Source organism: Pseudomonas profundi, assembly GCF_008638305.1.
GTDB classification, from domain to species: domain Bacteria; phylum Pseudomonadota; class Gammaproteobacteria; order Pseudomonadales; family Pseudomonadaceae; genus Halopseudomonas; species Halopseudomonas profundi.
Window position 1 is genome coordinate 113066 of sequence record NZ_VTPZ01000009.1, and the last position, 55390, is coordinate 168455.

Genomic DNA, 55390 nt, shown 5'->3' on the forward strand with positions numbered 1-55390 from the left:
CACCACCTGATCGCCGTAGCCATAGTCCCTGGATTCGCGGTAGCTGCGGGTGTTGTCCGCTACTTCTACATCAAACAGATGCAGCTTGTCATAACGCGCGACCTCACTGCCTTGATCATCGACCACCAGACAGGTCGCCATCGGCTTGCCGGTGGGGGTGAGCGGTAGCGGAATACTGCCGCCGATCAGCCAGACGCCGTTTTGCCGTGCTTGTTGTGCGAGGAATGGGCGAATGGGACCGGTGCCTTGAAACTCGGCGACGCCGATGTCTGCCAGCGAGCGGTTGCCGAAGGCGGCGAAGCATTCAGGGAGCAATATCAGCTGCGCGCCGTCGGCGGCCGCTTCGGCTATCAGCCCGGCGGCGCTTTCGAGGTTGGCCGCTACGTCCGGCCCGCTGATCATCTGGATGGCAGCAACTTTCATTCAGTCCTCCAGTGCGGCTTCGTTATCAAAGGCGCGATCAAATTCAACGTTGGGTTTCTGCCAGTCTCCGCTGATCTTGTATTTGACTGATGCGAAACGGGCAATCCGGTCGCCGAGGATCTTGTCGGCAATAAACAACGCGCCGCCGATATAGGGGGCACCGGCAATGATCGCGGCCAGGGGCAGGTTGTTGGTCACGGGCAAGGTCACCAGCATACCCATATCGATTTCGTTTTGTGGCAGATCAATCCGGCCGTCCAGCTGCAGCTTGACGCTCGGGCCGTCCATCACCAGCGGCGTGCGGTTATGCATCACTCCGTCAGTGAACAGCAGATCGCCATCGAGGGTATCGTAGGCCGTACCCTTGCCGAACAGGTCAGAAAAGTCCAGGCGCAACCGGCGTGTCAGCGCGTTGAAATTGAGCAGACCGAACACCTTGAGTGCATCAGCCGAACTCTCGCCACTCTGCAGCACGCCATCGCGGGCGCGCAACTGCAACTGGCCGGTGCTGCGCTTGAGCGCGAAGTACGCTGGCGAGCCAGGCCATTCCAGCTCTGTGGTCGCGGCAAATTCACTGCTGGTCAGCGTCGGCGCGTAGTCCCAGGCGCGCAACACATTGCCGATGTTATCTGCACTGAGGCTGCCTTCAAAGCGGGTCCGCCGATCGGTATCGCGCCAATCCAGGTTTCCGCGCAGCTGCAACCCGCCCCGCAGAGCAATGTTCGCATCATCCACGCGAAGGCCCTGGGCAGTCGGACGCATCCGGAACGAAACCGGCCCGACCAGATCATCCCCCCAGAACAGCTGCGCGACGCTGAGATTGACCGCAGGCAATGACGACGGCAGCACGCCATCGAGGGGATCTTCAGCCACCAACGGCTCGACCAGTGCCTCGGACTCCTCGGCTACATTCTGGTCATCGGCAAAGCGCAAGCGCTGCAGATCGATCTGCAAGGGTTCGTTGGCGCCAGCTGGCAGGCGGATCCGGCCTGCAACATCCGCCTGCTGCACATCAAAATCCCACCCCGTCGGAGCATTCTTTCCATAGATCTGAAGGTCGTCGAGTTCCAGACCCAGACCTTCGAAGCGGGCCGCGTTCAGGTTGATTTCGCGTATAAGCGCCAGCGGCGAGTCGCTGACTGCAGGTGGCTGAGCGGCGCTTTCGGTGCCGGCCCTGAAGTCATTGATCCATTGCTGCCACTCAGCCCATTTCAGCGCAGCAACATTGGCCCTGATGCTGAGGCCATCTTCAGACGGGACGGCCGGACTGCCACTGCGATAGCGCACATCACCACGCAGGGAATCGCCGGAGCGGACGATCGAACCGCGCAGATCGCCGCCTGAACGAAACGACCAGCGCTGGCCCTGATCGCTGAGCCGCAGGGTCACCTCGGTGGGCAACGCCTGTTCAGATTCCTTGGCAAAGGGTGGCGGTAGATCGAGTGCAACGCCCTGCAGATCGGACGCGACCTGCACACTTTGGTTACCAGAACGAATCGCCACCTGAGCGTCCCAATCCACACGACCTGTGGCCAACTGCAGCGGTGCCTTGCCGAGCATCGACCAGCTCTTCAACGCCTGCACCGGATGGCTGCCCTTCATGCGGATGAGCTGTTCACGGTCGATCACTCCGATAGTGCCGGTCACCGGCTCACCAAGAAATTGCAGGCGGACGTTATCGGCGGTCAGCCCTTTGCTGTGGTCATACGCGAAGTTGCCGCTGACCTCGTGCAACGGCGCGTCAAGCTGGGGGATGAATAGCTGCTCGGCCTGGGCCTGTGCGCTCAGGCGAATATCCGGTTGGCTCCCCTGCTGCAGGGGAATAACCAATGAACCCGTGCCGACCAGCGTGCCATTGCCGGTCCAGCCAGCGAGCGGGTCATTGGTGATCTCGCTGAGCGGCGTGTCCTGCATCAGACGCAGGGCGTCCTGTAGCGGCCCTGTCACTTCGCCGTTAACCGACAACAGCAGGGGCGCGTCAGGACTTTCACGATCGATAGCCAGCTGCAGTTCATTGAGGTCGGTATTCCATAGGCGCGCTTGCCCCTGATGCACGGTCACTGCAGTGTTACGCAGGTGTACCGTGCCGGATACATTCTCCAGCGCTGGCCAGCCTGGCTGGAAAAACAGACTGCCCTGATCAAGGCTGCCGTAGAGTTCCATCACGCGGTCTTCCGGATCAGCATCCTTTGCCAGTACCCCGCGATAGCTGAAAATGGCCAACGGCACATTGCCTGACAGCTCTGTCCAGAGCAGCCACTCGTGCAATTGTGGGCTCGTCGCCGCAACCCGTGATGGCAGATACCGGCGATAGAAATCCGCCTGGCTGTCGCGCAGCGCGACGCGCAGGTCCATACTCGGCGTGCCACCCGGACGCGGCAGATGCAGGTTGAGTCGCGCTGTCGCTTCGCCCTCCTCGCCGCTGACCGCAAGGCTCGGCGCCTTCAGCTGCATACCCGTCTCGTCGGACCATTCCCAGCCCAGGCTGCCGGTCAGGCGGTCGTACTGCCAGGCTTCGGGAAACAGTTGCGGCAGTGACATACGCCAGTTATAGCTGTCGAGCCTGACCTCACCCAGGGCACGACTCCCGGCCAGCGTCCCGCTGATACCCGTGAATCCCGGTACGGCTCGCCAGGGTTCGGTGCTTATATTGTCCAGCCGGGCTTCGATATTCAGCTCATCGAGTGCCAGAGAGGTGCTGCTACCCCGCAGGCCGACATTCAGCAGCTCACCCTGCGGATCGAGGGCAGCCAGAATGTCAGCAAAACGGTCTTCCGGAATCGAGCCATAGAGCCCGGCGGCCAGCGGCGCCAGCGGCAAGCGGTCCAGCGCGAGCTGCCAGCTTCCATCCTCGACTTCGCGGGTCGCGGTCAGGCGGGTGTCGGGCCACAGGATGTCGTTGACCTGCAGCCCCAGCTGTTCGACACGCAGCAGCTGTTGCTCGTCACCAAGCTGCAGGTCGAATTGCGCCTGCAGCTCAGTCAATGCCGCACCTGGGCGCAGCGTCCGTAGTTTCACCTCGGGCGCAGTCACCACGCCTTGCAGCCGATGTAGCCGACGCTCCTGCCAGCTGCCCCAGAAGTTTCCCCCGGCGACCAGCTGTTCAAGCCGGACCTTTCCCAGCCAGGCGCGGGGTATCCAGTCGCTCCATTGCAAGGCAGGCAGATCCGCGAAAAACGCGACCGACATATCGCGCCAGTCATCCCCCTCACTCTGCCCTTCAAGCTGCAGACGCAACTGACGACCATCGGGTAGCGCCAGCCGTGCATCAAACTGGTGATCGCCCCACCGGTTGACCAGGGTCAGATCACCATCGGTGAAATTCCACTCAGGCAAACTATGCGGATTGATGCGGATGCGGCTGTCGAGCAGGGTGATACGGCGCTGGTTGAGCAGCTTGCCAAGCATCTCGTCGAGCCCGCCTTCGACCCTGTCCCGCGAGCCCAGGCCGCGCAAACGCCAGCGACCATCGGCTTCCTCGAGCAATTCCAGCGCCAGGCCTTCAACCTGCAGCGCGTCGAGCACCAGCTCCCGGCGCCACAGGCTGGCGAACACATCAAGGCGCGCGGTGACGTTATCCAGGGCGAACAGTACCGAGCTGTCGGGGTCGGCTTCGGCGTGAACCTGCAAGCCGCGGAGCATGAACACTGGCTGGCTGCCCTGCATCTCGCCGCTCAGATCATCCAGGCGGATTGCCCGGCCGGTAAGCTCCTCGGCACGCTGCACCAGCTCGGCCTGATAATCCGCCACCGCCGGTACAAACTGACGGCCGAGACTTACATAGGCAGCCGTGGCCAGCAGCCATACGACAAGGCACAGAATCAGTCCATCCAGACCCCGACGAATCCAGGTTTGCCAGCTCATGCGCTCAGACGCTCATCACATCAGCACCACATCGTACTGTTCCTGGGTGTACACCGGCTCGACCTGAAACTTGATTGGCCGCTCGATGAACAATTCCAGGTCCGCGACGTTGCCTGACTCTTCGTCCAGCAGCCGGTCGATAACCGCCTGTGACGCCAGCACCATATAGGCGCCCGCCTGATAGGCGCGGGCTTCGCGCAGTATCTCCCGGAAGATTTCATAGCAGACGCTTTCGGCGGTCTTCTGGATACCGCGGCCTGAGCAGCAGGGACAGGGCTCGCAGAGAATCTGCTCAAGACTTTCGCGGGTGCGCTTGCGGGTCATCTGCACCAGGCCCAGCTCGGTGATGCCGATGATGTTGGTTTTGGCGTGATCACGTTCCAGCTGTTTTTCCAGCGTGCGCAACACCTGGCGCTGATGCTCCTCGGCTTCCATGTCGATGAAGTCGATAATCACGATGCCGCCCAGATTACGCAGGCGCAGCTGGCGCGCAATGGACGTTGCCGCCTCCAGGTTGGTCTTGAAGATGGTTTCTTCGAGATTGCGATGTCCGACGAAGGCGCCGGTATTCACGTCGATAGTGGTCATCGCCTCGGTCTGGTCAATCACCAGATGTCCGCCCGACTTGAGCATCACCTTGCGCTCCATGGCCTTCTGGATTTCATCCTCAACGCCATACAGCTCGAATACCGGACGCTCACCCGGGTAATGCTCGAGTTTGTCATCAATGCCGGGCATCAGCTCCTGCACGAATTGCTCGACCTTCTGGAAGGTTTCCCGCGAATCGATACGGATTTTTTCAATGCGCACGTTCGCCAGGTCCCGCAGCGTACGCAGCGCCAGCGGCAGATCTTCGTAGATCACCGAAGGTGCGGAACATGCGCCCATTTGCTGGGAGATCTGCTGCCATAACCGTCTGACATAGCGGATGTCGGCGAGGATATCTTCCTCACGCGCGGCTTCGGCGGCGGTACGCAGAATGAACCCGCCGGGCTCGTCAACAGCTTCATTGGCGACGCACTGGGCGACGATCTGCTTGAGGCGTTCGCGCTCGGCTTCTTCCTCGATCTTCAGCGATATGCCCACGTGCGGCGTACGCGGCATATACACGAGATAGCGCGACGGTACCGAGAGGTGCGTGGTGAGGCGGGCGCCCTTGGTGCCGATTGGGTCCTTGGTGACCTGAACCACCAGCGCCTGGCCTTCATGCACCAGCGCATTGATCGGCTCGACCGCGGAGCCTTCACGCTCGGAAATCTCCGAGGCGTGGATAAACGCAGCCCGCTCCAGGCCGATATCAACGAAAGCAGCCTGCATGCCCGGTAACACACGGACGATCTTGCCCTTGTAGATATTGCCGACAATGCCGCGACGCAGGGTGCGTTCGATGTGCACTTCCTGCAGTACGCCGTTTTCCACCAGAGCGACCCGTGTTTCCATCGGGGTTATATTGATCAGGATTTCTTCGCTCATGGGCTCTCCAGTTTTATCGGACCGTTAGGGCCTTTTGAGTGTTCTTCCGAGCCGCCTGCCTGTGTCAGCGCGCTTGCCAACAGGCAATCCCGAATGCCTGCAGCAGTGCTGCGGTTTCCATCAGAGGCAGCCCTACCACCGCACTGTAGCTGCCCTCAATGCGTTCGATGAATATCGCGCCCAACCCTTGAATGGCATAACCGCCAGCCTTGTCGGCCGGCTCGCCGGTATCCCAGTATGCGCTCTTTTCGGCCTCGGACAGCTGGCGAAACCACACCTGGGTCTCGACGCTTGCCAAACGTAAGTCATCGCCCCGGCATACCGCTACGCTGGTAATTACACTGTGGGCCCGACCTGACAGATCGTCCAGCATCGCCAGGCCATGCGCACGGTCGGCCGGCTTGCCCAATATGCAGTTCCCCAGCACTACGGCGGTGTCTGCCGCCAGCACGACCGCCCCGTCGGGAGCTTTGGCAACGCCCGCACGCACCTTGTCATGCGTGACGCGTTCGACATACGCGAGGGGCAATTCGCCAGGCAAGACCGTTTCGTCAATCTCCGACGGTATCACGCAGACTGGCACACCGATCTGTGAGAGTAATTCGCGACGGCGTGGCGAGGCCGAAGCCAGATAAAGCAGGCCGCAGCCGTTACCGGACGCCAGCACAGAAGCCGTATCAGACGACATGGAAGCGGCGCCGGAAAATATCCAGGAAGGCACAAGCCCACGGCCACAGCAAAGCGCTGACCAGAGCCGGTAACAGCAGCAGGAGAATCGGCGGTCGACTGCCGGCCAGGCTGTTCAGCCACAACAGCAGCAACTGGGCGACGCCGAACACGGGCAGCATTACCAGGCTCTGTTGCCACAATGGAAAACGCCGGATGCGCTGATAAAGCAACAGCACCATGGTCGCGACCAGTGTCATGACCAGGGCATGCTGGCCAAACAGTTCGCCGTACAGCACGTCGGAGGCCAGGCCGGCAAACCAGGCCATCACCAGGCCGATCCTGTGCGGCAGAACCATCACCCAGAAGGCGACTGTCATCGCCAGCCACATAGGCCGACCAAAGCCGAACGGCTCGGGCATAGGCATAACACTCAGCAGCAGCGCCAGCAGAACGGTAAAGCCGACAACCAGGCTATGGCGCATCGTTGCTGCCCTCCTCGCCGGCTTCGCTTGATTCGCTTGATTCGCCAGGAATGTCAGGCTGTTCAGGCTGTTCAGGCTGTTCAGGCGCGGCAACCGCCTGATCCGGCGATGCCTCAGGTTCCAGGCTCAACACAGGGAACACATCGCCATAGGCACTTTCCGGACTGAACACCAAAAGCAGGTAACGGCTGCGATTGAGCTGGGCAGTCGGGGCAACCTTGACGATGGAGAAAGGCTCGGCAGGGTCCTGTTCGACCGAGATGACGCGGCCAACCGGATAACCGGCCGGAAAGCGCTGCCCCAACCCCGAACTGACCATGATGTCGCCAATGCGAATATCTGCCGTGTCGCTGACATGGCGAAGTTCAAGCCAGTCGTTGTTCCCGGTCCCGGTCGCCATCGCGCGCAGACCATTGCGATTGACCTGCACCGGCAGGCTGTGGGAGACATCCGTCAGCAGCAGTACGCGCGAATTGAACGGCATCACCTCGACCACTTGCCCCATCAGGCCAGTGGCATCAAGCACGGGTTGGCCAAGAAACACGCCGTCGCGATCGCCCTTGTCGATCATGATGCGTTGGGTAAAGGGATTGGGATCGACCCCGACCAGTTCAGCCACCAGCACGCGTTCGTCGACCAGCGAGGAGGAGTTCAGCAGCTCACGCAGCCTCACGTTCTGCTCGGTCAGGGCCGCGAGTTTCTGTAATTTGCGCTGGGTCAGCAAGGATTCGGCGCGCAGGCGCTGGTTTTCGGCAATCAGATCGGCACGGCTGGTGAGTTGGGTATGCACATTTTCCCAGGCGCGAACCGGCAGCTCGGCGACGTAGTAGATAGGCATCAGGATCATGCCGAGCTGGGCGCGCACCGGCTGCAGCACGTTCAGCCTGGCGTCAGTCACCATCAGCGCCACCGACAACACCGTCAGCGCCAGTAAACGAACGCCCAGTGAAGGGCCTTTGATGAACAGCGGTTTGATGGTGCACTCCTCATAAACCTGTGCGGCTCCTGCTGCCGCGACGCTGAGCCAGTCGTTGCTGGTCCCTATCATGCAACACCGGCATGACAGGGACCAAGACCTGGTGAACAGTGCGTCGGTTTACTCGGTGGAGAGCAAGTCCATATTGTGGCGGTCCATCATCTCCAGCGCCTTGCCACCCCCACGTGCGACGCAGGTCAGCGGCTCTTCGGCGATGATCACCGGCAGACCGGTTTCCTGGGTCAGCAGTTTGTCGAGGTCACGCAGCAGCGCGCCGCCACCGGTGATGATCAGGCCGCGCTCGGCGATGTCAGACGCCAGTTCTGGCGGAGACTGCTCAAGTGCGCTTTTCACTGCCTGAACGATGGTCGCTAGGGACTCCTGCAAGGCCTCGAGCACTTCATTGGAGTTCAGCGTGAAGGCGCGTGGCACGCCCTCGGCCAGATTGCGGCCACGCACATCCACCTCAAGAATTTCACCGCCAGGGAAGGCAACGCCGATTTCCTGCTTGATGCGCTCGGCCGTGGCTTCGCCGATCAGGCTGCCGTAATTGCGACGCACGTAGGTCACAATGGCTTCGTCGAAGCGATCGCCGCCGACGCGGACCGATTCGGCGTATACCACGCCATTCAGCGAGATCAGGGCGATTTCAGTGGTACCGCCGCCGATGTCGACGACCATGGAACCGTGCGCTTCCTCAACCGGCAAGCCGGCACCGATCGCTGCGGCCATGGGTTCCTCGATCAGGAACACTTCACGTGCGCCAGCACCCAGCGCCGATTCGCGGATAGCACGACGCTCGACCTGAGTGGACTTGACCGGAACACAGATCAGCACGCGCGGGCTCGGCTGGATGAAGCTGTTTTCGTGCACCTTGTTGATGAAGTACTGCAGCATCTTTTCGCAGACGCTGAAGTCGGCGATGACGCCGTCCTTCATCGGACGGATTGCCTGAATGTTGCCGGGGGTGCGGCCGAGCATGCGTTTGGCTTCCGTGCCGACGGCTACAACACTTTTCTGATTTCCATGGGTGCGGATGGCCACGACGGATGGCTCATCCAGTACAATGCCGCGGTCACGAACATATATCAGTGTATTGGCAGTGCCCAGGTCAATGGACAAATCACTGGAAAACATGCCGCGTATTTTTTTGAACATGCGTTGAATATACCCCGGTGCGGGTGGGTTAAATGTAAAAGAAGTACTGACAAGTTGCCTGGGCCCACGGCAAACGCCCACTGGCCTGAAGTTGAACGGCCTCCCGGCGACAGGACAAATATGAACTGACAAGCCAACTGGTCGGTACTTCCTGAAGTGTCGCAACTCTAACAACGGCGGGGTTTTTGGGCAAGGCGCGTCTATGGTAAATTCGCCGCTTTGTCCGGGCTCGGCTACAGCCATTCACAGATTGGCGCATCGGCCCTATTGCGCCGGTCCGCGCCCAGGTTTCACGGAGAACAGAACATGGCACTAGAACGTAAAGAGGTGGAGAACGTCGCCCATCTTGCCCGTATCGCCATTGACGACGCGGATGCCACTGCGTTTACCGCCAAACTGGCCGGCGTCATGGATCTGATCGATCGCATGCAGGAGGTGAATACCGACGGCGTCGCCCCGCTGGCCCACCCGCTGGAAACCACTCAGCGCCTGCGCCCGGATGCTGTCACCGAGACCAACCAGCGTGACGCCTACCAGGCCATTGCCCCCGCTACCGAAGACGGCCTGTATCTGGTCCCTCAGGTGATCGAATAACCGCCGCGCCCCCGGAGAACACCTTTCATGCACGAGAAATCCCTGGCCGAGTTATCACAGGCCCTGCAGAGCAAGTCGATCTCAAGCGTCGAGCTGACCCAGCATTATCTTGATCGTATCGCGCGGTTCGATAGCACTCTTAATAGTTACATCACCGTCACCCCTGAACTGGCGCTGGAACAGGCGCGCGCGGCGGATGCCCGCATCGCCGCCGGTAATGCCGGCCCGCTCACCGGCATACCGCTGGCGCACAAGGACCTGTTCTGCACCCAGGGCGTGCGCACCAGCTGCGGCTCGAAGATGCTCGACAATTTCATCGCGCCCTACGAATCCACCGTGACCTCGCGCTTTCTGGATGCCGGTACGGTCATGCTCGGCAAGACCAACATGGATGAGTTCGCCATGGGCTCGTCCAGCGAATCCAGCTATTACGGACCTACCCGCAACCCTTGGGATACCGACCGCGTACCCGGCGGCTCCTCCGGCGGTTCGGCTTCTGCGGTGGCAGCACGCCTGTGCGCGGCAGCCACCGGCACCGATACCGGTGGCTCGATTCGCCAGCCCGCCGGCTTTACTGCATTGACCGGCCTCAAGCCGACCTATGGCCGCGTCTCGCGCTGGGGCATGATTGCCTATGCCTCAAGCCTCGACCAGGGCGGCCCGATGGCACGCACCGCGGAGGACTGCGCGTTGATGATGCAGGTCATGGCTGGCTTTGACGAAAAAGATTCCACCAGCGTCGACGAGCCAGTCGCCGACTATTCCGCCAGCCTGAATGACTCGCTCAAGGGTCTGCGCATCGGCCTGCCGAAGGAATACTTCGCCGGTGGCCTGGATGCCGCCACCGCCGAGGCCATTCAACAGGCGGTCAAGGAGTTCGAAGCCCTGGGCGCAGAAATTCGCGAGATCAGCCTGCCCAACGCCGAACTGGCCATTCCGGCCTATTACGTCATCGCGCCGGCAGAAGCCTCCTCCAACCTGTCGCGCTTCGATGGCGTGCGTTTCGGTTACCGCTGCGAGAATCCCGCCGATCTTACCGATCTGTACAAGCGTTCGCGCAGCGAAGGCTTCGGCAACGAGGTGAAGCGGCGCATCATGGTCGGCGCCTATGCGCTGTCTGCTGGCTATTACGATGCCTATTACCTCAAGGCGCAGAAAATCCGCCGGCTGATCAAGAATGACTTCATGGCCGCCTATGAGCAGGTGGACGTCATTCTCTGCCCGACCTCACCGACGCCGGCGTTCCGCATTGGCGAGAAAATCGACGACCCGGTCAGCCTGTACCTCACTGACATCTATACCATCACCGCCAACCTGGCTGGGGTGCCTGGCATCGCTTTGCCCGCCGGTTTCGCCAATGGCTTGCCGCTGGGCATGCAGTTGCTCGGCTCGTATTTCAGCGAAGCGCGCCTGCTGAACATTGCGCACCAGTACCAGCAGGTCACCGACTGGCACAGCCGCGCACCGCAAGGTTATTGAGCTATGGCGGAGCCGGGTTGCCTTGCTCCCCGCCAGGAGCGGCAACCGGCGCCACGGAATTTCTGAGGAATATTAAAGATGCAATGGGAAATCGTTATCGGGCTGGAGATTCACGCTCAGCTCACTACCGCCTCGAAGATCTTCTCGGGTAGCTCGACCACCTTCGGCGCCGAACCCAACGTGCAGGCCAGCCTGGTAGACCTGGGCATGCCCGGCACCCTGCCGGTATTGAACCAGCAGGCGGTCCGCAATGCGGTCAAGTTCGGCCTGGCGATCAATGCCGAGATCGGCATGACCAACGTGTTCGCGCGCAAGAACTACTTCTACCCCGACCTGCCCAAGGGTTATCAGATCAGCCAGATGGATCTGCCCATCGTCGGCAAGGGATTTCTCGACATCACCCTGGACGATGGCAGCATCAAGCGCGTCGGCGTCACCCGCGCGCACCTGGAAGAAGACGCCGGCAAGAGCCTGCATGAAGACTTCCAGGGCATGAGCGGCATCGACCTCAACCGCGCCGGCACACCCTTGCTGGAGATCGTTTCCGAACCCGATATGCGCAGCGCCAAGGAAGCCGTCGCCTACGCCCGCACTATTCACTCGCTGGTGCGCTACCTGGGTATCTGCGACGGCAACATGGCCGAAGGCTCGCTGCGCTGTGATTGCAACGTGTCCATACGCCCCAAAGGGCAGGAAGAATTCGGTACACGCTGCGAGATCAAGAACGTCAACTCGTTCCGCTTCATCGAGAAGGCCATCAATACCGAGGTGCAGCGCCAGATCGAGCTGATCGAGGACGGCGGCACGGTCATCCAGGAAACCAGACTGTATGACCCGAACAAGGACGAAACGCGCTCCATGCGCAGCAAGGAAGAAGCCAACGATTACCGCTACTTCCCGGATCCCGACCTGTTGCCTGTGGTGATTGAACCCGCCTTTATCGAAGAGGTGCGCGGCGAGCTGCCGGAGCTGCCGCAGCAGAAGCGTGAGCGTTTCCAGAGCGAGTTTGGTCTGTCGGTTTACGACGCCAGCGTGCTGTCTGCCAGCCGGGAAATGGCCGATTATTTCGAGGAAGTCCAGCGCGTCTGTGGCGATGCCAAGCTGGCTGCCAACTGGGTCATGGGCGAACTGTCCAGCCTGCTCAACAAGGAAGGTCTCGAAATCGATCAGACGCCGGTCAGTGCCAGCCGGCTGGGTGGCATGATTCTGCGCATCATGGACAACACCATTTCCGGCAAGATCGCCAAGATGGTCTTTGAAGCGATGGCCAAGGGTGAAGGCGATGCGGATCAGATCATCGAAGCCAAGGGCTTGAAGCAGGTCACCGACAGCGGCGCGATCGAAGCCATGCTCGACGAAGTGCTGGCTGCCAATGCCGAGCAGGTGGAGCAGTATCGCGCCAGCGATGAAGCCAAGCGCGGCAAGATGTTCGGGTTCTTTGTCGGCCAGGCCATGAAGGCTTCGAAGGGCAAGGCCAACCCGCAACAGGTCAATCAATTGTTGAAGCAGAAGCTTGATGACTGAGGACAGGCCGGCACTCCTGCACAGGAGTGCCGGGCGGTCCCGCTGCGGTACGCCAGCCATGCGCCGATTTCTCGCGGCGCTTGTGCTGATTCCCGCGGTTGCCTGCGCCAGCAACGGGCCGCTCGAGGACGCTTCGCCCAGCAGCCTCGACAGTTATACCGAAACAGGCAGAGCCTCCTATTACTCCTCCCAGCTGCATGGCCGGCGTACCGCCAGCGGCGCCATCTACGACCAGACCCGACTGACCGCGGCCCACCCGAGCCTGCCGTTCGGCACCCTCGTATGCGTCACCAATCGACAGAACCAGCGCAGCGTAATGGTGGAAATCACCGACCGCGGCCCCTATAGCGGTAAGCGGGTGATCGACCTGTCGCTGCGGGCAGCCAGGGAAATCGGCATGACCAAGGCAGGGACAGTCCGGGTCAAGATTGAAACCTGTGAAGAGTCCTGATTAGCCGCTGCCAGTATCGCCGGAAGCACCCGCTATACTCACTTGCACTCGCGCACCGACGGCTTTCTGAACGTCTGATGCCGCTTGGCTGTCACAAATCACGAGAGGATTACGTATCGCGCGCTCACCCTTCCGAATTGACTACAAGGAAAAACTCCAATGAAGGCTGAACAATCCGCCTGGAAGTCGACCATCCTTTTCCCCGTTTTCATACCCGCTGTGGTCGTGACCCTGTTACTGGTAATCGGCACCGTCAGCAACCCGGACCTGGCAGGCGACGCCTTCGCCGCAACCCTGACGTATATCAACACCACCTTTGGCTGGTTCTATATGCTCTCGGTTGCCTGTTTCCTGGTATTTATCACGGCGATCGCATTCAGCAACTGGGGGCATATCAAACTGGGCCCCGACCATGCTGAGCCGCAATACAGCTTCCCGGCCTGGTTCGCCATGCTGTTTTCAGCCGGCTACGGTATTGCCCTGTTGTTCTTCGGTGTGGCCGAACCGGTGCTGCACTATGCCTCGCCCCCGGCGGGCGCGGCGGAAACGGTTGATGCAGCCAAGCAAGCCCTTCAGATCGCCTTCTTCCACTGGGGCTTTCATATCTGGGCGATTTACGGCCTGGTTGGCCTGGTTCTGGCGTACTTCGCCTTCCGTCATGGCTTGCCACTGTCCATGCGATCGGCCCTGTACCCGCTGATTGGTGAGCGCATCCATGGCCCGATCGGCCACACCGTGGACGTGTTCGCCATTCTGGGCACGCTGTTCGGCATCGCCACCACGCTGGGGCTGTCGGTCACGCAGATTAACGCAGGGATGAATTATCTCTGGCCGGAGGTACCGGTATCCATCACGGTACAGATCATCACCATTGCGGTGATTACCATGCTGGCGCTGATCTCGGTGGTAGCGGGCCTCGACAAGGGCGTAAAAAACCTCTCAATATTGAATATGGTGCTGGCCGTTGCCCTGATGATTTTCGTTTTTCTGGTTGGCCCTTCGGTGTTTATCCTGGAAACCTTCCTGCAGAACACCGGCAGCTACCTGAATAACATTATCGAGCGAACCTTCAATCTTCAGGCCTATACGCGCTCTGACTGGATCGGCAACTGGACGCTGTTTATCTTCGGCTGGACCATTGCCTGGGCGCCCTTTGTCGGGTTGTTTATCGCCAAGATCAGCCGCGGACGTACCATCCGCCAGTTCGTAGTAGGCGTCATGCTGGTGCCGAGTATTTTCACCTTCATGTGGTTCTCCATCTTCGGCGACACCGCATTGCACCTGATCATGAACGAGGGCTACACGGCGTTGATCACGGAAGTACAGAACGATAACGCGATCGCGCTGTTCAAGTTGTTCGAGCGTCTGCCGTTCACCTCGATTGTGTCTTTCCTGACGGTACTGCTGATCATCACCTTCTTCGTTACCTCCTCGGACTCGGGATCCCTGGTGATCGACTCGCTGGCGTCAGGCGGCGTGCTCGCGACCCCGGCCTGGCAACGGGCGTTCTGGGCCATTCTGGAAGGTGCGGTGGCAGCTACCCTGCTTTTGGCGGGCGGCTTGAGCGCATTGCAGACCATGACCATCGCCAGCGCCTTGCCCTTTGCCATCATCATGCTTATATCCGCTGTGGGAATGTGGCGAGCGTTGGTGATCGAGGGACACCGCGACCAGAGCCTGATCCATCACATGCAAACCAGCCGGCATTCACAGGGCAATAGGGCCTCGTTGTGGAAGAAGCGTGTCGCGGGGATCGTCAATTTCCCCGAGAAGAACGAGGTCGAGCAGTTCATCGCGCAAACGGTGTTCCCAGCCATGCAACGGCTGGCCAGCAATCTGGCCGACCAGGGCTGGCCAGCCGAAGCGAACCACGATTCCGATTTGGGACGTGCCTATATTGAAGTCGTCAAGCCAGGCCAGACCGATTTCATCTATGAGATCCGCATCCGTGAATATGCTCGCCCGGACTATGCTTTTCCTGAAGTAGCCGCCACGGATAGCGCCCTCGAAGCGCACTACTACCGCGCCGAGGTCTTCCTCCGTCGCGGCGGGCAGACCTACGATATTTACGGTTACGATCAGCAGGAAATAATCGGCGACATTCTCGATCACTTCGAGCGCTACCTGCACTTCCTGCATATCTCGCCCGGCTCACTGCCCTGGAACATGGCTGAGCACGACGTGATGCTCCAGCCATCTCCGACCATGACACCGCCACCCGAGAAGGGGTAAGCGGGCCGTTGGAACCCACCCACAAAAAAGCCAGACCTCAGGGTCTGGCTTTTTTGTTCACGCCGTTAATCAGGCCTGTCTACGGGGAGAGACCCTAGCGCTGAAGAACGCGGACGATTTCCTGATCGCGGAACACCCGCGACAAGGCATCGCTCAGCACTTCGGAAACCAGCTTGGTATTGGTAGCCTGATTAGGTGCGTAACCGAAACGATGCTGGGCAGATGCGCTGTAGCGTCCGTTGTAGATCTGATCGCCGCCCCGCGCCTCAGCAGTGAACACTGCACCGATGTCAGCCTGGGTGACATAAGCCCCGTCGCTGGGTGAGCGGTAGCTAAGCTCGGCGAGGTTGACTGTCAGGTTATTGGCACCGGCTGAACCGGGTTGAACCACGACGAACCCCAGCTGGCGTAGCGATTGTTCGACTTCCTGACGGATGGCAGGGATCGACTTGTCACTCAGGGTCAGGTTACTGGAATTGGGATAAATACCGCCGCGCGTGCCGAGCACAGTGGAAGACCGCGTGTCTTGCACAGTAACCGCCACCGGCTGATTGCCTGCAACGGGATTCAGGGCGACCTGAACCTTGGGCTGCACGCTGAGCTGCTGTGGACTATGGGCGCAGCCCACCAACGTCAGAGCCAGAGCGAATACAGCCAGCATACCCACAGGTTTCAACATGACACGGCACTCCTCAAATTCGATTGTTGATGTCCCGGGCGGCGGTCAGCCTGGTTGCTACGCCGGGGTTCACAGCATAGCTGATGACCATCGCCAGTGGCAGACTGACAGCACGACAAACCCGACCTGAAAAACAGCTTTTACCGCGCGCCAGCAGCCTCGAGGGCGACAATGTAATCCTCAGCCTGGGCGTGATCGCGCAGCGTACTGAGAAAAGTCCGACCCTGTGCGTCGGTGGCATTGATGTCATAACCTTCAGCGCGAAACATCTCCAGAAAGCGCTGAAAATCCTCCGCCCGCAAACCACGATACGCTTTGGTCAGGATATGCAGTTCCACCGACTCTTTGGTATCGAATGGCCTTGCCTGTAAAAAAACCGCAACCTGTTCGTCTGTAATCGGTTCACCGACTACCTTCTGCTTGTCTTTACGCACGGAAACCTCGTTGCACAGTGTTCAGGGAGCGCAATTGTAACCAGACCAACCAGCCCCCACCAGCATCGTCCTGCCGCAACAGGGCTCGCTCGCCAATATTGTGCCTGAGCAGGAACGCGGCCCTGCGGTAAATCCGCACATCCTTGGCGCTTTGCTCCAGACAGAGCCCCGGAAGAGTATGCTATGAGTGCTTCCTGGCTAAAAGGATGAACTTTGATCAGGGCTGCTCCAAGCACCGATCAGGCACGACAGGACATTTTATGGCTCGCACTGGTTCAGGCCGCCTGCCCCTCTTCGCGGCGATGCGCGAAAGCATCAAACAGGGATATACCCTCCAGACGCTACGCGGCGACCTGCTCGCCGGCGTCACCGTCGGCATCATAGCCATTCCGCTGGGCATGGCCTTGGCCATCGCCGTGGGCGTTGCTCCGCAACACGGGCTTTACACCGGCATTATCGGCGGGCTGATCATTGCGCTGACCGGCGGCTCGCGATTCAACATTTCAGGCCCTACCGCCGCCTTCGTGGTGATTCTGTTGCCCATCACCCAGCAGTACGGGATCGGGGGGCTTCTGGTGGTCAGTGCCCTGTCCGGGCTGATCCTGCTTGCGCTGGGGCTGGCGCGAATGGGCAGCCTGATCCAGGTGGTGCCCTATCCGGTGGTAATGGGCTTCACCGCAGGCATTGGCGTGGTCATCGCCACCTTGCAGATCAAGGACTTCTTCGGCCTGCAGAACGTTGGTCAGCACGAAAGCTACGTCGATCAACTGCAGGCGCTGGCGCAGGCACTCCCGAGTATCCAGACCGGCGACACCCTGGTCGGCATCGTTACGCTTGGAGTACTGGTACTCTGGCCCCGCGTGACACGCAAGATCCCCGGTCATCTGGTCGCTTTGCTGGCCGGTGCGTTGCTCGCGCTTGGGCTGATGCGTTTCGGTCTATCAGTGGACACCCTCGGTTCACGCTTCAGTTATGTGATGGACGGAGTAACCCACGCGGGCATCCCCCCCATCGCCCCGCATTGGGTCTTGCCCTGGACCTTACCCGGCGCAGACGGCCAGCCGCTAGCGGTGGATTTCAATCTGCTGCGGGAGTTATTGCCCGCAGCGCTCGCGGTTGCCATGCTCGGTGCTATCGAGTCGCTGCTATGCGCGCTGGTCGCTGACGGCATGGCCAACACCCGTCATGACCCCAACGCCGAATTGATGGGCCAGGGGCTGGGTAATCTGATCGTGCCCTTCTTCGGCGGCATTACCGCGACAGCGGCTATCGCCCGGACCGCAACCAGCGTCCGCTCCGGGGCGCGTACGCCGATGGCGGCGGTATTCCATTCAATAGTGATTCTGCTCGCAGTAGTGTTGCTGGCCGACCTGTTCGCTTATCTGCCGATGGCTTCGCTGGCGGCAATGCTGCTGATCGTGGCATGGAACATGAGCGAGGCGCCCCACGTGATGCACATGCTGCGTATCGGGCCGCGCCAGGATGTCTGGGTGTTGATCATCTGTCTGGTGCTGACCGTGCTGTTTGATATGGTCCTGGCTGTTGGCGTCGGTCTGCTGCTGGCATCGGTGCTGTTCATCAAACGCATGGCGGACCTGAGTCAGGGCAGCAAGAAACCGATACACAGCGATGCAGCACTGGCCGCACTGCCGGAAAGCGTTGCGCTCTATCAAATCAATGGTCCGCTGTTCTTTGCCGCCGCGGACAAGGCACTGAACGCATTGAATCGGTACGACGAAGCAATTCGTTATCTCGCTATCGATATGCAGACGGTACCGAGCATGGACATGAGCGCGCTGGTGATCTTGCAGAAGGCGCTGCAGGATCTTGAGAAACGCGGGATTCGGGTCTATCTGATCGGCGTGAAAGCGCCGCTGAGGCTCAAGTTGAAGCGGGCAGGCATGGGAGCGAGACGTGGTAGCCGGCGCTTTGTGGCCAGGCCGACAGAGGCGGCCCGATATATCCGTGAGGAACTGGCCGAACAAGCGCAGGAATCAGCGACCGCCTGAGCAAAGACGGTCGCTAGCAATGCTGGGTATCAGTGGCCTTTGAGGGCGAAGATACCCGGCGCATTGCGCCAGTAACCCTTGTAATCCAGACCAAAACCGAAGATGTAACGGTCTTCTACGTCCATACCGGTGAAGTCGGCGCGCATACCCGGGTACGCCTTGCGATCGTGCTTCTTGTCCAACAGCACCGCCGTCAGCACTTCACCAGCGCCAGCGTCGCGGCAGTATTCAACAATCGCCGCGAGGGTATGCCCCTCATCGAGAATATCGTCCAGAATCAGTACCGTGCGGTCGACCAGCGAATGTTCGGCGCGGGCTTTCCAGAACAACTCACCGCCGCTCAGCTTGTTACGATAACGCGTCGCGTGCAGGTAACTCAGCTCCAGCGGAAAACTCAACCGGGTAGCCAGTTGACCGGCGATGATCAGGCCCCCGTTCATTACGCTGTAGACGATGGGATTGCTACCTGCCAGGCGAACGTTCATCTCCGCAGCCATATTATCCATGGCGGCCCGTACTTCAGCCTCGGTGAACAGACAATCGGCCTCAGCCATGACTTGCCTGATGTGTTCAAGATCGACGGACATTGCAATTCTCCGGGGGTAGGGTCTGTTGATGTTTCGTAGCGGCCGCGACGGATGCCCGTTTAGTGCAGAACAAGGCGCGAGGAGCGTAATTTGCTCAGCACAGCCATGTGCTTCACCCCTTCGGGGCTTGCGCGCAGAAACGCTCCAGGCGTTTTTGTGGTCATTGCAAATGAGCGACGAGTAACGCAGTCCTGCGCTAAACGGGCCCCGTCCCTACGGGTTGCGTGTCAAATGACGCCATGCGGCGTTGCGGGACTTAGCAAGGGAACAACCATTGCCTGCGTCCCGCGCCTTGCCTGGCATCATTTGATACAGCAACGCGGCTCGCGACGAAACGTCAACAGACCCTACGAAAGGGGCGCAAAATACTGGTCCTGCAGGTTAAACGCAAGATAATTGCTCTCGTTTACTGCTCATCCGGACGCGTGGTTTCGCCGTGCGCAGGTTCGCCAGCCCTGCTCATCGCCGTCCCGCGTGAATATCAATCCAGGTCATGTTTAAGTCGCCAGGGCAGCCGAAACCAGGCATTGATGCGCCAACCACACTACCCTTCTGCTTGCGACCTTATGCACACAGACTCTAAGCTATAAAGCATCTTCCCTCCGCGTGCACGAGAGCCTTCCATGAAAGTCAAAGAGATCCGCCATCCGCTGATTCGCCACAAACTTGGGCTGATGCGCCGCGACGATATAAGCACCAAGAATTTCCGTGAGCTGGCCCAGGAGGTCGCCGCACTGCTGACCTACGAAGCCACGCAGGACATGCTGCTCGAGGAAGCGGTTATCCCCGGCTGGTGTGGTGATGTAACCGTGGAAAAACTGTCCGGCAAGAAAATCACTGTTGTGCCCATTCTGCGCGCCGGCATCGGCATGCTTGATGGCGTCCTGTCGCTGATACCCAGCGCCAGGGTCAGCGTAATCGGCCTGGCACGCAATGAAGAAACGCTGGAAGCCGATACCTATCTGGAAAAACTGGTGGGCGAACTGAATCAGCGTCGGGCGCTGATCATCGACCCCATGCTGGCCACTGGCGGCTCCATGGTTGCAACGATCGACCTGCTCAAACAAGCCGGTGCCAAGGAGATCCGCGCGCTGGTGCTGGTCGCTGCGCCGGAAGGCATCAAGCGTGTAAATGAGCTGCACCCGGATGTGGAAATATATACTGCCTCGATCGACCAGCGCTTGAACGAGCATGGCTACATCATTCCCGGTCTGGGCGATGCTGGCGACAAGATTTTCGGAACCAAGCAAAAGGATATTCATTAAATGCAGGGAGTTGAAACCAGCGGCTGGCGCACCGCGCTAGCTGGTTCGCAGATGCTGTTCGTGGCTTTTGGCGCCCTGGTGCTGATGCCATTGATCACCGGGATGGACCCCAGCGTAGCCTTGTTTACCGCTGGTATCGGCACCCTGATGTTCCAGTTCACCACCCACCGACAGATTCCGGTGTTCCTGGCGTCCAGCTTCGCTTTCATCGCACCCATTCTCTACAGCAACCAGACCTGGGGCTTGCCGGCAACGCTCGGCGGGCTGTTCGCAGCCGGGGTTGTCTATATCTTGCTGAGTCTGGCAGTCAGGCTGCGCGGCCCGGGATTTATCCAGAAATTGCTGCCGCCGGTGGTCGTCGGGCCGGTGATCATGGTGATTGGACTTGGACTGGCGTCGGTCGCGGTCAATATGGCGATGGGCAAGGCGGGAGATGGCAGCGCGGTACTGGTTGATTATCCGGTCGCCATCCTCATTTCCATGGCGTCTCTGGCGACCACTATTGCCGTGGCAGTTCTGGCCAAGGGAATCTTCCGGCTGGTGCCAATCCTTGCCGGCGTGCTGGTGGGCTACAGCCTGTCATGGCTATTTGGCGTAGTTGATTTCAGCACGGTCGGCGAGGCCAGCTGGTTTTCTGTTCCCCAGTTCGTAACACCCGAATTCCAGCTTGCCGCGATTCTGTTCATGTTGCCGGTCGCGATCGCACCGGCCATCGAGCATATCGGCGATGTGCTGGCGATCGGGTCGGTGACGGGCAAGGACTATCTGCGCAAACCCGGGCTGCAACGCACGCTGCTCGGCGACGGGATTGCCACGTCTGCGGCGGCCTGCCTCGGCGGCCCTCCGAATACAACCTACTCGGAAGTGACCGGGGCAGTGATGCTGACGCGCAATTTCAATCCGATGGTGATGATCTGGGCCGCGATTTTTGCAATCGGCCTGGCCTTTGTCAGCAAGTTCGGCGCGGTCCTGTTAAGCATGCCGGTGCCGGTCATGGGCGGCATTCTATGTCTGCTGTTCGGCTCGATTGCCGTGGTTGGCATGAATACCCTGATCCGCCACCAGGTTGATCTGTCGGAGCCGCGTAATCTGTGTATCGTCTCGGTAACACTGGTGTTCGGCATAGGCGGGCTGATCGTCGGCAGCGAGGAGATCAATCTGCAGGGCATCAGCCTGTGTGGCGTGGTTGCGATCATTCTCAACCAGCTGCTGCCGGGTTCTGCCAAGGGCACCCAGCCGGCTGCCTGAGCCTCTGGTTTTTCAGCGCCGCCAGCATTTGGCATCGGCTGGCGTGCGCTGCCCCACCTGATTGAGCGTATAGACCGCGCAGGCATCACCGTCGAGAATGCCACCTGAGACAGCCGTAGCAGTCAGCGTGTAGGTTTCCGCGCCCAACGCCGCAACGATCGTCGCCACTGCACTCCCACTGGCAGGACTCTGGGTACCAAGAGTCACCGTTCCCGAGTCATAGGCACCCTGGCGGGTGTAATGTCGCTCGAGCAGTTGTGCGTTCTCCAGCAGAACAGCTGTCACCTCTGCGCGCCGGGTCTGGCGGACGTGCTCCAGATACGATGGATAAGCGATAGCTGCCAGAATGCCGATAATGGCGACAACGATCATTACCTCGATCAAAGTAAAGCCAGGCGTTCTGTTCTTCATCTGTACTCCCTCACATCCGTTGTCGCCAGTTGATTCGGTCGAAACGACAGGTGGCGGTCGCGGTGACGACCGCTACACCGCTTGAGCCCTGCACCAGGATGATGTCCGGCGCACAACCGGTCTGAGTGATTTCAGGATCGTCCTCGCGGCGCACAATATTGAGGTCGCCGGGCAGCCCTATATCCAGATCCTTGCCGGCAACCTGCTCGTCATCGTTGTCCACGTTGTTGTCATGGTTGGTGTCGAGAAACTTGCCCGGTGCCATACCGCCGCTATCCACCGACACCACCATGAGCCAGCCAGCGCCCTGCGTCATGCAGGGGTCAGTGTCCGGCTTGATATACCCGGTATTGAAATAAACCTTGCCATCCCGTACCGCAAAATCGCGGGTGACTCTTTCACCGACTGCCTGCGCCCCGCTTATCAGGGGCAGACGCCAACCATACTGGCTGGCCCAATCGACAGAGTTTGCCGAGACCCGGCGGAATGTTCCGCCTGCGCCATCCGAGACGGTGGTCGAATCTATCTGCTGGGCCTGAAGATGCGCCGGCGTGAGCCCGCCTGCTGGAGGACTGACGGTGTCCCGCACGGCGTAAAAACTCTGCAGTGCGGTGTCGGTGAGATCAGCCTGCTCCATGAATTTTCCGGTACCAAAAAGTACCAGATGATCGCGGGCGTCGGCGCTACGGTGCACCTGGGGTCGGACGGTGATTGGCTGATCTGTCGCCGCAGTGAATAGCGGTACGCCGTCGTGGGCGGTAGCCCAGTTGGTGCTGTCAGCATCGCTGAGGTCGAATTTCCAGAGCTGTCCGTGCAGGTCGCCAGCGAATACAGACACATTGCCGCTTCCATCATCGTGCAACACCGGCGCGGACAGACCGTTTCCCTGGTTAACACCCTCGCGGTTGCTGACGTCCAGCTTTCGGATCAACACGCCCGTTGCAAGATCGATCACCAGCAACGATGCGGTCCCCGCCGTGCTGCCGTAACCGTTTCCAGTAATCAGCACGCTCCGATCATTCAGCCGCGCCAGTACGGGCTGCGCATAGATATGTCCGAGGTCTTCCCAGCCTGGATCAGCGGCGCTGATTTCCCACAGCGCGCCGATCGCATTGTTGCCGGTGGTTGCATCGAACAACCGGATCGCCGCCAGTCCCTTGCCACCAGCGCCAAAGCCCGTTGCCGCCGCAGTGGACCAGATATCGCTCAATGGAATGTCGGCGACGGACAGACGGCCATCCACACCCGAACGGTGATTATTGCCATTGGAATAATCGCTGCGCGCCCGTGCACCCAGGCTGGCATGCAGGCCGGCGGGCAGAAAGGAATAGCGGTGCTGACCAGCGGTATCGAATACGCGGATAAAGCCATCGTTGGCACCCACTACGAGCGATTCGATCAGTTGCTGCTTACTGCTTCGATAGGTCCCGGGCGCACCGGATGTCGCCTGGTGCCGGGCCACCAGCACCGGCGAGGCGTTGATGACATCGCCAAGCAAGGACGTACGGGCGCGCAGACCAGCAACGTTCTGTCCACGCACCCAGTTCAGGAGAGTCTGGCCAGCCTCACCAATGAGACCTGCCTGAACTGCTGCGTTATCAAGAATGGTTTGTTGCACCGGCGCCAGCATAGCCCTGGTGGCTCCATTCAACGCCACCGGACCAGCAAGGGTGGCGTCATGTGCAAGGCGCCAGGTCTGAAATACGCCAGGTCGGTTGGCCGGTGTGAAAGTCGAGTCAGTAGACCAGAGCACAGCGCTCGGCTCACCTTCCGCGCTCAACGTATGGGCGCTAAGCGAACCGCTCCAGTCCTTGGGATTAAATTTGCTCTGGTAATAGCGGCTGGTGCCGGCCTGCAGCACCTGGCTATCGACGGTCGCTCCGCCACCGGAACCGGACGAGGCCATGATCTCGCGCAACGCGGTGCGCAATGCTTCCTTCAGTTCCGTCCGGTCACTCGCCGTGTAGTATTTCCCACCGCCGGCGGTCGCCGTGTCGCGCAGGCGCGAATCATCCAGCGCGAAGCCGACAGTGAAGGTCTTCATGTTCTGGGTTGGAAAGGTCGGATCGTCCCAGCTTTTGCCGGCCTGGTCGGTGCCATCGCCAGTGTTGCGCATATCGGTATCCAATGCGAAACGCGCAATATCATCAAGATAGAAGGTGCTGCCTTCGGTGGAGGGATTCGGATTGTTCACATCGCCCTGGCTGTCACCATCCCAGTTCGGCAGATTGAATACACCAGACACCTGCGAATTATTACCCGCAGGGTCTTCAGCCAGCGTCGTAGGAAACTGGTTATCGTAGGTCGGCAGACCATCAGTCAGTACCAGACCGAAATTCTTCTGGCAGCGGTATTCTATGGGGCTGTCGAATTGTTCCCGGTTCTGCTCGGCATCTGACTGCGGATAGAACGCCCGAAGACCGCGCATGTAACGCGTGACTTCGTAATAACTCTCAGCCAGCGGCGTCCAGGTTAGTCCTGAACGGCCACTGCCTGGATTGATATCGTCCAGCGCAGAATTGATTGCGTTGAAGCGTGATTCGCCAGTCGCTGTGCCTGCCGCAATGGATCCGACCGGCACCCGCAACAGACCGCCCGGCGCGTTGGTTCCCGAGCGAAAGGTAAACAGGCCGAAGCGTACGTCGCGGTTGTCGCTGATCACATCCTTCGCTGCGTCCCTGGCGATATTCTGACGGGTATCGCCGTCGATGCGGTTCATGACCATGCTCGAAGAGCTGTCAAACAACATAACCACGTTGGGCGGCACGCTGGATGCCGAGAGCACCGGGCCGCTGAGCGGGGTGAACGCATTGGCCGAACAGGCCAGGGTCATGCCGAGCGCAAAACTGGCCAGCCGGCCAGCACCTGTTCGCGCCCCTTCCATGTTAAATCCTGGTATGTGCATAGGTTCCCTCCAGCACGGTGCGGGTGGTGCCTTTGAAGCCGACTACCGATATTCGATAGAGGGTGCTTGGTGCGCTGGCGCTCAGGTTGGCGGGTATCTCGCTGTCGCCCAGCCGCACCACGCGGTACCAGACCGAGGCAGCGTTGCCCGCGATGGCTTCAGGCACTGCTATCCAGTTGTCCCCTGGCGAGGACAGCTGATCGATATCGAGCGCGGCGGCATCAATCTCGCACGCCGCGCCAGCGCAGACCTCGGCAGGCAACACCACCGCCAGGGTTTGCACCTGCCCTTCTACGAAGCGCATGCCTGCTTCAGCTGCCTGAAAGCTGTCATTCTTGAGTTTCAGGTTGGCTGCCATGCGCTCCTGGCTGATGGAGGTCTTGACGCCTGCTATCGCAGCCAGGCTCAGCAGTAACAACAGCACCATGCTGATCAGCAAGGCGCTGCCCCGCTGGCTGTTTCGAAGGCAAAAATGACGGGGTGACATAAGCGCTTCCTTGCGTGTTCAGTCGAGACGATTGCGCAGCGCTGCAACCAAAGTGAAATCCTTTGTTTTGACACTTCCAGCATCCGGATCGGACGGATCCTCGGCCAACTGCAATACCAGACGCACACTGCGCACCCGGCTCTCCAGACCCGTAACGTCTGTGACGTAGGCCCCCGAAACATGCACATCGGCATCGGATGCAGCCAAGCCGAATTGCACATCGAAACCCGACACGCCTTCGATCAAGGTCTCAAAGTTGCCCATCCCGTTTACCCGCGTCTTGAGCGCATGATCGGCCAGCCGGTATTCCAGTTGACGCACCGGAACCACCAGGTCCCCCGCGGCGGCGGTTACGCCGACGCCGCTATCAATACGCAGTCCGGCAACGCAATCGCTTACCAGTAGCCACCCTGCCCCAAGGCCTGAGGCAGTCAGCGTCACCTCTTCGGTCACACGCTCGACCGCCGAGTCAGCTGTGATGATGGTCAGAATGCCGTCTTGAAAGGTAACCGGCGTAGCGAATGCGGCGGGAATCTGGTTGCGGGTTGCAATGGGAAGCCGTTCGATATCCAGGCAGCCGAACATGCCCACCTGCCTCAGCTCCGAGCTGATCCGGCTGAGCACGAAACGTGCGTTTTCCTGCATGGTGGCGGCGCTCTGCTGCATGCCGTAGGTCTGTTTACTGGTGATGAATATCTGCATGACGCCCATGATCAGAATGAGCCCGAGCAACATGGCAATCATCAGTTCAACCAGACCGAAGCCGCGCTGTGCAACGCGTGTGCTAGAACTTTTCATGGCGTTTGCCGGACGATCGAGGAAACCACAAACTCGGTATCCTCCTGGCCCGCCACGATCCGCGCTTCGGACCAGCTGATGGTGATGGTGGCGGTGTCCGCAGCAACACGAATGCTGGCTTTACCTGAGGGCAACTGACAGGTTACGGCGCGGGCAAAGTCGGCGCGATCAAGGGCGATAATTGTGGCTGGCGCTGCCGCATCCGGATCGCAGGCGCCGGAAACCGAGCCTGCATATGAGGCAAGGTCGTCAGCGTTGGCACGCATCCGGTCAAGCAGGTCGTAGGCGATAAAGCTGGCGTGGGTGGTATGCGCGGCACTGGCACTGTAACGCACTGCATTGAGCTGTAATGATGCTGCGCCGAGTACACCGATAGCCAAAACCAGCACAGCAATGAGTACTTCGAGCAGGCTGACGCCACGCTGACTGATGCATTGTACTTCCGACCAGTCGTAAAGACGGTGAGCTGTCGACAGCCCATCAAACAGAAAAGGGTCTGCTGTCGCGGATTCGGGGAAATCGAAGAAGGACTCGCCGCTGGCGAGAAGCTGTTCGGTGGTTACAACCGAATTCATTGTTGGCCAAGTCATTATTTGCTCGTCCCTGAGCGAAAGATGACCCGACCTTATTCCCGTCCTACCTGCCCCATCCATCACCTAAAGAGGTGGAGCAAGCCGGATTGTGCGCCAGTTGGCGCCAGATCGACGCAAATGCCAGCTTGATCAGCTAACTGACCGCCGCACCGCCCCATCCATAAAACCAGACAGGTTCTCCGCGAGCTGAGCAACGATGCGCTGCCTCGCTTCGCGGCTGCCCCAGGCGCTATGCGGCGTAATGATCAGATTAGGCACCTCGGTATCGAGTAGCGGATTGCCACGAGCCGGCGGCTCCTCGCTCAATACATCCAAAGCGGCTCCGCCGAGATGTCCGCTCTTCAAACTGGCAAGCAGCGCGTCCTCATCGACCAATCCGCCCCGCGCGGCATTCACCAGCAGGCTGCCAGGCTTCATCAATGCCAGCTCCGGCGCGCCTATCAGGTTGCGCGTGCTGTCCGTCAGCGGGCAATGCAGACTCAACACGTCGACCTGAGGCAACATCTCCCGCAACCCTGGACGGCCCGGCTGTTCACGACCCGGTAAGGCGCCCACCAGAAGCTGCATGCCAAACGCCTCGGCCAGCTTGCCAACCGCACGCCCGAGCTCACCGTAACCAAGAATCCCCAGGGTGCGGCCGGATAATTCGCCGATCGGATAATCCAGCAGGCAGAACTGGCTGCTGCGTTGCCAGGCGCCGGCTCTGACCGCTTGGCGATAGGATTCGAAGCGCGTGATCAGCACCAGCATCAGCATGATGCTGTGTTGGGCCACCGACGGCGTGCCATAGCCCTGGCAATTGCAGACCTGGATGCCGCGTCGACGCGCAGCATCCAGGTCGACGTTATTGGTCCCGGTAGCGGCTATCAGGATCAGTTTCAAGGCCGGACACGCGGCCATGGCGGTCTCGTCGATGACCACCTTGTTGGTGATCACCACCTGATGGTCACCGATCCGCTCGCTGACCTGCTCCGCTGTGGTTGCGTCGTACAGCGTCAACACCGCGGCGCTGTCTTCAAGCGGCTGCAGATCGAGATCATCCTTGTCCAGGGTAGCCTGGTCGAGAAATACCACGCGCAATTGTTCATTCATGGCTAGATCCAATTGGGTTTAAAATGGTCGATTTTCACGGGAGCGGTCGATGTACCTCAATGAATTTCTGCTGGTAGCGCTGATACATCTGCTGGCAGTCATGAGCCCCGGGCCGGATTTCGCCGTGGTCATCCGCAACAGCGTAAGTGCCGGACGACAGGCTGGACTGATGACCGCTGCGGGAATCGGCACTGGGATCTTTATTCATGTCGGCTATTCGCTGCTGGGCATCGGCCTGATCGTCTCGCAATCGGTATGGCTGTTCAATCTGCTCAAGTTGCTGGCGGCGGCCTATCTGATCTATATCGGGGTCCGGGCACTTCGGGCGCAACCGCAGGGGCTGGCCGACGAGCGCACCCGCACGGTGTCCATGGCGCCACGGCAAGCCTTTCTCAACGGCTTCATAACCAACGGTTTGAACCCCAAGGCGACCCTGTTCTTCCTCTCGGTATTTACCGCTGTGATAAGCGCCCAGACGCCTCTGACGGTGCAAGCCGGCTACGGCCTTTACCTTGCCCTGGCGACCGGAACCTGGTTTGCACTGGTTGCCGTGCTTTTCAGCCAGCCACGGGTCCGCCGCGGCTTTGCTCGGCTGGGACATTGGTTCGACCGACTGATGGGCGTCGTGCTGATCGGCCTGGGATTGCACCTGGTATTGGCCGAATGGCTGCGGCGTAGCTGATCAATTCCATCATACTCAGACGGCCGCAGGCTCGGTGCAGCACCAGTGCTCCAGCGTATCGATCCACTTCGGATGGTCGTTCAGACAGGGCACCAGCACCAGTTCCTCGCCCCCGGCGGCGGCAAACTGCTCGCGGGCACGATCACCGATCTCCTCAAGCGTCTCGATGCAATCGGCGACAAACGCCGGGCACATCACCAGCAAACGCTTGACCCCTTGGGCGGCCAGTTCGTCCAGCCGCTTCTCGGTATAGGGTTCGATCCATTTGTCGCGACCCAGCCGCGATTGAAAGGCCATGGACCATTTGTCATCGCTCAGCCCCATGCGTGCAGTGAATGCTTTGCTGACCGCCAGACACTGGGCGCGGTAGCAGGTGGCATGCGCCGGGGACGGCTGTTCGCAACACGCAGGATAGTTACCGCAGTGCGAGCCGGTCGGATCGGCCTTGCGCAGATGCCGTTCGGGCAACCCGTGGTAGCTGAGCAGCAGATGATCGAAGCCCTGCTGCAGGTGCGGCTCGGCACTCTCGACCAGGGCGTCCATGTAACCCGGGCGATCGTAGAACGCAGGCACCACGGTCAGCTTGAGATTCAACTGATGCTTGGCAATGACCCGCTCAGTTTCCCTGATGGACGTGGTGATGGTGCTGTCGGCATGCTGCGGATACTGTTGCAGCAACAGCACCTCGCGCACGCCCGGCTTGGCGGCCAGTGCCAGAACGCCCCGTTCGATAGAAGGTTCGCCGTAGCGCATGGCCAACTCCACGGGCATATCCAGACGCGCCTGCAACGCCTCTTGCACGCGCCGGCTGATGACCAGCAGCGGCGAGCCCTGCTCCCACCAGATGGATGCGTAGGCGTGCGCGGACTGCTTGGGTCGGGTGGCCAGGATAATACTCACCAGCAAGCGACGTAACGGCCACGGCAGATCCACCACGTAAGGGTCCATCAGAAACTGATTCAGATAGCGGCGCACGTCGGCCACGCTGGTGCTGGCCGGTGAGCCCAGATTCAACAGTAAAACCCCACGATCCGACATTGACTGCTCCGATGCTCAGTGATTGTTTATTACATCATCCAGCGCCGCTTCAAGCGTCGCATGGCGAAAGCTGTAACCTGCTTCGATGATCCTGGCCGGCACTACTCGCTGGCCGGTCAACAACAAAATGGACATTTCCCCCAAAGCCGCTTTCAGGGCAATGCCAGGCAAAGGCATAAATGCAGGGCGATGGAGGGTTTTGCCCAATGCACTGCTGAACGCCTTGTTGGTCGCCGGGTCAGGTGCAGTGGCGTTATAGACGCCTTTGCACTCAGGGTGATTCAGCAGATGCAGGATGATACCCACCTCATCCTGGATATGGATCCATGACATGTACTGCCTGCCCGATCCTATCGGCCCGCCAAGCCCCAGGCTGAATGGCTTGAGCAGACGCTGCAGAAAACCGCCGCCTGGCGCCAGCACCAGCCCGGTGCGTACCACACATACTCGAATACCGTGCGAGCTTGCGCGCCGTGCCGCAGCTTCCCATGCGTCACAGAGCGTATGAGCATATTGCCGGTTGGCCGGGCTGTCCTCGGTGAGTTCCGCCTCGCCCCCATCGCCATACCAGCCAATGGCTGAGCCGCTGATCAACACTGAGGGCCGGCTTTTCAGAGCGCCCATCCAGTCAACCAGATGCTCGGTGAGTGACACCCTGCTGGCCCAGAGTTGCGCCTTGCGCTCGGGTGACCAGCGCCGATCCGCTATGGGCGCGCCGGCGAGGTTGATGACGGCATCCAGCGGGACCGCATCAAGCTGCTCCAGACGCCCCACGCCTTTGACTTCCGACCCGCACAATGCCCGGACCTGTTCCGGTCGTCGGCTCCATAAGCTTACCTGGTGTCCCTGCGCCAACAAACGATGACACAACGCCCGTCCAACCAGGCCTGTCCCCCCTGTTAACAATACGTGCATGGCTCGCCTCCCAGCATGCGTGACTCCCTGTGAGAACATCCCTACGAAACGGCAACAGACCCTGAGTCCAAGCTTAACAGGTCACTGACAAATCGCGACCAGTGCAGCTGAACGGTACCCTCCAGAGCGGTTCTGAATGTACAGAGACCAGCAACCGACCGTATGATGATCGCCCGACGAGTTTAGCCCAACAGGAAGCTCCGCCCATGAGTTCTCTTCGTATTGCCGTTGTCGGCGCCGGTCTGGCAGGCGTCAGTGCAGCCAGTGCTCTGCGTGAGGATGACCACCAGGTATTCGTGTTCGACAAAAGCAGAGGCTGCGGTGGCCGATTGAGCAGCAAGCGAACGCCAATGGGCGGGTTCGACCTGGGCGCCCAGTATTTGACCGCGCGTGACAGCCGCTTTCGCCACGCGCTTCAGCATTGGCTGGATAGCGGATGGGTGGCGGAATGGACGCCCAGGCTCTACTGCTACGACGATACCGGCCTGCACGAATCGCCCGACGACCAGCAGCGCTTCGTTGGTCTCCCTGGCATGTCGGCACTGCCTCGCCAGCTGCTGGCGGATGTAACCCTCACCAGCCAGACGCATATAGAACGATTGCACCCTGTAGAGCCCGGGCAATGGATGCTGGAGGATAAAACAGGCGTAACGCACGGCCCCTTTGATCGTGTCGTCGTGGCCGTCCCCGCACCGCAGGCGGTAGCACTGCTGGAGCCGGCTCCAACGTTGCAGCAGACCGTAGCGCAGATCAGCATGTCGCCCACCTGGACGCTTGCGGTCGCCTTCGATCAACCGCTGGCAACCTCCGTCGACGCCTGCTTTGTACGCGGGGGCCCGCTCGACTGGGTCTCGCGCAACAGCAGCAAACCCGGGCGCCACGGCAGCGACAGCTGGGTGGTTCACTCAACCCCCGCCTGGGCTGCTGATCACCTTGAGGCTTCGCCTGAATCGGTAACGGCGCACTTGCTCGAAGCCTTATCCGAACTCCTGGGAACCGCTCTCCCCGAACCTGCTTTTACCCATGTGCACCGCTGGCTTCTGGCTCGCCCCGACGATAAGCGTAACTGGGGCGCATTGGCCGCCCCGGAGCTGGGGCTTTATGTGACTGGTGACTGGTGCCTGGACGGTCGGGTCGAAAACGCCTGGCTTAGTGGGCAGCAGACCGCGCGCACCCTGGTCTGATCAGAACCCGAGCACGCATCAGCGTAGACTCTCCAGCCGGCTCCATCATTCAGAGAACTCAATGGCGGCACGAAACAACTCCATTAACGCAGCATTATTCGTCGTTGGCTGGCTAGCCTGTCTGCTGGGCGGATATTCCGGCTGGCTACTGGTCGCCCTTGCTGCACTGGTAATGCACTTTGCGCTGGTCAGCTCATGGTCAGCGGAAGGCAAGACGGTGGTGAGCACGATGCTGGCTGGAGCAGCGCTGGATTCCTTCACGCTGCAAATGAATCTGCTCAGTTATCCCGGTGATCCCGCCCTGGTTCCACTGTGGCAGGCCCTGTTCTGGGCCCTGCTGGGAACCACGCTTAATCATTGCCTGGCCTGGAGCGGCCGAACGTGGTGGCTGGCCAGCACTGTTGGCGCCGTTGCAGCGTTAGCAGTCTACAGTGCTATCGCTGGGCTACGCGGTGTATACCTCGGACAAGCGCCGACAACCACCCTGGCGATTGCCGCTATCAGTTGGGCCGTCTTGTTTCCATTGCTACATGGTTTTGCTCAGCTGTATCGCGATCAATATCGAATGAAGCTGGCTGAAAGCAGGAACAAGCGCCGCTAGCTGCCCCGCCCGGCTGTGGCGGGGCCTCTGGCCGGAACATTCCGGTTGCTGTCAGATATCGAAGCGGTAGTGCAAGGAGACTGTTTCGATACCGTTGTTCGGGCTCTTGATGCCGGCATTGGAGTAGTGAAATACGCGTAGGCCAAGCTGCGAACCGTCAGCGAAACGCACACCGGCACCCAATCTGTCCTCGAACTGGAATTTCGAGCCCAGATCGACATTTTCGCTGTCGAAATCTGTTCGAGTGAAGTAGGACGCACCGATACCTGCCTCGATATAGGGCGTCATGGCGCTGTTGGGGCTACCAAAATCGAGTCGCAACACCGGCGAGATAGCAACGGTAGTGGCGTCAAGGCCGCTCCAGCGACGCACACCTGCATCCCAGTAGCCGCCGAGCCGCACGTTGCCAGACTGGTTCTGCCAAAGGGTCTGCCCAAAATCGAACTGAGCGGCTAACCGGAAGGTGTTGGTGGATTCCGAACTTCTACCCGCCTCAACAGAGATTCCATCCACCGCGTGAACTAATGGCGCCAATGTCGAAAAGGACAGCAGGCATCCAACTACAAGACCGCGTTTTTTCATTGATTTTTTCCTTGCGCATCGAGCTACAAGCCCATTTGTATCCGTTTACACAGACAACGCTCGCACCGTCTCGTTCCGCCCCCAGAGCACTGGCAGCACGCGCCCCAGCGATTCCGGCGCCGCTGTAGTCCAGAACCGGGGCCGCTGAGCGCCGCCGGCGGCAAGAAGATCAGCCTCGATCAGACGCGCACGCAGCTGCCTCGCTACGGCGGCACCGGTATCAATCAAGGAAATGTGCGGGGGGAGAACAGCGAGCAACTGGGCGCGCAGAAAGGGGTAATGAGTACAACCAAGAATCAGCGTATCGCACCCCGCTTCCAGTAGCGGATCGGTATAGGCCCGTAACAGCTTTTCCACATGAGGCCCCCGCAGCTCGCCCCGCTCCACGCATTCCACCAGCCCCGGACACGGCTGGGTAACGACTTGTACCGAGCCGGCGAAACGGTCAAGCAGGGCAGCAAAGCGAGCGCTCTGCAAGGTACCTGTGGTCGCCAGCACGCCTACAACGCCGGAGCGCGTCGCCAGCGCCGCGGGCTTGACGGCGGGCTCCATGCCGACCACGGGCGTGTCATACAGGCTGCGCAAGTCGGCAACCGCAGCCGCGGTGGCAGTGTTACAGGCGAGCACCAAAGCCTTGGCACCCTGCTCCACCAAAAACGCAGCGATCTTCCGGCTTCGCTCACGAATATACTCAGCCGATTTCTCACCGTAGGGAACGTGGCCGCTGTCGGCGACATACAGCAGCGTCTCCTGCGGTAACAGACGGTTGATATCGCCCAGCACCGACAATCCGCCGACGCCGGAGTCGAACACGCCGACCGGTGCGTTATTGCTCAAGACCGGCAGTTCCACAGCAGCCGCAGGCCGGATCGCGCTTGACGCGCATTTCCCGGAAGCGGCTGGCCAGTGCATCAATCAACAGCAATCGGCCGGTCAGCGGCTCGCCAAAACCCGCCAGCAGTTTGAGCGCTTCCAGCGCCTGCAGACTGCCAATCATGCCCACCAGAGGGCCGATCACGCCTGCCTCGCTGCAGCTCAACGCCTCTTCGTCGCCCTCCCCGTACAGACACTGGTAGCAGGGGCTGTCTTCGCGCCGGGGGTCAAAAACACTGACCTGGCCTTCCAGACGAATCGCCGCACCGGACACCAGCGGTTTGCCCGCCGCAAAACAGGCAGCGTTAACTGCCAGGCGGGTAGCAAAGTTGTCGGAGCAATCAAGCACCAGATCCACACCCCGCACGGCGCGATTCAGCGTCTCGCCTTCCAGCGCACGATCAATCAGCGTCAGCTGGACATCGGTATTGAGCGCCTGCAGCGTATCGCCTGCCGAGTCGACCTTGGTCCGGCCGACGTCCCGAGTGAGGTGAATGATCTGACGATGCAGATTGGTGGTGTCCACCGAATCATGATCAGCCAGCACCAGCGTGCCGACCCCGGCTGCAGCCAGGTACAGCGCGGCCGGCGCGCCCAAACCGCCCAGCCCGACAATCAGCACCCTGCTTTTGAGAAGGCTTTGCTGCCCATCGATGTCAATTTGCGGCAGCAGAATCTGCCGGCTGTAACGCAGTAGCTGTTGATCATCCATGCCAGCGCCCTCCACTGATACGTTGATGGCCGGCCAGATCCTGCCAGGATTGCACCTCGGCAAAACCCCGTGCAGCGAGCAGGTCGCGCACCGCATCTGCCTGCTCCCAGCCGTGCTCCAACAGGAGCCAGCCATCTGGTTGCAGATGATCAGGCGCTGCCTGGGCGATATGCCGGATGTCATCAAGACCGTCAGGCCCGCTGACCAGCGCGGTGGCGGGCTCGAAACGGACATCGCCTTCAACCAGATGCGGATCGTTTTCCGCGATGTAGGGCGGGTTGGAAACAATCAGGTCGAACGCCTTGCCTTGGGCGAGCCCGGCAAACCAGTCACTGAGCACAAAGGTGGCATTGCCGATGCCCAGCCGCTGACGATTACGTTCGGCCAGCGCGACGGCGGGAGCCGCACTGTCGCAGCCGGTGACCTCCCAGGCCGGCCGTTCCACCGCCAGGGCAAGCGCCACGGCGCCTGTTCCGGTACCCAGATCGAGCACCCGGGCCGGATGCTTGACGACGCGCTCCAGGGCGACTTCAACCAGCCGCTCGGTATCCGGACGCGGAATCAGCGTCGAGCTGTCGACTTCCAGATCCAGGCTCCAGAACCCCCGGCGCCCGAGCAGATAGGCAACCGGCTCACCCGCTCGGCGACGCTGCAACAAGTGCTGGAAACGTTCGATTTGCTCGGGCTGTGGCTGATGCTCTGGCCAGGTCATCAAGAAGCTGCGCGGCTTGTTCAAGGCATGCGCCAGCAACAACTCGGCATCCAGCCGCGGACTGTCTGAATCCGGCAGAGCCGCAGCGTGCAGCAGGGACGCCAGGTTCAGGCTCATGCGTGTTCCAGATCAGCCAACTGGTCAGCCTGATGTTCGCGTAACAGCGGCTCGATGACGTTGTCGAGCTCGCCCTGAATAACCTGATCGAGACTGTACAGGGTCAGATTGATCCGATGATCGGTCACCCGGCCCTGAGGGAAATTGTAGGTACGGATGCGCTCGGAACGGTCCCCCGAGCCGACCAGCTGCCGGCGGGCATCGGAGACCTCTTTATCCTGCGCCTCGCGCTGGCGACTGACGAGCTTGGATTGCAACAGGCTCATGGCCTTGGCGCGGTTCTTGTGCTGAGAGCGCTCTTCCTGGCATTCCACTACTATGCCGGTCGGCAAGTGTGTCAGACGTATCGCCGAATCCGTCTTGTTGACGTGCTGCCCACCCGCACCCGAGGAGCGATAGGTATCGACCCGAAGGTCCGCCGGATTGATCTCCACGGCAGCCTGCTCGTCCATCTCCGGCAATACCGCTACGGTGCAGGCGGAGGTATGGATACGCCCCTGGGATTCGGTTTCCGGCACGCGCTGCACCCGGTGAGCGCCGGATTCAAACTTGAGCTTGGCATATACGCCACGACCTTCGACCCGGGCGATGACTTCCTTGTAGCCGCCATGCTCGCCGATATTCTCCGAGAGAATCTCAACCTGCCAGCCCTGACGCTCGGCGTAACGCGAATACATGCGGAACAGATCGCCGGCAAAAATCGCCGCTTCGTCACCACCGGTGCCGGCACGCACCTCAAGGAATACGTTGCGTTCGTCGTTCGGATCCTTCGGCAACAGCAAGCGATTGAGGTCTTCTTCGAGGACCACTAGCCGCGCCTGACAGGCCTTGGCGTCTTCCTCGGCCATTTCGCGCATGTCGGCATCGCTGTCCTTGAGCAGGCTGCGCGCCTCGGCGAGATCAGCGGTGACCTGTTTCCATTGGGCATAACAGCTAATAGTGGGCTCAAGTTCGGCATATTCGCGGGAATAGGCGCGAAAACGCGTCTGGTCGCTGATCACTTCCGCGTCGCTAAGCAGTGCGGAGAGCTCTTCAAAGCGTTCCGTCAGTATATCCAGCCGGTTTAACAGTGATGCCTTCATGGTCAGCCTTGTGGTGAGTTCGTCTCGTCGTCCAGCGCGAACAGTTCCTGCGCCAGCGCCAACGCTTCAGCCCGACCCTCTGCGCTCATCTGCTTGAGTTGCACACTTGGGTCATGCAGCAGTTTATTGGTCAGCGCACGGGCCATTTCTGCCAGCACAGCTGCCGGGTCCCCACCGCGCTCAAGCTTCGCCTGCGCCTTGAGCAATTCCTGGTCGCGCAGTTGCTCAGCCTTCTGACGGTAGCGACGCAGGACATCCACCGCCGCCAGCGCTCTGAGGCGCTGCATGAACTCGGTGGAGCCCTGCTCGATCAGTCTTTCCGCCGCCTCAGCAGCGCCCTGACGCGAGCGCATGTTCTCTTCGATGACTTCATGCAGATCATCGACGGTATACAGATACACATCCGAGAGCCCGCCAACCTCCGGCTCGATGTCACGCGGCACGGCGATATCGACCATGAAGACCGGCCGATGTTTGCGCTTGCGCAGCGCCCGTTCGACCATGCCCTTGCCGAGGATCGGCAGCGGACTGGCGGTGGAGCTGATAATAATGTCGCACCGCGACAGCACATCAGGGATCTGGTTGAGGATGATAGCCTGCCCGCCCAGCGGTTCGCTGAGCAGTTGTGCACGCTCCAGAGTACGGTTGGCGACGATGATGTCGCTGACACCCTGGTCGTACAGATGCCTGGCGACCAGGGCGATGGTCTCACCCGCGCCGATCAGCAGAGCCGTACTGCGCTGCAAATCGGAAAAGATCTGCTTTGCCAGACTGACTGCAGCAAAGGCAACCGACACCGGGTTCTCGCCAATTGACGTGTCGGTACGGACTTGTTTTGCGGTATTGAAGGTGCTCTGAAACAGTCGGTCGAGATAGGGACCCAGCGTTCCGGCGGTGCGCGCGGCCTGCCAGGCGTCCTTCATCTGACCGAAAATCTGCGGCTCACCCAACACCATCGAATCCAGACCGGCGGCAACGCGCATCATGTGCCGCACGGCCCCGGCATCGCTATGCAAATAGCTACAGCTCTGCAGGTCAGCGACCTCAAGCCCGTGGTAATGCGCTACCCATTCCACGACCCGATCAATGTCAGGATGATCCTGCGCGCAGTAGATCTCGGTGCGATTGCAAGTAGAGAGGATCGCGACTTCCTGGGTGTGCGTGTCGTTCAGCATCTGTTGCAGCGCGTCTGCCAGACGCTCAGGGGCAAACGCAACCCGCTCGCGCACGTCTACTGCAGCAGTCTTGTGATTGATCCCGAATGCGAGAAAGCCCATGGAGCCTCATATACCCGAACGACACGGGTCGAAAACGTGCAATTGTCCTATGTAAGCGGACGCCGATCAATTCCCGCGGGGATTTCCGCAACCGCAGCGTATGGCCCCATCTCCCGAATGCATCTACCAGACAAAGTTGGAAAGCCGCCGAGACGCATCTCGCCCAGACAATGGCTGGCATTTTCACCCGGTGCGGCTTTGGGCTTGCGCCGCATCCTGTGTCATGATGAGCCTCCCGCCTGTAACGATTCGAGCGTCCTTGTCAATGAAGGCTTTCTACACCTATCCCTTGCTGGTCACGGCATTCGGGCTCTGGCTCTCCGGTTGTGCTGCCACAGGCAACTCGCCGCAACCATCGCCTCAGCCTATAGCCCCTGAGGAAGCGATCTCGCAGCAGCCAGAACCGGAGCCGCCCATAGTATACGGCCAGTTCAGCCAGGACACGCTGTTCGCTCTGCTCAGCGCAGAGATCGCCGGCCAACGAAACCGCTTCGACGTCGCGCTGAACAATTACCTGGAGCAAGCTCGAATCACCCGCGACCCCGGCATCATTCAGCGCGCGATGCAGGTGGCGGAGTTTCTGGGCGCGCAGCAGCCGGCACTGGAAATGGCGCTGCTATGGGTGGAGGTGAAGCCAGAAGATCCTGAAGCGCTGCGCGCCGCGGCCTTACAACAGGCCAGGGCCGGTGACCATGAACGCGCCATGGCGATGATGGAAAAGGTGCTCGCCCTGCACGGCGAAACGCATTTTGATTTTCTTGCCCTCGCCGCCGCACAGACCGACTCCGCAACGCGCCAGGCTGCGCTGGAAAGCCTGCAGCAGTTACAACAGAAAAATCCGCAGAACGCCCAACTGGTGTTTGCCACTGCCCTGTTACTGCAACAGGAAGATCGTCAAGCCGAAGCCCTGGCGTTGCTCGAAAAGAACCCGGCGGCACATACCGCCTCAGCCCCGGTGATGCTGCACGCACGCCTGCTGGCCGAACAGGGCGAAACGCAGAAAGCCATTTCCACATTGCAGGATGGCCTGATCAGTTTTCCGGACGACACACGCATGCGCCTGTTGCTCGCTCGACTGTTGGTAGCGAACGATGACCTGGAAGCGGCCGCAGCCCAGTTTGCCCTGCTTGTAGAGCAGAACCCGAATGATGCTGAGTTGCTGCTGGCACTGGGGCTGGTGAACCTGGAAAGTGGCGACCCTGGCACAGCTATCGAGTACCTGGAGCGCCTGACCGACATCGCGCCCGGCAACAACACAGGTTTGTACCACCTTGGCCTCGCCTACCAGGAATCCGGCCGCCAGGAAGATGCCCTGCGCACCTGGCAGAGCATCGATGATGGCAACGAATTTTTAACATCGCGCCTGCAGATCAGCCGTGTGTTGATCGAGCGTGATAACCCGGACAGGCTGGCCGTTACCCTGGCGGCAGATCGTCTGGCCTATCCCGACCATCAACTGCAGCTGTATCTGATCGAAATCGAGGCCCTGTTCGACGAGCATCCTCAACGCGCCCTGGACCGTATCAACGAAGCCCTGCAGGAATTCGAGGCACACACCAACCTGCTCTACATGCGCGCCATGGCCTCGGAAAAACTCGGCGACCCCGCGGGGCTGGAGAGGGATCTGCGGGCCATTCTTGAGCGCGAGCCGGATAATGCCATGGCACTGAACGCCCTGGGCTACACCCTGGCCGATCGTAACGAGCGACTCGACGAAGCCCTGGAGCTGATCGAGCGGGCGCACCGCCTCGAACCGGATGATGCCGCCATCGCAGACAGCCTGGGCTGGGTGCATTACCGGCTCGGCAATCTGGACAAGGCTGAGGAGCTGTTACGTCAGGCATATCGCGAATTTCCCGACCAGGAAGTCGCAGCGCACCTCGGAGAGGTGCTATGGAAACAAGGCCGCAAGGCCGAAGCCCGCGCAGTCTGGAACGAAGCCGTAGGGAACGAAGCGGAAGGAGAACTGATCCGTTCGACCCGAGAACGCCTGGGGGCCCGCTGATGAACCCATTCATACGTGTCGTCACGCTGGTCTGCGTGGCTGTGGCGCTGAGCGGCTGCGGTAATTTACACAAGCGCGAGACCCTTGAGTTCGGGGGCGACGCTGCCGCTTGGAAAGCCCATCGCCAGTCCGTCGAGCCCATCGTCAGCTGGACGTTGCAGGGTAAACTGGGCATGCGCTCGCCCGAGCAATCCGGCAGTGGCACCCTGCTCTGGCTGCAGCAGCGGGAAAGCTATGACATCCGCCTGTCCGGCCCACTCGGACGGGGCGCGACCCAGATAGTCGGCACGCCTGCAGGCGTGACACTGGAGATTGCCGGGCGCGAACCCATGCACGCGGCCACGGCAGAAGATCTGCTGGAAGAGCAGATTGGCTGGCGCCTGCCTGTCGAGCATTTACTCTGGTGGGTCCGCGGTCTGCCAGCACCGGATAGCCCTAGCCGACTGCAGCTGGATATTGAGAGCCGGCTGGCTCGGCTACAACAATCAGGCTGGACCATTGAATACAGCCGCTATCAGGATGTTGATGGAATCGAGTTGCCGCAGCGCATGCAGCTGGCCGGGCACGATATCCTGCTCACCCTGATTATTACGCAATGGGATTCCGAGCTTTCCGAATGATCACTACACCCCTGAGTCTCCCGGCGCCAGCCAAGCTGAATCTGTTCCTGCACGTAACAGGTCGCCGGCCAAACGGTTACCACGAGTTGCAGACCCTGTTCCAGTTTCTCGACCATGGCGACACGCTGCACTTCGCTGCGCGGGAAGACCGCGGCATAACCCTTCAGCCAGCGCTCCCCGGCGTACCCGTCGAAGACAACCTGGTTGTCAGAGCGGCCCGACTGCTGCAACAGACCAGCGGCTGCACCCATGGCGCCGACATTCGCCTGGACAAGCTTCTGCCCATGGGCGGCGGCATCGGCGGCGGCAGCTCCGACGCCGCCACAACACTGCTGGGCCTGAATCATTTATGGGAGACAGGCTTGAACCTCGAGCAGCTTGCTGAGCTAGGCTTGCAGTTGGGCGCCGACGTACCGGTGTTTGTACGCGGCCAGGCAGCCTGGGCCGAAGGAATCGGCGAGGAACTGACTCCGGTCGACCTGGAGGAGCCCTGGTATCTGGTAATGGTCCCGCCCTGCCAGGTCAGTACCGCAGAAATTTTTTCGGATCAGAGGTTGACGCGTGATACGCCGCCCATTACATTAGCGGCCTTCCGGAGGCATGGAGGTCGAAACGACCTGCAGCCTGTTGTTGAAGCGCGTTATCCTGAAATACGTAACGCGTTGATCTTGCTAAACAATTATTGTGAAGCTAAGATGACCGGATCTGGCAGTTGCTTATTTGGGGCCTTCCCAAATAGACGTGAAGCTGATAAAGTTCGCGCCCGGTTGCCAGCCACACTGCAAACCTTTGTTGCAAAGGGATGTAACAGATCACCGTTACACCAGTTGCTCTACAAAGCGGCGTAAGAAGGATGCAACCTTTGCATCCGGACAGTTACAGGGGCGTAGCCAAGCGGTAAGGCAGCAGGTTTTGATCCTGCCATGCGTTGGTTCGAATCCAGCCGCCCCTGCCATTTTCCCGGCAGCAATCATTACATCTTGAGTCGATCTCACCGACCAGGCACCCTAGCCCGTTGTCGGCATGCCGGCTCATTCGCAACGACCACTACCCAGAAAGGTATTGCAGCGTGTCCAAGATGATGGTTTTCACGGGGAACGCCAACCCCGATCTGGCACGACGCGTCGTGCGTCAATTGCATATCCCCCTTGGTGATGCATCCGTCAGCCGCTTCAGCGATGGCGAAGTCAGTGTTGAACTCAACGAAAACGTGCGCGGCAAGGATGTCTTCATAATCCAGCCGACTTGCGCACCGACCAATGACAATCTGATGGAACTGGTGGTCATGGCTGATGCCCTGCGCCGCTCCTCCGCCTCACGTATTACTGCAGTCATCCCCTACTTTGGTTACGCCCGTCAGGATCGCCGTCCGCGCTCCGCTCGCGTGCCCATCAGCGCCAAGGTAGTGGCCGACATGCTCGACGTGGTGGGCGTTAACCGCGTTCTGACCGTTGATCTGCATGCCGACCAGATTCAGGGTTTCTTCGACATTCCGGTGGATAACATCTACGGTTCCCCGGTGCTGATCGACGACATCCAGGATCAGCGGATGGACAACCTGCTGATCGTTTCTCCGGACATTGGCGGCGTGGTCCGGGCCCGGGCGGTTGCGAAATCCCTCGGCGTGGACCTGGCGATTATCGACAAGCGTCGCCCCAAAGCCAATCAGTCCGAGGTCATGCATATCATCGGTGATGTGGAAAACCGCAACTGCATCCTGGTTGACGACATGGTCGATACCGCTGGCACCTTGTGCCATGCAGCCAAAGCCTTGAAGGACTTTGGCGCTACCCGTGTATCGGCTTATTGCACCCACCCGATCCTGTCGGGCAAGGCGATCGAAAACATCAACGGGTCCATGCTCGACGAACTCGTCGTGACCAATACCATCCCGCTGTCCGCCGCCGCAGAAAGCTGCGATCGCATCCGCCAGCTGGACATGGCACCGATTATTGCCGAAGCGATGCGTCGCATCAGCAACGAAGAATCCATCAGCGCAATGTTTCGTTAAGGAACAGGTACTGATACACACAGCCCGGCCACTTCGGCCGGGTTTTCATCATTCATCCGACGCGTTGGTCGCAAATGCCCGGATGCTTAGCAAGGAGACTACATATGGTCGACTTCACACTGAATGCGAAAGAGCGTAACGACCTGGGGAAAGGTGCGAGCCGCCGCCTGCGTCGTATCGCTGATCTGGTACCTGCCATTGTTTACGGTGGCAACAAGGAACCGCAAAGTATCTCGCTGGAAACACGCCAGCTGAACAAGGCGCTCGAAAACGAAGCCTTCTACTCGCACATCATCTCGCTTGATGTTGATGGCAAGAAGCAGGACGTTCTGCTCAAGGCACTGCAACGCCATCCTTCCAAGCCGCGCATCATGCACGTCGATCTTCTGCGTGTTGTAGCCGGTCACAAGGTTAACGTTCAGGTTCCGCTGCACTTCCTCAACGAAGACACCTGCCACGGCGTCAAACAGGAAGGCGGCATGATTTTCCGCAACCTGCCTGAAATCGAAATCACCTGCCTGCCGAAGGATCTGCCAGAAGCGATCGATGTTGATCTGGCCAATCTCAAGCTGGGCGAAGTGATTCACCTGTCCGATCTGAAGCTGCCAAAAGGCGTAACCATCCCCAGCCTGGCGCTGGGTGCTGATCACGACCTGCCGGTTGTAAATGTCATGGCTCCGCGCGTTGCCGCTGAAGATGACCAGGCTACTGGAGAAGGCGAAGAGTCAGCGGAATAATCGCTGCTGAGTCTTCTGGAGGGCGCCCGTTGTGACGCAGGGAATCAAGTTGATGGTCGGTCTGGGAAACCCTGGACCTGAATATGAACTGACCCGCCACAACGCCGGCGCCCTTTTTATTGAGCGTCTCGCGGACCGGCATAACGTAGCGCTGCGCCACGAGAGCAAGTTCTTCGGCCTGACCGGCCGCCTCACCCTTTCCGGTCAGGATGTTCGTCTGTTGATTCCCACCACCTTCATGAACCGCAGTGGCCAGGCTATTGCCGCACTGGCCGGCTTCTATCGCATCGCTCCGGAAGAGATCCTGGTCGCTCATGATGAGCTGGACCTGCCCCCCGGCGTGGTTAAATGCAAACAGGGTGGCGGTCACGGCGGACACAACGGGCTACGCGACATTATCGCCAGCCTGGGCAACCAGAATACCTTCCACCGCCTGCGCCTGGGGATCGGACATCCTGGTCACAGTTCTCAGGTTACGGGATTCGTACTGCGCCGCGCGCCCCGCGCCGAGCAGGATCTGCTCGACGCCTGCATCGACGAAGCCGTACGTGAACTCCCCGGCATGCTAGCCGGTGACTGGACGGCGGTCATTCGCCGCCTCCACAGTTTCAAAGCCTGAATCATTTATCCGCCGCGAACGCGGCAGAGGACACCAGTATGGGTTTCAATTGCGGTATTGTCGGCTTGCCTAACGTAGGCAAATCCACCCTGTTCAATGCCTTGACCAAAGCCGGCATCGGCGCTGAAAACTTTCCCTTCTGCACCATCGAGCCGAACAGCGGCATCGTGCCCATGCCCGATCCGCGTCTGGACGCCCTGGCGGCCATCGTCAAGCCGCAAAAGGTTCTCGCTACCACCATGGAGTTCGTTGACATCGCCGGCCTGGTGGAGGGCGCGTCGAAGGGCGAAGGCCTGGGTAACCAGTTCCTGGCCAACATTCGCGAGACCGATGCCATTGCCCATGTGGTGCGCTGCTTTGAAGACGAGAATGTTATCCACGTTTCCAATACAGTCGACCCCAAGCGAGACATCGAAATCATCGATCTGGAGTTGATCTTTGCCGACCTCGACAGCTGCGAGAAGCAACTTCAGCGCGTCACCCGCAACGCCAAAGGCGGTGACAAGGAAGCCGTGGCACTGAAGGCCCTGATCGAAAAGCTGATCCCGCACTTCTCCGAAGGCAAACCTGCGCGCTCGCTGCTGAAAGATCTGGCCGATGACGAAAAGAAACTGATCAAAAGTCTCCACCTGCTCACCAGCAAACCCGTCATGTACATTGCCAACGTCGCCGAAGACGGCTTCGAGGACAACCCCCTCCTCGATGTTGTACGCAGCATCGCCGAAGCGGAAGGCGCTCTGGTCGTACCGGTTTGCAACAAGATCGAAGCAGAGATCGCTGAACTCGATGATGGCGAAGAGAAGGACATGTTTCTCGAAGCGATCGGCATGGAAGAGCCCGGGTTGAATCGCGTGATCCGTGCCGGCTATGAATTGCTGAATTTGCAGACGTACTTCACCGCAGGCGTCAAGGAAGTGCGTGCCTGGACCGTAAAGGTGGGAGCCACCGCACCCCAGGCTGCCGCAGTCATTCATACGGATTTCGAAAAAGGCTTCATCCGCGCCGAAGTTATCGCGTATGACGACTTCATCAAGTACAACGGCGAGAACAGTGCCAAGGAAGCAGGCAAGTGGCGCCTGGAGGGCAAGGAATACATCGTCAAGGATGGCGACGTCATGCACTTTCGCTTCAACGTTTAAGCAAGAGCCTCTATGCAAAGCCGCCTCCGGGCGGCTTTTTTATGCCTGCGGCAAACACCTCTGGCTGCCCCGACTTCCCGGATCCACCCGCAGCGTCCGCGGCACAAAGAAGGAACTAATCGGCGGCATGGCCGCCAGAACTCATGCTGCCTTTGCTTAAGTATCCAGGGGAATCCAACGCATGAATTGGGACGCTTTTTGGAATAACGAACTTCTGTTCAATCTGGTCGTTCTGCTTTCCGTCACCACTGTCAGTTACCTTATTCTTTCCGCTGCGCTGCGGATTATCAGTAGCCGTCTCGATTCCCTGTCCAAGCGGAAACGTGCCAAGAGCTATTTCTTTGCTGCGCAGCTGTTACGCAACACCAGCCGCCTGCTGGTGCTCGCCTTTTCCCTACTGATCGGCTTGAAAGTGGTCGAGCTTTCCCCGCGCTGGGAAGATGCCATGTCCCACGGGTGGTTTATTGCCCTCGCCTTTCAGGTGGCGCTCTGGCTGGACATGGCAGTACGTCTCTGGACAGAAAGCCTGACCCGGGATGGCAAGGCACGCAACCCGGTAACCACCACGATCATCGGGATCATGATACGCATCGTCGTATGGACAATGATGCTGCTATCGATTCTGGCCAATCTCGGCGTCGACATCACGGCGATGGTTGCCAGTCTCGGGGTGGGGGGCATCGCTATCGCGCTCGCCGTGCAAACGTTGCTGAGCGATGTTTTTGCTTCCCTGTCGATCGGTATCGACAAACCCTTCGAGATCGGTGACTTCGTGGTATTCGGCGAGGTGGCAGGCAATATCGAGCACATCGGCCTGAAGACCACCCGCATTCGCAGCCTCAGCGGTGAGCAGATCGTTTGTGCCAATGCCGACCTTCTCTCGCAGACGCTGCATAACTACAAGCGCATGCAGACGCGCCGCATCGTGTTCCGTTTCGGGATCAGCTATCGCACCTCAGCCAGGGACGTCAGGGAAGTCGGCCAGATGGTGCGCCGCGTCATTACAGAGGTCGACAAAACCAAGTTCGACCGGGCGCATTTTTTCGCCTTCGACGACAGCCAGCTCACCTTCGAAGTGGTTCATATCGTCCAGACCGCCGATTACAACGAGTACATGGACATTCAGCAGGAGATCAATCTCGGCATCATGCAGGGCCTGGAATCCATGAACGTAGAGTTTGCTTTCCCGACGCGCAGCGTGGAGTTCATTGGCGGCAGCTTGCCCGATATCAACCTCCAGACTCCCCCACAGCAAACTGCAACCGAAGCTTCTGGTTAACATTGCTCTATTGACTGCAACCTGGCCGGCCGGAAGATCAACAATTCCGGTTGTGGCCGGGCTAAGCGGTTGAAAATTTAAGGAAACGACGCGCGCTGACTATTGACAATAATTACCCAGATGGGAATAATGCGCGCCTCGGATGGCTACATAGCTCAGTTGGTTAGAGCACAGCATTCATAATGCTGGGGTCCCTGGTTCAAGTCCAGGTGTAGCCACCAACCGTTTCAAGGGCTTAGCTTCGGCTAGGCCCTTTTTTATTGCGTTGACCGATCTTCTTTCTCCGAAGCCTTTTCAAGCCTGACATCCAATTCTCCCGCGCGATACGCACCGCACTCGTCATAGACCCACTGCGATCACCAAGGCGCGCTCATATCACTTTGCCCAGAAGCACACTTCTCATTCGTCCGATACCGGTTGCACCCGGTTGCACCTTTAGCTTAATTTGCGTTTTTGACCAATACTGACTGCTTGCCTGGAGTCGGTTAACGGAGCACAAGCGCATGGCCAACACCACACTCGGCGTAAAACTGGACGAAGCCACCCGTACCCGATTGAAAGACGCTGCTGCGCGCATCGATCGCACGCCGCACTGGCTCATCAAGCAGGCGATATTCAGCTACCTAGAAACCCTGGAACGTGGCGTGGAAATGCCCGAACTTGCTGCCCTGGCTCAGCGCATCGGTGCTGGCGACACCAGCGCTATCGATCAACTATCAGAACAGTCCTTCCAGCCGTTTCTCGAGTTTGCCCAGAGCATTCTGCCGCAACCAGTACTCCGGGCAGCCATCACGGCAGCCTATCGCCGACCAGAACCGGAAATTGTGCCGCTGTTACTGGAGCAGGCGCGCGTCCCGGAACAGCTTGCCAAATCCAGCCACGAACTGGCCTACCGGCTCGCCGAGCAGCTCCGCGCACGCAAAGGTGCCAGCGGCCGAGCCGGACTGGTGCAAGGGCTGCTCCAGGAATTCTCGTTATCTTCCCAGGAAGGCGTAGCGCTGATGTGCCTGGCCGAGGCGCTGTTGCGCATTCCAGACAAGGGTACCCGCGACGCGCTGATTCGCGACAAGATCAGCAACGGCAACTGGCAGCAGCATCTGGGAAACAGCCCGTCGATGTTCGTCAACGCTGCGTCCTGGGGGCTGCTGGTCACCGGCAGACTGGTGTCGACACATAACGAAGCAGGCATGACCCGCTCACTCAATCGCATCATCGGCAAGAGCGGTGAACCAGTCATCCGCAAGGCCGTGGATATGGCCATGCGGATGATGGGCGAACAGTTCGTGACCGGCGAAACCATCGGCGAGGCGCTAGCCAACGCATCCAGACTGGAAACACAGGGGTTCCGCTACTCTTACGACATGCTCGGCGAGGCGGCGATGACTGACGAGGACGCCCGCGCCTATATGACCTCCTACGAGCAGGCCATCCACGCCATCGGCAAAGCCTCAAATGGCCGCGGCATCTACGAGGGGCCGGGCATTTCCATCAAGCTATCCGCCCTGCATCCGCGCTACAGCCGCGCACAGTATGACCTGGTCATCGACGAACTCTATCCTCGACTACTGGAGCTGGTCCGCCTGGGACGCCATTACGACATAGGCATCAATATTGACGCCGAGGAAGCCGACCGCCTGGAGCTTTCCCTCGATCTACTCGAGCGACTGTGTTTCGACCCCGACCTTCGCGGATGGAACGGGATCGGTTTCGTCATCCAGGCTTATCAGAAACGTTGTCCCTATGTGATCGATTTCCTGATCGACCTCGCACGCCGCAGCGCCCACCGCCTGATGATCCGTCTGGTCAAAGGCGCCTATTGGGACAGCGAGATCAAGTTCGCTCAGCTTGAGGGGCTTGAGGGTTATCCGGTGTTCACCCGCAAAATGTACACCGACGTTTCATATATAGCCTGCGCCCGTAAATTGCTGGCGGCACCGGACGCGGTATATCCACAGTTTGCCACCCACAATGCGCATTCGCTGGCGACCATCTACCATCTGGCTGGACAGAATTATTACCCCGGGCAATACGAGTTCCAGTGTCTGCACGGCATGGGCGAACCGCTTTACGACCAGGTGGTCGGCAAGACTGCTGAGGGCAAACTGAATCGTCCGTGCCGCATTTACGCCCCGGTAGGCACCCACGAAACATTGCTCGCCTATCTTGTGCGCCGGCTTCTCGAGAATGGTGCCAATACGTCCTTTGTCAATCGCATTGCTGATCGCTCAGTGTCCATCAGTGAGCTGGTCGAGGACCCTATCGTTACTGTGCAACAGTCCGCAGCCAGTGAAGGAACGCTGGGGCTCCCGCATCCGCGTATTCCGTTGCCGCGCGACCTGTACGGGAAAGGACGCGCCAATTCCAGCGGGATAGACCTGTCCAATGAGCAGCGCCTCGCCTCGCTGTCCAGCGCGCTTCTGGCCAGCACCCAGCAACAGTGGCGCGCCCAGCCCATGCTTGGCTGCCCTGTCGCCGAGGGGAAATGGGAGGACGTGCGCAATCCGGCAGATCTGCGCGACTGCGTGGGCCAGGTACGCAACGCGACCGAGCAGGAGGCACGCGATGCGCTGCAGGCCGCCGAGATCGCAGCGCCTATCTGGCAAGCAACCCCCCCGACGGAACGTGCCGCTATCCTCGAGCGAGCCGCTGATGTGATGGAGTCGCACATCGAGCCTCTGCTCGGCCTGCTGGCCCGCGAAGCCGGTAAAACCTTTTCCAACGGTATTGCCGAAGTTCGCGAGGCAGTCGACTTCCTGCGCTTCTATGCGCGGCAAGCCCGTGAGGACTTCAACAACGACACTCACCGTCCACTGGGTACGGTGCTGTGCATCAGCCCCTGGAACTTCCCGCTGGCAATCTTTACCGGTCAGGTGGTGGCTGCACTGGCCGCCGGTAATACGGTAATAGCCAAACCGGCTGAGCAGACCTCGCTTGTCGCCGCTCAGGCTATCCAGTTCCTGCTCCAGGCCGGCGTACCCGAAGGGGCAGTCCAGCTGCTTCCAGGCGATGGCGCGGCACTGGGTAACGTGCTGGTAAGCGACGAGCGCATCAAAGGCGTGATGTTTACCGGCTCAACCGAAGTCGCAAGCGTCATCTCGCAAAATCTGGCCGGTCGACTGGATGCACAGGGACGCCCGATTCCCTTGATAGCTGAAACGGGCGGCCAGAACGCCATGATTGTCGATTCGTCCGCCCTGACCGAACAGGTCGTAGCCGACGTGGTCGATTCGGCCTTTGATAGCGCAGGCCAGCGCTGTTCGGCGCTGCGCGTATTGTGCGTACAGGACGACGTAGCTGAACGTCTGCTGCGCATGCTCGAAGGCACCTTCGCCGGCTATAGTGTCGGCGACCCGGGGAACCTCGCTACTGATGTAGGCCCTGTGATCGATGCTGAAGCCAGGATCACAATCGAGCGCCATATCAACGAGATGCGTGAAAAGGGCCGTCGCGTCGTACAGGCGGGCCGGCATGAGCCCGATGCTTTGAGCCGGGGAACCTTTGTACTTCCGACCTTGATCGAAATCGAGAATCTGGATGAGCTCCAACGCGAGGTATTCGGCCCGGTATTACACGTGCTCCGCTATCGCCGCGAAGACCTTTCGAACCTCCTGGATCAGATCAATCACACCGGTTACGGACTGACGCTCGGAGTACACACGCGCATAGATGAGACCATCGAGCAGGTGGTGAACAAAGCGCGTGTCGGCAACCTCTACGTCAACCGCAATATCGTCGGCGCCGTGGTGGGCGTGCAGCCCTTCGGTGGCGAAGGACTATCCGGCACCGGTCCCAAGGCCGGCGGCCCGCTGTATATGTATCGATTGTTATCGAGCTGCCCTGCCCAGGGCGCAGCACCAACCTTCGAGCGCATGGGTAGCGAAGGCGAAACCGAAGCACGCATGCGTGAACGCCTGGCCGCGCGCATAGACCTTCCGGCACAAGCGCTTCGGGCCTGGGCTAGCGAACAGAACAACTCCGAATTGGTTGACGCCTGCGACGCCTTTGCGTCTCTGTCGCAGAGTGGTTTGACACGCGTATTGCCGGGCCCGACGGGCGAGCGCAATACCTATACGATACTGCCGCGTGAACGCGTATTGTGCCTGGCTGACGACCAGCAGGACCGCCTGATTCAATTGGCTGCGCTGCTTGCTGTCGGTTGTACCTCAATCTGGCCGGAGGACCAAACCAGCCGGGATCTGCTTGCATGTCTCCCCGCTCCGGTACAGGCAAGGATCGAGAGCACAACGAACTGGGAGGACGATAGCGTTGAGTTCGAAGCTGTCTTGCACCACGGCGACTCCGATCAGCTTCGCGAGCTGTGCAAACTACTGGCGCAACGCAGCGGACCCATCATCGGTGTGAGCGGATACGCGCCGGGGGACCGGCAGATAGCGCTCGAACGCCTGTACATCGAACGCTCGCTCAGCATTAACACTGCTGCGGCCGGGGGCAACGCGAGCCTGATGAGTATCAGTTGAAAGACAGATAATCGGCCGGTCGAGCTATCTGGCGTGCCCCGGTCGAGTGGCCAGAACCAGACCAAGGAAGGTCAGCGCTCCGCCAGCAAAATGAAACCACTGCAACTGCTCGCCCAGGATCAGCATACCGAGTAAGGCCGCAAATACGGGCATCAGATAACTGAACAACGAGGCGGTGGCTGGCCCCAGCACTCGAACGCCGTTATTCCAGGCCCAGTAAGCGAGCAGAGAGGCGAAAACTGCGGTATAGCCCACCGCGCCCACAGCCTGGATCGTCAGGGGCATTCCACCCGTCGTACTGTATTCCCACAAATAGAACGGCAGCAAGAGTGGCACGCCGCAAATAAGCAGAGCAGCCAACTGAATCAGTCCGGGCATCGGTAGCATCCAATGCCGTAATAACACCGAATACAGACCCCAGCATAAGACCGCCACAACCATGATCAGGTCGCCCCGATTAAATGCCAGAGACAGCAGCCGCTCGGGTTGTCCGTTGCCGAGAATGACCAGCAGACCAAGGAAGGACAACAGCGTACCAAGCAGCGTCAGCACGCTGGGCCAGATCCGCAACAACAATACGGACCAGATAAACGCGGCGACGGGCAAGCCGGTGTTCACCAGGGTCAGGTTGATCGCCGTGGTGCTTTGTGCGGCCTGGTAAAGCAAGGTGTTATAGGAGGAGATGCTCAGTGCCGCGAGCACTACGACATGCTTCCATCGCGTGAGCAACACCTCGCGGTGCTGCCATAGCCCACGAACAGTAAAAGGCAGCAGTAGTGCCAGAGCGGTGGTCCAACGCCAGAACGACAAGCCTATGGGCGGTAGCTCACCTGCGGTTGCCCTGGCTACCAGTGCATTTCCAGCCCAGGCCAGAGTGCAGATCACCAGGCCGGCTACCGCCCAGGATCGCTCGTTTCGCATTACGGCGGGCTGAGGCGGTATTGCTCGGGTATCTGCTCCGGCCCCGTCACGGTCACGTCGAGGTTTTTCAGATGGCCATTCTTGATTCCGTAAATGAAACCGTGAACGGCCAACGGCTGACCGCGGTGCCAGGCGTTCTGAACAATGCTGGTATGACTGGCGTTGGCCACTTGACGAATTACGTTCATTTCACACATGCGGTCCAGGCGAGTCTCTTCGTCTTCAATCAGACGCAGCCGTTCGCGTTGCTCGAAATACAGGTCGCGAATGGTTCTTAGCCAGCCGTCACTCAGGCCCAACTGTGTGTTGCTCATCGCCGCCTTGACGCCGCCACAGCCATAGTGACCGGTGACGATGATGTGTTTGATCTTGAGTACATCCACGGCGAACTGCATTACGGAAAGACAGTTGAGATCTGTATGCAGCACGACGTTGGCAATGTTGCGATGAACAAATAATTCCCCCGGAAGCAAACCGACGATCTCATTGGCGGGCACGCGGGAATCGGCACAGCCTATCCAGAGAAACTCGGGCGCCTGCTGGCCCGCCAGCTTGGTAAAAAACTCCGGATCCTCCAGTTTGATGGCTTCGGCCCATTCACGGTTGTTCTGGAATAGTTGCGTGAGGTCGTGCATGCATTTACCTGTTGTAATTGATATGACTCGTGAAGCGACCGGCCCCGGCGAAACGCTTAATCCAGCAACGAGAATGCCATGACCAGAGCATCTTCCTGGCCCTGTGCTGCCGGATAATAACCACGTCGACGCCCAATCTCATTGAAGCCAAAGTTCTCATACAAGCGAATCGCCGAAATGTTGGATTCCCTGACTTCAAGGAAAGCCACTTCTGCGTCCCGGTGTTTGGCGCGCTCCATTAGCTGCTCCAGCATTCTCAGGCCATAGCCCCGGCCTTGGCAGTCGGGCCGCACTGTCAGGTTCAGCAGGTGCGACTCCTGAGCGGCTGCCGACAACACGCCGTGACCTACCTGCGTAGCGCCCTCGAACGAAACCCAGCATTCATAACCGGAGCGAATACAATCAAGGAAGATACCGCGCGTCCAGGGGTGCGAAAAAGCAGAACATTCGATATCGAGTACTGTATCGACGTCACTCTCACCCATCGGGCGAAAATACAAATCAGACATTCACTGGCGTCCAATGCGACTTTATGCGTTTAAGAAAATGCCAGAGCCGGCGCTTCGCCTCAGGCTCGGCCATCAGATCCTCCAGCGAGGGCACAAACCATGCGGGGGGAAGCTGCTCAATCGACTCGATCCGACCGGCGAGGGCTGCGATGGACTCAGCATCGGGATCGCTGAGTAATATGGTGTGGGCTCCAAAACAGCCGATAGAGCCGATCTGTTGAGACTCCAGGCGTGCTTGCATGAACGCCTGTAGCCCCTGGCTGGCCGCCACTGCACTGTTATCAAGCTGACGATTCCGGGTCAGTGGCCAATGAAAGTCAGCGTAAAGCCTGGCTGGTGTCGGCAACTGCGCCGCGCGCAGAATTTCATTGAGCAACCGGAACGTAGCAGAGGAGCTTTCCAATCCAGGCTCCTCCGTTTCAATCAGCAACGCACAAGAGCCTGCCAACCAAAGCTGCATGTAAAAAGGGCGCACAGGTACTGCTGGGGCAGTTGGCTCGACAGGTGCAGCCACGGATTCAGTTGTCTCAACTACCGGGGTTTTGGCTGCACCACCGGGGCGCGGCACGGGAATAGGCACCCGCTTCCTGACAGGTTGCGCCTCTACCTCGGGACTGACGACGTCTGAAATGACCTTTGCCGATGCTTCTATGCGCTCGGGCGTAGCCTGCGCCGGAGGAAAAGGAATATCGGCGGCGGCGCGTTGCGCTGCGTTAGGCAGCACATCGCGGGGCACCCAGTTGGCTACCCCCATGGCCTCCAGATAGGACAGTCGGGTTTGCTCAAGCATTAAACGCCTGCCGCTTGCGGGTGCGCCTTGAGCGCACCCGCCTGAATCAGGTTAAGAGCATTGATATAGGCTTTGGCCGAGGCGACCACAATATCGGTATCAGCGCCATTGCCATTGACGATACGGCCGTCTCGTTCCAGCCTGACCGTCACTTCACCCTGAGAATCAGTGCCTTGAGTAATGGCATTGACCGAATACAGCTGCAACCTCGCGTTAGACTGAACAATTTTCTCGATCGCCTTGAATGTAGCATCCACTGGGCCAGAGCCCTCCGATTGCGCCTCACGATCTGCCCCATCAACATTCACTGTTACCTGGGCTATGGGTGTCTCCCCGGTGCGCGACGCGACGTCAAGAGAGACCAGCTTGATGTCATCGACTGCTTCGGTGAGCGTGTCCGAGACCAGCGCTTGCAGATCTTCATCAAAGATCTCGTGCTTCTTGTCTGCTAACTCTTTGAAGCGGCTAAAGGCAGCGTTCAGCTCAGCTTCGCCTGGCAGCCGAATGCCCAGCTCATCCAGACGACTGCGGAACGCGTTACGCCCCGAGAGCTTTCCGAGCGACAAGCGATTGGTATGCCAACCAACTGACTGAGCGCTCATGATCTCATAGGTTTCCCTATGCTTGATCACGCCGTCCTGATGGATACCCGACTCGTGGGCGAACGCGTTGGCACCGACAATTGCCTTGTTCGGCTGCACCGGAAAACCGGTGATCCCGGAGACAAGACGTGAGGCGCTGAGAATGTTTTCGGTCACGATACCGGTATGCACACCGAGAATGTCCTGGCGCGTCTTGATCGCCATGACGATTTCTTCAAGTGCGGCATTACCTGCCCGCTCACCAAGGCCATTGATCGTACATTCCACCTGTCTGGCACCCGCACATACCGCCGCAAGTGAGTTGGCCACTGCCAGGCCCAGGTCATTATGACAATGCACGGAAAAGATAGCCTGATCGGAATTGGGGACCCGCTCGATGATCTGGCGAATCGTCTCGCCAAACTGGTGAGGGATGGAATACCCAACGGTGTCCGGAATATTGATGGTACGCGCGCCGGCATTGATAGCCGCTTCGATAATCCTGCACAGGAAGTCGATTTCCGAGCGGCCGGCATCTTCGCAGGAAAACTCAACGTCGGCGCAGAGATTACGGGCATGCTTGACAGCGTGCACTGCCTGCTCAAGCACCTGGTTCGGCTCCAGGCGCAGCTTGTGTTGCATATGTATCGGGCTGGTCGCGATAAAAGTATGGATGCGACCTGCGTTAGCGCCTCCGAGAGCCTCGGCTGCGCGCTCGATATCCGCTTCCACCGCACGAGCGAGACTGCAAACAGTGCTGTCCTTGATGTTATCGGCGATGGCCTTGACCGCTTCGAAGTCGCCGGGACTGGCGATCGCGAAGCCGGCTTCGATTACATCGACCTTAAGCTTTTCCAGGGCCTTGGCGATCCGCAGCTTTTCCTCACCCGTCATCGACGCGCCGGGGCTCTGCTCACCGTCACGAAGAGTCGTGTCGAAGATAATAACGCGATCCTGGTCCATCGCAGTCTCCTCAGTATCAAGCCCGGCGCAATGGTGGGCGCACAATGGAAATATCCAGGCAGTATACCGCATAGGAGAGTGAGAGCGCCGAGTTGCACCGTCGCTGAGTAACTTGATAGACGGTAGGAAAAGACTACACGGAGACTCGTAAAACCGACGCAATCAAGACCATAGGAAGAGCCCCGTTAGCAGCTGAAGCCTGGATGGCCACCTCCACGCTTCGGTATGTCCTCCCAGCTGCCCGAAGCTATTTTCCAGGCACATAAAAGAACACCCCGACCTGTCTCCAGATCGGGGTGTTCTCGGTATAAGCGCTTGACGATGACCTACTCTCACATGGGGAGACCCCACACTACCATCGGCGATGCATCGTTTCACTTCTGAGTTCGGGATGGGATCAGGTGGTTCCAATGCTCTATGGTCGTCAAGCAATTCGTTGCTATGCGGCGGTTAATCCACACGGCGTAAAGGGTTGGGAGCGTGATAGAAGGTTTG

49 protein-coding genes, 2 tRNA genes and 1 rRNA gene (1 of these 52 only partly in view) are annotated in these 55390 nt (G+C 59.6%); 22 read left to right on the top strand and 30 right to left on the bottom strand.

Annotation, left to right across the window (positions count from 1 at the left end; genetic code table 11):
- From FZE95_RS13255 to FZE95_RS13285, 7 genes are all read right to left on the bottom strand, one after another.
- Positions 1-423 carry the start of a carbon-nitrogen hydrolase family protein gene (locus FZE95_RS13255; protein WP_150301339.1) on the bottom strand. It extends 426 nt beyond the left edge of the window, so only the first 423 of its 849 coding nucleotides appear in the window; it begins with the start codon at positions 421-423; its stop codon lies off the left edge, out of view.
- A complete protein-coding gene (locus tag FZE95_RS13260; protein WP_150301340.1) occupies positions 424-4287 on the bottom strand; it encodes a YhdP family protein in 3864 nt (1287 codons plus the stop codon).
- A 15-nt stretch (positions 4288-4302) separates the two neighbouring features.
- Entirely contained in the window at positions 4303-5760 is a 1458-nt protein-coding gene (gene rng / locus FZE95_RS13265) for a ribonuclease G (RefSeq protein ID WP_150301341.1), read from the bottom strand.
- Between the two features lie 64 nt (positions 5761-5824).
- On the bottom strand, positions 5825-6448 hold the full coding sequence (locus FZE95_RS13270; protein ID WP_150301342.1) for a Maf family protein: 624 nt from the start codon (positions 6446-6448) through the stop codon (positions 5825-5827).
- The gene (mreD, locus tag FZE95_RS13275) at positions 6438-6911 is read right to left on the bottom strand and encodes a rod shape-determining protein MreD (protein ID WP_150301343.1); all 474 of its coding nucleotides are present in this window, start codon (positions 6909-6911) and stop codon (positions 6438-6440) included. The genes FZE95_RS13270 and mreD overlap by 11 nt, the downstream gene beginning before the upstream one ends.
- Positions 6901-7959 (bottom strand): rod shape-determining protein MreC, encoded by a 1059-nt coding sequence (mreC, locus tag FZE95_RS13280; RefSeq protein ID WP_150301344.1) that lies wholly within the window; start codon positions 7957-7959, stop codon positions 6901-6903. The genes mreD and mreC overlap by 11 nt, the downstream gene beginning before the upstream one ends.
- A 48-nt stretch (positions 7960-8007) precedes the next feature.
- Positions 8008-9045, bottom strand: coding sequence for a rod shape-determining protein (locus FZE95_RS13285; protein ID WP_150301345.1), 1038 nt, complete (start codon positions 9043-9045; stop codon positions 8008-8010).
- 306 nt (positions 9046-9351) lie between these two features.
- Here FZE95_RS13285 and gatC point away from each other — a divergent pair, with 306 nt between their 5' ends.
- The 5 genes from gatC to FZE95_RS13310 all read left to right on the top strand — a co-directional run bounded on the left by gatC (position 9352) and on the right by FZE95_RS13310 (position 15325).
- On the top strand, positions 9352-9639 hold the full coding sequence (gatC, locus tag FZE95_RS13290; protein ID WP_150301346.1) for an Asp-tRNA(Asn)/Glu-tRNA(Gln) amidotransferase subunit GatC: 288 nt from the start codon (positions 9352-9354) through the stop codon (positions 9637-9639).
- A gap of 27 nt (positions 9640-9666) precedes the next feature.
- Positions 9667-11118: an Asp-tRNA(Asn)/Glu-tRNA(Gln) amidotransferase subunit GatA gene (gatA, locus tag FZE95_RS13295; RefSeq protein ID WP_150301347.1), complete on the top strand. Its 1452-nt coding sequence runs from the start codon at positions 9667-9669 to the stop codon at positions 11116-11118.
- Between the two features lie 78 nt (positions 11119-11196).
- Positions 11197-12642 (top strand): Asp-tRNA(Asn)/Glu-tRNA(Gln) amidotransferase subunit GatB, encoded by a 1446-nt coding sequence (gene gatB, locus FZE95_RS13300; RefSeq protein ID WP_150301348.1) that lies wholly within the window; start codon positions 11197-11199, stop codon positions 12640-12642.
- Complete coding sequence (locus tag FZE95_RS13305; RefSeq protein WP_223825064.1) at positions 12635-13093, top strand: septal ring lytic transglycosylase RlpA family protein; 459 nt, start codon at positions 12635-12637, stop codon at positions 13091-13093. The genes gatB and FZE95_RS13305 overlap by 8 nt, the downstream gene beginning before the upstream one ends.
- 159 nt (positions 13094-13252) lie before the next feature.
- Positions 13253-15325, top strand: coding sequence for a BCCT family transporter (locus tag FZE95_RS13310; RefSeq protein ID WP_150301349.1), 2073 nt, complete (start codon positions 13253-13255; stop codon positions 15323-15325).
- A gap of 94 nt (positions 15326-15419) precedes the next feature.
- Here the strand turns inward: FZE95_RS13310 and FZE95_RS13315 are convergent, their stop codons facing one another.
- Both FZE95_RS13315 and FZE95_RS13320 read right to left on the bottom strand, forming a co-directional pair.
- A complete protein-coding gene (locus FZE95_RS13315; protein WP_150301350.1) occupies positions 15420-16004 on the bottom strand; it encodes a YajG family lipoprotein in 585 nt (194 codons plus the stop codon).
- A 140-nt stretch (positions 16005-16144) separates the two neighbouring features.
- A complete protein-coding gene (locus FZE95_RS13320) occupies positions 16145-16438 on the bottom strand; it encodes a PA4642 family protein (protein WP_150301351.1) in 294 nt (97 codons plus the stop codon).
- A 260-nt stretch (positions 16439-16698) separates the two neighbouring features.
- Between FZE95_RS13320 and dauA the strand changes: the two genes are divergently transcribed.
- Positions 16699-18447 carry a C4-dicarboxylic acid transporter DauA gene (dauA, locus tag FZE95_RS13325; RefSeq protein WP_150301352.1) on the top strand — a complete coding sequence of 583 codons (1749 nt, stop codon included), beginning with the start codon at positions 16699-16701 and terminating at the stop codon, positions 18445-18447.
- Positions 18448-18476: 29 nt separating this feature from the next.
- Here the strand turns inward: dauA and FZE95_RS13330 are convergent, their stop codons facing one another.
- Positions 18477-19034 carry a hypoxanthine-guanine phosphoribosyltransferase gene (locus tag FZE95_RS13330; protein WP_150301353.1) on the bottom strand — a complete coding sequence of 186 codons (558 nt, stop codon included), beginning with the start codon at positions 19032-19034 and terminating at the stop codon, positions 18477-18479.
- Between the two features lie 623 nt (positions 19035-19657).
- Between FZE95_RS13330 and upp the strand changes: the two genes are divergently transcribed.
- Positions 19658-20299 (top strand): uracil phosphoribosyltransferase, encoded by a 642-nt coding sequence (upp, locus tag FZE95_RS13335; RefSeq protein ID WP_150301354.1) that lies wholly within the window; start codon positions 19658-19660, stop codon positions 20297-20299.
- A complete protein-coding gene (locus FZE95_RS13340; RefSeq protein ID WP_150301355.1) occupies positions 20300-21547 on the top strand; it encodes a uracil-xanthine permease family protein in 1248 nt (415 codons plus the stop codon).
- 12 nt (positions 21548-21559) lie between these two features.
- Here the strand turns inward: FZE95_RS13340 and FZE95_RS13345 are convergent, their stop codons facing one another.
- The 6 genes from FZE95_RS13345 to FZE95_RS13370 all read right to left on the bottom strand — a co-directional run bounded on the left by FZE95_RS13345 (position 21560) and on the right by FZE95_RS13370 (position 27833).
- Positions 21560-21958, bottom strand: coding sequence for a type IV pilin protein (locus FZE95_RS13345; protein ID WP_150301356.1), 399 nt, complete (start codon positions 21956-21958; stop codon positions 21560-21562).
- Positions 21959-21968: 10 nt separating this feature from the next.
- The gene (locus FZE95_RS13350) at positions 21969-24842 is read right to left on the bottom strand and encodes a PilC/PilY family type IV pilus protein (RefSeq protein WP_190324567.1); all 2874 of its coding nucleotides are present in this window, start codon (positions 24840-24842) and stop codon (positions 21969-21971) included.
- 1 nt (position 24843) lies between these two features.
- On the bottom strand, positions 24844-25350 hold the full coding sequence (locus tag FZE95_RS13355) for a pilus assembly PilX family protein (protein ID WP_150301358.1): 507 nt from the start codon (positions 25348-25350) through the stop codon (positions 24844-24846).
- Positions 25351-25368: 18 nt separating this feature from the next.
- Positions 25369-26148 carry a prepilin-type N-terminal cleavage/methylation domain-containing protein gene (locus tag FZE95_RS13360; RefSeq protein ID WP_150301359.1) on the bottom strand — a complete coding sequence of 260 codons (780 nt, stop codon included), beginning with the start codon at positions 26146-26148 and terminating at the stop codon, positions 25369-25371.
- Positions 26145-26738, bottom strand: a complete 594-nt coding sequence (gene pilV, locus FZE95_RS13365) for a type IV pilus modification protein PilV (protein ID WP_190324568.1) — start codon at positions 26736-26738, stop codon at positions 26145-26147. The genes FZE95_RS13360 and pilV overlap by 4 nt, the downstream gene beginning before the upstream one ends.
- Before the next feature lie 132 nt (positions 26739-26870).
- A complete protein-coding gene (locus FZE95_RS13370; RefSeq protein WP_150301361.1) occupies positions 26871-27833 on the bottom strand; it encodes a 2-hydroxyacid dehydrogenase in 963 nt (320 codons plus the stop codon).
- Positions 27834-27882: 49 nt separating this feature from the next.
- On the opposite strand from FZE95_RS13370, the gene FZE95_RS13375 reads away from it, so the two are divergent.
- Positions 27883-28515, top strand: coding sequence for a LysE family transporter (locus FZE95_RS13375; RefSeq protein WP_150301362.1), 633 nt, complete (start codon positions 27883-27885; stop codon positions 28513-28515).
- Positions 28516-28530: 15 nt separating this feature from the next.
- On the opposite strand, the gene hemH is transcribed toward FZE95_RS13375, so the two are convergent.
- Positions 28531-29553, bottom strand: coding sequence for a ferrochelatase (gene hemH / locus FZE95_RS13380; RefSeq protein ID WP_150301363.1), 1023 nt, complete (start codon positions 29551-29553; stop codon positions 28531-28533).
- A 15-nt stretch (positions 29554-29568) separates the two neighbouring features.
- Entirely contained in the window at positions 29569-30468 is a 900-nt protein-coding gene (locus tag FZE95_RS13385) for a TIGR01777 family oxidoreductase (protein ID WP_150301364.1), read from the bottom strand.
- 206 nt (positions 30469-30674) lie between these two features.
- Here FZE95_RS13385 and FZE95_RS13390 point away from each other — a divergent pair, with 206 nt between their 5' ends.
- Together FZE95_RS13390 and FZE95_RS13395 are read left to right on the top strand one after the other, a co-directional pair.
- A complete protein-coding gene (locus tag FZE95_RS13390) occupies positions 30675-31652 on the top strand; it encodes an NAD(P)/FAD-dependent oxidoreductase (protein WP_150301365.1) in 978 nt (325 codons plus the stop codon).
- A 61-nt stretch (positions 31653-31713) separates the two neighbouring features.
- Positions 31714-32253: a DUF2878 domain-containing protein gene (locus FZE95_RS13395; protein WP_150301366.1), complete on the top strand. Its 540-nt coding sequence runs from the start codon at positions 31714-31716 to the stop codon at positions 32251-32253.
- A gap of 51 nt (positions 32254-32304) precedes the next feature.
- Here FZE95_RS13395 and FZE95_RS13400 read toward each other — a convergent pair whose 3' ends face one another.
- The 6 genes from FZE95_RS13400 to hemA are packed head-to-tail and all read right to left on the bottom strand — an operon-like array spanning position 32305 to position 37608.
- Positions 32305-32835 carry an acyloxyacyl hydrolase gene (locus tag FZE95_RS13400; protein WP_150301367.1) on the bottom strand — a complete coding sequence of 177 codons (531 nt, stop codon included), beginning with the start codon at positions 32833-32835 and terminating at the stop codon, positions 32305-32307.
- A gap of 45 nt (positions 32836-32880) precedes the next feature.
- Complete coding sequence (murI, locus tag FZE95_RS13405; RefSeq protein ID WP_150301368.1) at positions 32881-33672, bottom strand: glutamate racemase; 792 nt, start codon at positions 33670-33672, stop codon at positions 32881-32883.
- Positions 33662-34420 (bottom strand): molybdopterin-synthase adenylyltransferase MoeB, encoded by a 759-nt coding sequence (gene moeB, locus FZE95_RS13410; RefSeq protein WP_150301369.1) that lies wholly within the window; start codon positions 34418-34420, stop codon positions 33662-33664. The genes murI and moeB overlap by 11 nt, the downstream gene beginning before the upstream one ends.
- A complete protein-coding gene (prmC, locus tag FZE95_RS13415) occupies positions 34413-35249 on the bottom strand; it encodes a peptide chain release factor N(5)-glutamine methyltransferase (protein WP_150301370.1) in 837 nt (278 codons plus the stop codon). The genes moeB and prmC overlap by 8 nt, the downstream gene beginning before the upstream one ends.
- The gene (gene prfA, locus FZE95_RS13420; protein ID WP_150301371.1) at positions 35246-36331 is read right to left on the bottom strand and encodes a peptide chain release factor 1; all 1086 of its coding nucleotides are present in this window, start codon (positions 36329-36331) and stop codon (positions 35246-35248) included. The genes prmC and prfA overlap by 4 nt, the downstream gene beginning before the upstream one ends.
- Before the next feature lie 2 nt (positions 36332-36333).
- Entirely contained in the window at positions 36334-37608 is a 1275-nt protein-coding gene (gene hemA, locus FZE95_RS13425) for a glutamyl-tRNA reductase (protein WP_150301372.1), read from the bottom strand.
- A 265-nt stretch (positions 37609-37873) separates the two neighbouring features.
- On the opposite strand from hemA, the gene FZE95_RS13430 reads away from it, so the two are divergent.
- From FZE95_RS13430 to putA, 11 genes are all read left to right on the top strand, one after another.
- Positions 37874-39613 (top strand): tetratricopeptide repeat protein, encoded by a 1740-nt coding sequence (locus FZE95_RS13430; protein WP_223825065.1) that lies wholly within the window; start codon positions 37874-37876, stop codon positions 39611-39613.
- Positions 39613-40233, top strand: a complete 621-nt coding sequence (gene lolB, locus FZE95_RS13435) for a lipoprotein insertase outer membrane protein LolB (protein WP_150301373.1) — start codon at positions 39613-39615, stop codon at positions 40231-40233. The genes FZE95_RS13430 and lolB overlap by 1 nt, the downstream gene beginning before the upstream one ends.
- Entirely contained in the window at positions 40230-41081 is an 852-nt protein-coding gene (gene ispE / locus FZE95_RS13440) for a 4-(cytidine 5'-diphospho)-2-C-methyl-D-erythritol kinase (protein WP_150301374.1), read from the top strand. The genes lolB and ispE overlap by 4 nt, the downstream gene beginning before the upstream one ends.
- Positions 41082-41113: 32 nt before the next feature.
- Positions 41114-41188 (top strand) — tRNA-Gln (locus FZE95_RS13445).
- Positions 41189-41302: 114 nt separating this feature from the next.
- Entirely contained in the window at positions 41303-42244 is a 942-nt protein-coding gene (locus tag FZE95_RS13450; RefSeq protein ID WP_150301375.1) for a ribose-phosphate pyrophosphokinase, read from the top strand.
- 104 nt (positions 42245-42348) lie between these two features.
- Positions 42349-42981 carry a 50S ribosomal protein L25/general stress protein Ctc gene (locus FZE95_RS13455; RefSeq protein ID WP_150301376.1) on the top strand — a complete coding sequence of 211 codons (633 nt, stop codon included), beginning with the start codon at positions 42349-42351 and terminating at the stop codon, positions 42979-42981.
- Between the two features lie 52 nt (positions 42982-43033).
- Complete coding sequence (gene pth, locus FZE95_RS13460; RefSeq protein WP_150301398.1) at positions 43034-43600, top strand: aminoacyl-tRNA hydrolase; 567 nt, start codon at positions 43034-43036, stop codon at positions 43598-43600.
- Between the two features lie 38 nt (positions 43601-43638).
- Positions 43639-44739 (top strand): redox-regulated ATPase YchF, encoded by a 1101-nt coding sequence (gene ychF / locus FZE95_RS13465; RefSeq protein ID WP_150301377.1) that lies wholly within the window; start codon positions 43639-43641, stop codon positions 44737-44739.
- Between the two features lie 181 nt (positions 44740-44920).
- Positions 44921-46018 carry a mechanosensitive ion channel family protein gene (locus tag FZE95_RS13470; protein ID WP_150301378.1) on the top strand — a complete coding sequence of 366 codons (1098 nt, stop codon included), beginning with the start codon at positions 44921-44923 and terminating at the stop codon, positions 46016-46018.
- 144 nt (positions 46019-46162) lie between these two features.
- Positions 46163-46239 (top strand) — tRNA-Met (locus tag FZE95_RS13475).
- A 282-nt stretch (positions 46240-46521) separates the two neighbouring features.
- Positions 46522-50496 (top strand): trifunctional transcriptional regulator/proline dehydrogenase/L-glutamate gamma-semialdehyde dehydrogenase, encoded by a 3975-nt coding sequence (putA, locus tag FZE95_RS13480; protein WP_150301379.1) that lies wholly within the window; start codon positions 46522-46524, stop codon positions 50494-50496.
- 24 nt (positions 50497-50520) lie between these two features.
- Here the strand turns inward: putA and FZE95_RS13485 are convergent, their stop codons facing one another.
- The 6 genes from FZE95_RS13485 to rrf form a co-directional block, all read right to left on the bottom strand.
- Positions 50521-51417 carry a DMT family transporter gene (locus FZE95_RS13485; RefSeq protein ID WP_150301380.1) on the bottom strand — a complete coding sequence of 299 codons (897 nt, stop codon included), beginning with the start codon at positions 51415-51417 and terminating at the stop codon, positions 50521-50523.
- Positions 51417-52052, bottom strand: coding sequence for a carbonate dehydratase (can, locus tag FZE95_RS13490; protein WP_150301381.1), 636 nt, complete (start codon positions 52050-52052; stop codon positions 51417-51419). Before can ends, FZE95_RS13485 begins: the two co-directional genes overlap by 1 nt.
- 56 nt (positions 52053-52108) lie before the next feature.
- Positions 52109-52561 carry a ribosomal protein S18-alanine N-acetyltransferase gene (gene rimI / locus FZE95_RS13495; RefSeq protein ID WP_150301382.1) on the bottom strand — a complete coding sequence of 151 codons (453 nt, stop codon included), beginning with the start codon at positions 52559-52561 and terminating at the stop codon, positions 52109-52111.
- Positions 52554-53351 carry a hypothetical protein gene (locus FZE95_RS13500; RefSeq protein WP_150301383.1) on the bottom strand — a complete coding sequence of 266 codons (798 nt, stop codon included), beginning with the start codon at positions 53349-53351 and terminating at the stop codon, positions 52554-52556. The genes rimI and FZE95_RS13500 overlap by 8 nt, the downstream gene beginning before the upstream one ends.
- On the bottom strand, positions 53351-54895 hold the full coding sequence (locus tag FZE95_RS13505) for a 2-isopropylmalate synthase (protein WP_150301384.1): 1545 nt from the start codon (positions 54893-54895) through the stop codon (positions 53351-53353). The genes FZE95_RS13500 and FZE95_RS13505 overlap by 1 nt, the downstream gene beginning before the upstream one ends.
- Positions 54896-55208: 313 nt before the next feature.
- A 5S ribosomal RNA gene (gene rrf, locus FZE95_RS13510) occupies positions 55209-55324 on the bottom strand.
- Between the last annotated feature and the right edge of the window lie 66 nt (positions 55325-55390).

Bases quoted from the DNA above. Each gene is read 5' to 3' on its own strand.
- pth (WP_150301398.1), top strand. From the start codon at position 43,034: ATGGTCGGTCTGGGAAACCCTGGACCTGAATATGAACTGACCCGCCAC.
- dauA (WP_150301352.1), top strand. From the start codon at position 16,699: ATGGCTCGCACTGGTTCAGGCCGCCTGCCCCTCTTCGCGGCGATGCGC.
- pilV (WP_190324568.1), bottom strand. From the start codon at position 26,738: ATGACTTGGCCAACAATGAATTCGGTTGTAACCACCGAACAGCTTCTC.
- FZE95_RS13390 (WP_150301365.1), top strand. From the start codon at position 30,675: ATGAGTTCTCTTCGTATTGCCGTTGTCGGCGCCGGTCTGGCAGGCGTC.
- gatB (WP_150301348.1), top strand. From the start codon at position 11,197: ATGCAATGGGAAATCGTTATCGGGCTGGAGATTCACGCTCAGCTCACT.
- ispE (WP_150301374.1), top strand. From the start codon at position 40,230: ATGATCACTACACCCCTGAGTCTCCCGGCGCCAGCCAAGCTGAATCTG.
- FZE95_RS13430 (WP_223825065.1), top strand. From the start codon at position 37,874: ATGAAGGCTTTCTACACCTATCCCTTGCTGGTCACGGCATTCGGGCTC.
- hemA (WP_150301372.1), bottom strand. From the start codon at position 37,608: ATGGGCTTTCTCGCATTCGGGATCAATCACAAGACTGCTGCAGTAGAC.
- FZE95_RS13285 (WP_150301345.1), bottom strand. From the start codon at position 9,045: ATGTTCAAAAAAATACGCGGCATGTTTTCCAGTGATTTGTCCATTGAC.
- hemH (WP_150301363.1), bottom strand. From the start codon at position 29,553: ATGTCGGATCGTGGGGTTTTACTGTTGAATCTGGGCTCACCGGCCAGC.
- FZE95_RS13485 (WP_150301380.1), bottom strand. From the start codon at position 51,417: ATGCGAAACGAGCGATCCTGGGCGGTAGCCGGCCTGGTGATCTGCACT.
- gatC (WP_150301346.1), top strand. From the start codon at position 9,352: ATGGCACTAGAACGTAAAGAGGTGGAGAACGTCGCCCATCTTGCCCGT.
- lolB (WP_150301373.1), top strand. From the start codon at position 39,613: ATGAACCCATTCATACGTGTCGTCACGCTGGTCTGCGTGGCTGTGGCG.
- mreD (WP_150301343.1), bottom strand. From the start codon at position 6,911: ATGCGCCATAGCCTGGTTGTCGGCTTTACCGTTCTGCTGGCGCTGCTG.
- can (WP_150301381.1), bottom strand. From the start codon at position 52,052: ATGCACGACCTCACGCAACTATTCCAGAACAACCGTGAATGGGCCGAA.
- putA (WP_150301379.1), top strand. From the start codon at position 46,522: ATGGCCAACACCACACTCGGCGTAAAACTGGACGAAGCCACCCGTACC.
- prmC (WP_150301370.1), bottom strand. From the start codon at position 35,249: ATGAGCCTGAACCTGGCGTCCCTGCTGCACGCTGCGGCTCTGCCGGAT.
- FZE95_RS13310 (WP_150301349.1), top strand. From the start codon at position 13,253: ATGAAGGCTGAACAATCCGCCTGGAAGTCGACCATCCTTTTCCCCGTT.
- FZE95_RS13315 (WP_150301350.1), bottom strand. From the start codon at position 16,004: ATGTTGAAACCTGTGGGTATGCTGGCTGTATTCGCTCTGGCTCTGACG.
- FZE95_RS13505 (WP_150301384.1), bottom strand. From the start codon at position 54,895: ATGGACCAGGATCGCGTTATTATCTTCGACACGACTCTTCGTGACGGT.
- FZE95_RS13270 (WP_150301342.1), bottom strand. From the start codon at position 6,448: ATGTCGTCTGATACGGCTTCTGTGCTGGCGTCCGGTAACGGCTGCGGC.
- FZE95_RS13350 (WP_190324567.1), bottom strand. From the start codon at position 24,842: ATGGAAGGGGCGCGAACAGGTGCTGGCCGGCTGGCCAGTTTTGCGCTC.
- FZE95_RS13305 (WP_223825064.1), top strand. From the start codon at position 12,635: ATGACTGAGGACAGGCCGGCACTCCTGCACAGGAGTGCCGGGCGGTCC.
- gatA (WP_150301347.1), top strand. From the start codon at position 9,667: ATGCACGAGAAATCCCTGGCCGAGTTATCACAGGCCCTGCAGAGCAAG.
- ychF (WP_150301377.1), top strand. From the start codon at position 43,639: ATGGGTTTCAATTGCGGTATTGTCGGCTTGCCTAACGTAGGCAAATCC.
- FZE95_RS13400 (WP_150301367.1), bottom strand. From the start codon at position 32,835: ATGAAAAAACGCGGTCTTGTAGTTGGATGCCTGCTGTCCTTTTCGACA.
- FZE95_RS13330 (WP_150301353.1), bottom strand. From the start codon at position 19,034: ATGTCCGTCGATCTTGAACACATCAGGCAAGTCATGGCTGAGGCCGAT.
- FZE95_RS13395 (WP_150301366.1), top strand. From the start codon at position 31,714: ATGGCGGCACGAAACAACTCCATTAACGCAGCATTATTCGTCGTTGGC.
- FZE95_RS13340 (WP_150301355.1), top strand. From the start codon at position 20,300: ATGCAGGGAGTTGAAACCAGCGGCTGGCGCACCGCGCTAGCTGGTTCG.
- mreC (WP_150301344.1), bottom strand. From the start codon at position 7,959: ATGATAGGGACCAGCAACGACTGGCTCAGCGTCGCGGCAGCAGGAGCC.
- FZE95_RS13500 (WP_150301383.1), bottom strand. From the start codon at position 53,351: ATGCTTGAGCAAACCCGACTGTCCTATCTGGAGGCCATGGGGGTAGCC.
- moeB (WP_150301369.1), bottom strand. From the start codon at position 34,420: ATGGATGATCAACAGCTACTGCGTTACAGCCGGCAGATTCTGCTGCCG.
- rng (WP_150301341.1), bottom strand. From the start codon at position 5,760: ATGAGCGAAGAAATCCTGATCAATATAACCCCGATGGAAACACGGGTC.
- FZE95_RS13345 (WP_150301356.1), bottom strand. From the start codon at position 21,958: ATGAAGAACAGAACGCCTGGCTTTACTTTGATCGAGGTAATGATCGTT.
- FZE95_RS13355 (WP_150301358.1), bottom strand. From the start codon at position 25,350: ATGTCACCCCGTCATTTTTGCCTTCGAAACAGCCAGCGGGGCAGCGCC.
- upp (WP_150301354.1), top strand. From the start codon at position 19,658: ATGAAAGTCAAAGAGATCCGCCATCCGCTGATTCGCCACAAACTTGGG.
- FZE95_RS13385 (WP_150301364.1), bottom strand. From the start codon at position 30,468: ATGCACGTATTGTTAACAGGGGGGACAGGCCTGGTTGGACGGGCGTTG.
- FZE95_RS13470 (WP_150301378.1), top strand. From the start codon at position 44,921: ATGAATTGGGACGCTTTTTGGAATAACGAACTTCTGTTCAATCTGGTC.
- FZE95_RS13360 (WP_150301359.1), bottom strand. From the start codon at position 26,148: ATGAAAAGTTCTAGCACACGCGTTGCACAGCGCGGCTTCGGTCTGGTT.
- prfA (WP_150301371.1), bottom strand. From the start codon at position 36,331: ATGAAGGCATCACTGTTAAACCGGCTGGATATACTGACGGAACGCTTT.
- rimI (WP_150301382.1), bottom strand. From the start codon at position 52,561: ATGTCTGATTTGTATTTTCGCCCGATGGGTGAGAGTGACGTCGATACA.
- FZE95_RS13370 (WP_150301361.1), bottom strand. From the start codon at position 27,833: ATGAATGAACAATTGCGCGTGGTATTTCTCGACCAGGCTACCCTGGAC.
- FZE95_RS13455 (WP_150301376.1), top strand. From the start codon at position 42,349: ATGGTCGACTTCACACTGAATGCGAAAGAGCGTAACGACCTGGGGAAA.
- FZE95_RS13260 (WP_150301340.1), bottom strand. From the start codon at position 4,287: ATGAGCTGGCAAACCTGGATTCGTCGGGGTCTGGATGGACTGATTCTG.
- FZE95_RS13375 (WP_150301362.1), top strand. From the start codon at position 27,883: ATGTACCTCAATGAATTTCTGCTGGTAGCGCTGATACATCTGCTGGCA.